This is a genomic window from Acidovorax sp. K2F, from assembly GCF_025246485.1.
GTDB lineage: Bacteria > Pseudomonadota > Gammaproteobacteria > Burkholderiales > Burkholderiaceae_C > Acidovorax > Acidovorax delafieldii.
Genome location: NZ_JAOBSQ010000025.1, coordinates 1 through 43,629, shown reverse-complemented (window position 1 = coordinate 43,629; position 43,629 = coordinate 1). Strand labels below are relative to the sequence as shown.

Sequence of the window (43,629 nt, the reverse complement as noted above, 5' to 3'; positions counted from 1 at the left end):
CACCCTGCCAATGTTGTTCAGCAGCATCTCCTTGCTCTCTGCGCCGAACATGCGCAGGGTCTGCTGGTTCACGTCAATCACCCGGATTTCGTGCATGCAACGTGTCACGAACTCGGGATGCACCCGAATGAATGTTTTGAAATCGTCAATGCCCTGCGCACGCACACCATCGAGCAGGCTCTTGACCGCGCTGAAGTCCTCCACCCACAAGGACACGGGCGAATGTTCGAACAGGTCGCGAGCGTAGCGCTCGCTGCGGCGTAGCTCCGCCCCTGCGCGCACGGTGGCCGTCACATCCTCCAGTGACACCAACACACGGCTCCAGTTGTCCTCGTAACCGGGCAGGATGCGCGCACGGATCTGCACATCCAGCCGTCGACCGTCGAGCGCGTAGTTCACGGTCTGGTTGGAAAACTCCAGTTGCCCATCCCACAACTGCGACAGCTCATGCGCCACCGCGTCGTGCATGTCGTCCCGAAACACCTTGTCCAGGTTGGCTTCCAGGACCTGCTGGCTCTCGGCGGCAAACAGATCCAGCGTGCGCTGATTCACCTTGAGCACTTTGAGGGCGGCACTGCAGGCCCGCAGGCGGGCCGGGTCCTCTGCCAGGAACTGGCGGATGTCGGTCACGCCTTCGGCGCGCCACTGCTCAAAAAGCTGCTTGAGCGCACTGTAGTCCTCCAACCAGAGCGACACTGGCGCCAGCCCGAACATGTGCTCAAAGTCCGCACCCGAAGATAAAGAAGACGACACAGCAGATTCCTCCGGCGGCCATTATTGACGAGGCGCCGTTGGCAACCGCAGCTGAAATGGCCTCCCCAATGAAAAAAGGCCAGCACCTTGCGGTACTGGCCTTTGCACTAGGGACGGCGCTAGCGCCACACAGCGATCAACAATCAGCGCGCGGGGCGTGCAGGACGCTTGCGGGCTTCGTGGGCCACAAAGGGCTTGCCACCACCACCGGCAGGCTTGGCAAATGCAGGCTTGCGAGGAGCGAAATCGCCGCGCGGTGCACCCGCATCGCCACGAGGAGCAAAGCCACCACGGCCTGTATCACCAAAACCAGGCTTGCGGCCATAACCGTCACCGTCACGACGCGGCGCAAAACCACGGTCGCCGCCACGGTCATCACGGCCAGCGAAACCGCCGCCTTCACCACGGGCAGGGGCGCCACGGTTGTCACGACCAGCAAAGCCGCCGCCAAAGCCACCACCGAATCCACCACGATCATTGCCACCACGTGCGGGACCACCGAAGCGACCGCGCGACTGGTTATCACGGTTGTCATACGAACGGCCCGGGGCGCCACGGCCACCACCAAAATCGCCACCGCGAGGTGCCTGCGGAGCGCGCTGCGAAGGCTCCATGCCCGGAATCACTTCGGCCTTGAACTGCTGGCGGCTGTACGACTCAATGTCGTAGATCTTGCGGCGATCGCGGAACTCGGCAAACGTGATGGCCAGGCCATCGCGGCCCGCACGGCCGGTACGACCGATGCGGTGGGTGTAATCCTCAGCCTTCATGGGCAGGCCGAAGTTGAACACGTGGGTGATGGTAGGCACGTCGATGCCCCGTGCTGCCACGTCAGTAGCCACCAGAATCTGCACCTGACCAGCGCGCAACGCCATCAAACGGCGGTTGCGCAGGCCCTGGCTCAGGGCGCCGTGCAACGCGACGGCCGAGAAGCCTTCTTGCTGCAGGTCGTTGGCCAAACCGTCGCACTCCACCTGGGTGCTGGCAAAGACAATGGCTTGGTTGATCGTGGTGTCGCGCAGCCAGTGGTCCAGCATCTTGCGCTTGTGCTGGGCATTGTCGGCCCAGTACAGAACTTGCTTGATGTTGGCGTGCTTCTCTTGCGGAGAATCGATGGTCACCTTCTGCACAGACGAACCACCGTCGTGCATCACACGCATGGCCAGTTGCTGGATGCGGGGCGCAAATGTGGCGCTGAACATCATGGTCTGCTTGCGCTGCACAGTCAGCTGGTTCAGTTCAGCCAGGTCATCCGAGAAGCCCAGGTCGAGCATACGGTCCGCTTCGTCAACGACCAGGAACTGCACCTTGTCGAGCTTGATTTGCATCGAGCGCTGCAGGTCCAGCAGGCGGCCAGGGGTCGCCACCACGAGGTCAGCGTTTTGCAGTTTGGCGATCTGCAACTGGTAAGGCATGCCACCCACCACGTTGGCCACACGCAGGCCACGGCAATGCTTGACCAGGTCGATGGCATCGTGCGCGACTTGCTGCGCCAGTTCACGGGTCGGGCACAGGATCAGGGCACCAGGGGTGGCAGCCTTGAAGTTGCGCGAACTGGTAGGGTCCTTGCGTTTGGCGCGCTTGGGAGCAGGTTCGCCACGGGCAGCGGCTTCGGCCACGGCGCGTTCAAAAGCGGCGCGCTCTTCGGCTTCGGCAGCAGCTTGCTGGTTGATCAGTGTGTGCAGCACAGGCAGGAGGAAGGCGGCGGTCTTGCCGCTGCCCGTCTGGCTGGAGACCATGAGGTCGATGAACTTGGTGGAGTCGTTGCCACCGCCCATCGCCAGAGGGATCGCCTTGAGCTGCACGCTGGTGGGCTGGGTGTAACCCAGATCAGCCACGGCTTGCACGAGTTCAGGGGCCAGGCCCAGCTCGATGAAGCCATTGGGCTCAGCGGTCACAGCAGCATCGGCTTCGACGGCTGATACCACGGCGTCCAGGGGAGAAGACTGCACGGAAATGTCGGCAGCAAAGGAAGTGTCTGCAGGCGCGAATTCGCCCTGCACCAAAGAGGTGTCGGTCATGATTTTTCTCTCACGAAGACGGTCGCGGGCGCAGCCCACGATTGGCTTCGTCAAATGGTTAAAAAACATCAACCATCAAACGAAACCTGCGCTGGCTCAGAGAAGGCCGGAGCGGGTGGGCGTTATTCGCCAGTCCTGCACTGTCTGGTGACAGTCGGCTGGCAAGCCCGGTGTGTGAGGGGAGATGCACAATCTGCGAGGGATTCCTGCGCAGCCAGCGATTATTGCACGATTAAGGGTTTGCCCGCAATACCCTCCTTTGCTTTTCGCCAGTGGCAATGCCTTCTCCGCCAGGAATCCAGTCCCGCGCCGTCGCAAAACACGCGCGCCAAAGGCGCGGATCTCACCAGGGCTCCCACGCCCCTCACAAAAGGGATGAGAAGCAGTGGCTCAAGACGTTTTCACATCCACGGCCAACAGGTGCTGACGGTAATGCGCCAGCTCGTCGATGGACTCGTGGACATCGGCCAAGGCCGTGTGTTTTTGCGCTTTCTTGAAGCTGGTGTATGCCTCGGGCTTCCAGCGCTTGGCCAGCTCCTTGAGCGTGCTCACATCCACATTGCGGTAGTGAAAGAACCGCTCGAGCTTGGGCATGTAACGCACCAAAAAACGCCGGTCCTGACCGATGCTGTTGCCGCACATGGGCGCAGTGCCCTTGGGCACGTACTGGGCCAGGAAAGCAAGGATCTTCTGTTCCGCTTCCTCCTCCGTCACCGTGGACGCCTTCACCTTGTCGATCAGGCCGCTGCGGCCGTGCGTGCCTTTGTTCCAGGCATCCATCTTGTTCAGCAATTCATCCGGCTGGTGAATGGCAAAAACGGGGCCTTCGACGCGGGGTTCCAGGCTCGGACCGGTCACGACCACAGCGATCTCCAGCAGGCGGTCGGTGTCGGGCTCCAAGCCGGTCATTTCACAGTCCAGCCAGACCAGGTTCTGGTCGGATTTGGCAAGCGTGGCAGGGGTGGGGTTGTTGGCTTCTGACATGGCGCGCATTGTCGCCGATGGCCTAAACTCGCCGCACATGCCCACCTCTGAAGACATTTCCCCCTCTTTGCTGTTCACCCTGGCCTTTGCAGCCGCGCTGCTGCTGGGCCTGGCCCTCAAGTTCTGGCTGGCGACGCGCCAGGTCCGGCATGTTGCACGCCATCGCGCTGCGGTCCCGGTACCGTTTGCCGAGCGCATCGCCCTGGCGGCGCACCAGAAGGCGGCCGACTACACCATCACCAAGGCCCGGCTGGGCATGCTGGAGATGGCGCTGGGCGCGGCCGTGCTGCTGGGCTGGACCTTGCTGGGCGGCCTGGACGCACTGAACCAGGCGCTGCTTGGCGTGCTGGGCGGCGGCATGTGGCAGCAGATGGCATTCCTGGTCGCCTTTGCTGCCATCAGCGGCCTGATCGACCTGCCCCTGTCGCTGTACCAGACGTTTGTTGTGGAAGAACGGTTTGGGTTCAACAAGATGACCTGGCGCCTGTGGCTGGCGGACGCCCTCAAGGGCCTGCTGGTGGGCGCCATCATCGGGCTGCCCATTGCCGCACTGATCCTCTGGCTGATGGGCGCTGCAGGCCCGCTGTGGTGGCTGTGGGCCTGGTGCTTCTGGATGGGTTTCAACCTGCTGCTGATGGTGATTTACCCCACCTTCATCGCACCGTTGTTCAACAAATTCCAGCCGCTTGAAGACGAGTCGCTCAAAGCCCGCGTGACTGCGCTGATGCAGCGTTGCGGCTTCTCGGCCAAGGGCCTGTTCGTGATGGACGGGAGCCGCCGCAGCGCACACGCCAATGCCTATTTCACAGGCTTTGGTGCCGCCAAGCGCGTGGTGTTCTACGACACCCTGCTGCGCCAGCTGGCACCTGGCGAGGTCGAAGCTGTGCTGGCCCATGAGCTGGGCCACTTCAAGCACCGCCACATCATCCAGCGCATCGTGATGATGTTTGCGCTCAGCCTGGCGGGCTTTGCGCTGCTGGGCTGGCTTTCCACACAGGTCTGGTTCTACACCGGTCTGGGTGTGCGGCCCAACATCTCGCTGGACCCGGCCATGGCCGCCGCACCCAATGATGCGCTGGCACTGCTGCTTTTCATGCTGGTCGTTCCGGTATTTACCTTCTTCATCTCGCCGCTGTTTTCGCAACAATCGCGTCGCCATGAGTTCCAGGCGGACGCGTATGCCGCGGCCCAGGCCAGCGGCGCAGACCTGTCGTCGGCCTTGCTCAAGCTGTACGAAGACAACGCCTCCACGCTCACTCCAGACCCGGTCTACGTGAAATTTTACTACTCGCATCCACCCGCCACAGAACGGCTGGCGCGCATGCAAACCCTTGCTCACCCATGACTACCATGTTGAAGAAAAAAGACTGGTCCACGCTGACCCGCCGCGCCCTGACAGCTACAGAAATAGTAGCAAACCTGGCCAAACTGGAGGGCTGGAGCCTCAGTGGCGACGGCGCCAACGTCGCCATCGAGAAGACCTACCACTTCGCCAACTACTACGAGACGATCTCGTTCGTGAACGCATTGGCGTTCATCGCCAATGCGCAAGACCACCACCCCGATCTGTCGGTGCACTACAACCGCTGCGTGGTGCGACTGAACACGCACGACGTGCATGGCATCTCCAGCACCGACTTCGAGTGCGCCACCCAGTTCGACGCACTGGTCGCACTGTGAGGCAGGCCCACCATGGCTGAACGCAGCGCCCTCATGGAAGGTACCGTGGTGGCCAGCCATGGGCGCCACTGCATGGTCGAGACCCCGGATGGGGAGCGCCGCATCTGCCACCCCCGCGGTAAAAAAAGCCAGGCCGTCGTTGGCGATCATGTGCTATGGCAGGCACCGCCGCCCGGGCAAGGCGAAGAAGGCACCATCGAAAAGGTCAAGGAACGGCGCAACCTGTTCTACCGACAGGACGAGATTCGCACCAAATCTTTCGCCGCCAACCTCGATCAGGTGCTTATCCTGATTGCGGCGGAACCGGTGTTCTCCGAAAGCCAGCTATCACGGGCACTGATTGCTGCAGAGGCGGAGGGCATCAAACCCGTCATTGCACTCAACAAGAGTGATCTGGTCGAACCCTTCGCCCGCGCATGGGAGCGACTGCTGCCGTACCGGCACATGGGCGCAGGCAAACACTATGGCGTGCTGCCGCTATCTCTGGCGCTGTCCAGCGATGTGGACCGCGCCCTGCTCATGGAACACTTGCAGGGCAAGACCACGCTGGTGCTGGGCCCGTCGGGGTCCGGCAAGAGCACGCTGATCAACCTGCTGGTGCCGGGCGCCTCGGTGCTCACCGGAGAAATCTCGCAGGCCCTGAATTCAGGCAAACACACCACCACCAGCACCCACTGGTACTGGATGGATGCGGCGCGCACCACGGCACTGATCGACTCGCCAGGGTTCCAGGAATTCGGGCTGCACCATATCGCCCCCATGCAGCTGGCGGCCTGTATGCCCGACATCGCCGAGCATGCAACGGCCTGCAAGTTCTACAACTGCACCCACCTGCATGAGCCGGGGTGCGGTGTGCTGGATGCAGTCAAAAAGGGCCAAAGCGCTGGAGGAATAAGCCCTTCTCGCTACAAAATATATAGCGATTTATTTGAAGAGCTGAGTCACACCCGGTATTGACCGGCGTATGCCAGCGGCGCCACGCGAGATGGCGCGACAGGTGAACGGGCTAGCCGAGCAACCGGGCCAGCGTCAGCAGCGCCAGCAGCAGCATCCAGACCACCACCGAGCGCCACACCAGGCCCACCACGCTACGAAGGTGGCCTACTTCAGGCTCGCGGCCGGGGGTGGAGTCGCTGTCACCCATGTCGGCATCAATCTCCAGACCCTGTGGCGCATGCAGCTCGGTGCGCGCCTTCAACGCCTCACCGCCCAGGCGCACATTGATGGCCCCTGCAGTGGCGGCAAGAACCACACCATCGTTGTCGTTGGGAAACCGCTGCGCATGAAAACGCCAGCCTTCAATCGCTTCTTCAAAACTGCCGACAACCGCAAAGCTCAGAGCCGTGAGCCGCGCAGGCAACCAGTCGATGGCAGTCCAGGCCTGGGCGGACGCCTGCTGCAAGGACTCGCTGGCGGGCAATGCGCCCGTGCGCTGCTTGTAATGCCAGTAGCGAGAGACAAATTCAGCCAGGCGATACAACACCGCCCCCGTCGGCCCCAGACCCAGCGCAGCCAGCACCGAGAACCACGCCAACACCCCAAATACATGCCGGTGCGCAGCCAGCACCGAATACTCGATCACATGGCGCACGATCTCGCTGCGCGGCAGCGCGCCCACATCCACCTGTTGCCAGTGCGCGAGGCGCTCGCGCGCCGCGTCTTCGTCACCCTCTTCCAGCGCATCGCGGATGCCGGTGAAGTGGTGGCTGAACTGCCGAAAACCCAGCGTGACATATAGCACCGCCACGCTCCAGAGCACCGCAAACGGCCAGCCGAGACCCCACAGCAGCAGCCAGTGGATGCCCAGTGTGACCAGTGCGGGAACGAGTACCGCGAGGCTCCACGCCACCCACCCGTGGTGCGATTTGCCCGCGTCGAAATTGCGGCTCACGGACAAGGCCCATGCACGCAGCCCCGCGTGGATGGGATTGCTGCGAGCCAGAGGGCGTGCCTGCTCGATCAGCAGAGCGAACAGGATGGCAAAGAAACTCATGGGGGGCAATGATACTGGCGCCAAGCCACGGGAGCACGTGATTCCGCCGAACCTCAGCAACACATCCTCCAATGAAGCGGGGACCCCACCCGCAGCCCTCAAAGCCCACATGGCCGAAGCCAGAGCCCCACGTGAGGGGTCGCGCTGCCACACACCGGGTGCGTCCGCGCGAAGCGCCTCAGGGGTGCTTCATTCAGCCATCATGAACCGGTAGAAATTGCGCAGCATGCCAGCCGTGGCGCCCCAGATGAAATGGGTCTTGTCGCCTTGCTGGTAGGGCATGGAGAACCATTCGCGGTGCACGCCATCACGGTCAAACACATGGCGGCGATGGTGAGCTGGGTCGAGCAAAAAGGCCAGCGGTACCTCAAACAGGTCGGCCACCTCATACGGGTTGGGCCGAAGCACACAGTCCGGCTGCACAAGGGCGACCACCGGGGTGATGATGAATGACGAGCCGGTCACGTAGGTGGGCAAGGTCCCCAGTACCTCGACAAATTCACGGTCCAGGCCCACCTCCTCCTGCGCTTCGCGCAAGGCGGTTTCAGCAGCACTGGCGTCTTCCGGATCAGCCCGCCCGCCCGGGAAGGCCACCTGCCCGGAATGGGTGGACAGATGTGCGGTGCGCTCCGTCAACAGCACCATGGGTTGCTCGCGCAACACGATCGCCAGCAACACGGACGCGTGGGCTGGCTCGCGGTTCATGAACTTCTTTTCCAGCACCACCTCCGGCTCCCACCGGGGTGGCTGTGCAAAACGCGCACGCAGCGCATCGGGCGTCTGCACAGCCAGGGGCACGGCGGGCAGGTGCGCATCCACCCCGACCACCGGCACCGTGCGAGGGTCAAAGTCGGGCAGGCTCGACAGAGGCGCAATGACCGAGGAGACAGCAGGAGGAGAAGAAGGGTTCACAAAAAGCAGGTTCCACGGACCAAAAAAAAGCCGCTACAGGCAGATGCTGTAGCGGCTTGTCAGGACAGGCCCTCGCCTTGCTTGAATTAAGCGGCGGTAGCAGCAGCCTTGACGCGCGAAGGCAGCTTTTCCTTGATACGCGCCGACTTGCCGCTGCGGTCACGCAGGTAATACAGCTTGGCACGGCGCACATCACCGCGGCGCTTGACTTCGATGCTGGCAATCAGCGGGCTGTAGGTCTGGAACGTACGCTCCACGCCTTCGCCGCTGGAGATCTTGCGCACGGTGAAGCCGCTGTTCAGGCCACGATTGCGCTTGGCAATCACCACGCCTTCGTAAGCCTGCACGCGCTTGCGGGTACCTTCCACCACGTTCACGCTCACGATGACGGTGTCACCAGGGGCGAATTCGGGGATGGTCTTGTTCAAGCGGGCAATTTCTTCCGCTTCCAGGGTCTGGATCAGGTTCATGTGAGTTTCCTAGTGATCTTGTCCGCGCCAAAAATGGCTGCGTCGGGATTGACGTCTCAGTGTTTTGCGGGAGAACTCCCAGTCAAAACGGCCGGCCAGAGGATCGAAAAGCCTTTGATTATAGCAATTCAGCCGAGCTTGGCCAATACGGCTTCATCGGCGGGTGCCAAACGCCCCGCTTTGCGCGCGGCATCAATGAGATCAGGCCGGTGGCGGGCCGTGGTGGCCAGGCGCTGATCACGCCGCCAGCGCTCGATCTGCGCATGGTGACCCGACATGAGGGCCGCTGGCACCTGCTGCCCTGCCCACTCTTCGGGCCGCGTGTAATGCGGGCAGTCCAGCAAGCCATCGAGCGCGGGATTGAAGCTGTCGAGCTGGTGGCTGCCCTCATCGTTGAGCACCCCGGGCTGCAGGCGCGCCACGGCGTCCAGCAGCGCCATGGCAGCAATCTCGCCGCCCGAGAGCACGAAGTCGCCCAGGCTCATCTGAACATTCACATGGGTGTCAATGAACCGCTGGTCTATGCCTTCATAGCGTCCACACAGCAACACGGCCCCCTCGCTGGCAGACCAGCGCTCCACGGCGGCGTGGTTCAGCGACTCGCCAATGGGGGAAAAAAGAACCAGCGGCGCCTCGCCGCCCTCGGGCTCACCACGCTCTGCCCGGATGGCCGCAAGGCACCGCGCCAGGGGCTCGGCCATCATCACCATGCCCGGGCCACCGCCAAACGGGCGGTCATCCACCCGGCGGTAGTTGCCGTCGGCGTAGTCGCGCGGGTTCCACAGGCGCACATCGACCTGGCCACTGGCATAGGCGCGCCGGGTCACACCGCTCGCCAGGAAGGGCGCGAACAGCTCGGGAAAGAGGGTGATGATGTCAAAGCGCATAGGGCGCGGCTCGTGACGGCGCGGTCAGTAGTCGGGCTGCCAGTCCACAGTGATGCGTTTTTCAGCCAGATCCACCTTGTCCACGAAAGCCGAGACAAACGGAATCATGCGCTCCTGTGCCTTGCCGTCCTGCTCATAGGCCAGCACCAGCACGGTCTGGGGACCGGTGGACATCAACTCGCGCACCTCGCCCAGCGCCACACCTTCACGGTTGAAGACCGACAGACCGATCAGATCGACCCAGTAGTACTCGTCTTCGGAGGTGGATGGAAAACTGGATCGCGGCACAAAAATCCGCGCACCGCGCAACGCCTCTGCACCATTGCGGTCATCAATGCCCTGCGCCCAGGCCACCACGGAGTCCGAATGATCCTTGGCCTGGCGGATGGGCAGAAGCACGGTGCCGCTGAAGGTCTTGGCACCACGCTCGGAGGGCTGCAAATACCAGCGTTTGGACGAAAAAAGCGCCTCGGGATTGCTGCTGTGCGACAGCACCTTGAACCAGCCCTTGATGCCCCAGGCATCTGCGATGCGCCCCACTTCAACGGCGTCGGCAGGCAGTTCTGCGGGTTCGAGGGTCAACGGTGTGGTGGCCATGGCAGTGAGTCCAGAATGAGAAAAGGGCGGGTTCCGCCAGACCAGCCGACGGAACCCGCCCTTTTCAGGGAGCTTTAAGCAGCCTTCTTGGCGGCTTGCTTGATCAGGCGGTCCACCGTGGGGGAGGACTGGGCGCCAACGCCCACCCAGTAAGCCAGACGGTCTTGCACGATGCGCAGGCCTTCTTCAGATTCCTTGGCGGTGGGGTTGTAGAAGCCGATGCGCTCGATGAAGCGGCCATCACGGCGCACGCGCTTGTCAGCAACGACGATGTTGAAGAAAGGACGGCCCTTGGAGCCGCCGCGGGAGAGTCGAATGACGACCATGATTTATCCTTCGGGTGGTGAACTCCGGCAACATTTGCCGTAAGCCACAGTGTTCGCAACCATATTCGCAACGCTTGAGACACGCGACATGGCCACCCGGCCAGCGACACGCTGCAAAGCCTGCGATTATATCCATTTCCCCAAAATGCCCTCTATCCGCCCCAGCACTGACAGCGATATTCCTGCCATCACGGCCATTTACCAACACCATGTGCTCCACGGCACGGGCACCTTCGAGATAGATCCCCCCTCCGAAGCCGACATGGCAAGCCGCCGCGCTGACGTGCTGGCGCGTGGCCTGCCCTGGCTGGTTGCGGAGAAAGACGGTCAAGTGCTGGGCTTTGCCTATGCCAACTGGTTCAAGCCCCGCCCGGCCTACCGCTTCTCGGCCGAAGACTCGATCTACGTGGCCGACCAAGCCCGCGGCATGGGCCTGGGCCGCAAGCTGCTGGCCGAGCTGGCGGTACAGGCCGAAGCGGCTGGCGTGCGCAAGCTGCTGGCGGTGATTGGAGACTCTGCCAACGCAGGCTCGATCGGCGTGCACCGGGCCCTGGGCTTCACCGATGTGGGCATCATGCGCTCGGTGGGCTGGAAGTTCGGCGCCTGGCGCGACATCGTGCTCATGGAAAAGACGCTGGGCGCGGGCGACACCACCTCTCCCGAATAGCGCGGCACCCATGAAAAACAAAACCGTAGCCGCCTGGCTCGCCTTCATCGGAGGACCCCTGGGCCTGCACCGCTTTTACCTTCATGGCCTGTCCGACATGCTCGGCTGGTTGTTGCCCATCCCCACGGCGCTGGGCATCTATGGCATTCAGCGGGTGCAGCAACTCGGCCAGGACGACCACTACAGCTGGGTACTGATACCGCTGCTGGGCTTCACGATTGCCGCCTGTGCGCTGCGTGCCATCCTGTACGCGCTGATGACACCCGAGGCATGGAATGCGCGCTACAACCCCAGCGCCGCACCGGACGCCGCGCCGGGCAGGACGCAATGGATCACCGTGGGCGCCATCGTGGTGTCCCTGCTGATCGGGACAACCGTACTGATGGCCAGCCTGGCATTCAGTTTCCAGCGGTACTTTGAGTACCAGATCGAGGAAGCGCGCAAGATCTCGCAGTGATCCGCTGGCAGGCGCCAATGCAAACGCCCCATCAAATTCACACTCAATGGGGCGTATGCGCTAGTGTTGATTGCCTTGAATGCTATCTATTCAATAGCATTCACGGCAACTCCGCCATCAGAACAGCTGCAGGCTGATCCAGTAGGCGACGGCGGCCACAAAGGCGCTCGCCGGGATGGTCAGAATCCACGCCCAGATGATGTTGCCGGCAACGCCCCAGCGCACGGCGCTGGCGCGCTGGGTGGAGCCTACACCGACGATGGCGCCCGTGATGGTGTGCGTGGTGGACACCGGAATGCCCAGCGTGGTGGCCAGGAACAAGGTCAGCGCCCCGCCCGTTTCGGCGCAGAAACCGCCCACCGGCTTGAGCTTGGTGATCTTCTGGCCCATGGTTTTGACGATGCGCCAGCCGCCAAACATGGTGCCCAGGCCGATGGCCACGTAGCAGCTGATGATGGCCCAGGTGGGTGGCGAGGCGTCAGACGCCGACGAATACCCCGTGGCAATCAGCAGCAGCCAGATGATGCCGATGGTCTTTTGCGCATCATTGCCGCCGTGCCCCAAGCTGTAGGCGCCGGCAGATACCAGCTGCAACCGGCGGAACCACTTGTCCACCTTGCTCGGGCGCGTGCGCCTGAAGATCCAGGCCACGGCCACCATCATGAGCGAGCCCAGCGCAAAACCTAGCAGCGGCGAGACAAAGATGAACGCCACGGTCTTAAGGATGCCCGCCGAGATCAGCGCGCCCGCGCCAGCCTTGGCAATCACAGCGCCCACAATGCCGCCGATGAGGGCGTGCGAGGAGCTGCTGGGGATGCCGTAGTACCAGGTGATCACGTTCCAGGTGATCGCGCCCACCAGGGCGCCAAACACCACGTGCGTGTCCACAATGCCGGGCTGCACGATGCCCTTGCCCACCGTCGCTGCCACGCTCAGGTGAAAGACAAAAATCGCCACAAAGTTGAAGAAGGCGGCAAACAGCACCGCCTGCGCGGGCTTGAGCACGCCGGTGGAGACCACCGTGGCGATCGAATTGGCCGCGTCATGGAACCCGTTCATGAAGTCGAACAGGATTGCCAGGGCCACAAGCAGAACCACAACCCAGAGGGCCGTCTGTACGGTTTCCATACTGGTCAGCCTGCGCGGATCAGGAGTTCTCGAGGACGATGCCCTCGATGCAGTTGGCCACGTCCTCGCACTTGTCGGTGATCGTCTCCAGCAGTTCGTAGATGGCCTTGAGCTTGATCACCTCGCGGACATCGGGCTCCTCGCGGAACAGCTTGCTCATGGCGCTGCGCATCACGCGGTCGGCGTCGGATTCGAGCTTGTCGATCTCCTCGCAGGTCTTGAGCGCGGCCTCGGCAACGGCCGGGTCGGCGATCTTGTCGAGCAGCTTGACGGCATCGCGCAGGCGCTCGCAGCACTTGAGGCTCAGGTCCGTGAGGCGGGTGATTTCTTCCGTCATGTGCCGCACGTCGTACAGCGCCATGGTTTCAGCCGAGTCCTGGATCAGGTCGGCCACATCGTCCATGGTGTTGATCAGCGTGTGGATCTGCTCACGGTCGATGGGGGTGATGAAGGTCTTGTGGATGGCCTTGTTCACCTCGTGCGTCACACGGTCGGCGGCACGCTCGGCGTTGTCCACGTCTTGGTTGTACTTGTCGCGCAGGTGCGGGTCGCTGTAGTTGGCCACCAGTTGCGAGAAGGCCCGGGCCGCCTCGACGATGCGGTCCGCATGCTGGTTGAACATTTCGAAAAAATTGCCTTCGCGTGGCAACAGCTTGGCAAACAGCATGGAGACTCCTGGATCGGGAACGAATAGTGAGAAAAGGCCGCGCCATGACAAAACCATGACGCTTTCGTGACCCGGCGAGTTTAACCGTGCGCCCTGCAGGGACTGATGCCACTGCCTCATGCAGTCATGCGCACGGTGCCGAGGGCGGCGACACGCTGGCCGTTCAGGCTTTGTGTCTTCAGGCGCCCCGAAAGATGAAATACACCGCCCCCACCAGGCACAACCCCGCCCAGAGGTAGTCCCACTTCAGGGGTTGCCCCATGTAGAACACGGCGAAGGGCACAAACACGCCCAGCGTGATGACCTCTTGCATGATCTTGAGCTGCCCCACGTTGAACTGGGTGAAGCCAATGCGGTTGGCCGGCACCTGCAACAGGTATTCAAACAGCGCGATACCCCAGCTGACGAGGGCCGCGACATACCACGGCGAAGACGCCAGGTTCTTCAGGTGGCCGTACCACGCAAAGGTCATGAAGATATTGCTGGCAGTGAGCAGCAATACCGTTTGCAAAGAAATAGGCAGGGATTGGAGCGCGTTCATGGTGGAGCGGCAGGCTGGGGAAGTGAACGAAGCGGCCGATTATGAACAAAACCGATCGATTGCGCTGGTGTTACATACCTTGTCAGCTATATTTTTAATAGCAAATTACTGCAACACCACCCCCACCAACAGACACAAAAAAAGGCACTCCCGAGGGAGTGCCTTGCTGGACAGCCGCCGCACCACACCAGCGGCGCGCAGGCTTGCGGTCGCTTATTCGCCCAGGTAGGCAGCGCGCACCTTGGGGTCGTTGAGCAACTGCTGGCCAGGGCCCGACATGGTGATCAGGCCAGACTCCATCACGTAGCCGCGGTCGGCAATCGCCAGCGCGCGGCTGGCGTTCTGCTCGACCAGCACGATGGTCACGCCCAGCGCGTACACGTCGCGCACCACCTCAAAGATCTTGTCCACCATGATGGGGGACAGGCCCATCGAGGGCTCGTCCAGCAGCAGCACCTTGGGCTGGCTCATCAGCGCTCGGCCCATCGCCAGCATCTGCTGCTCACCGCCCGACATGGTGCCGGCCAGCTGGTCCTTGCGCTCGCGCAGGCGCGGGAAAATGGTGAACATCTTCTCGATGTCAGCCAGGATGCCGGCCTTGTCGGAGCGCGTGTAGGCGCCCATTTGCAGGTTTTCGGTGATGGTCATGCGCGCAAACACGCCACGGCCTTCCGGCACCATCACCAGGCCCTTCTTCACTAGGTCCCAGGCGCCCTTGCCCTTGATGCTTTCGCCCAGGTACTCGATGTCGCCGTCGTTCATGGCCAGGGTGCCAGTGATGGCCTTCATGGTGGTGGTCTTGCCCGCACCGTTGGAGCCGATCAGCGAGACCAGCTCGCCTTCACGCACTTCGAAGTCCACGCCCTTCACGGCCTGGATACCGCCGTAGGCCACTTTCAGGCCCTTGACCTGCAGCAGTACCTTGTTGGATTTTTCGGCCATTCTCAATGTCCTCCGGTGCCCAGATAGGCCTCAATCACTTTTTCGTTCTTCTGCACTTCGGCAGGGTTGCCTTCGGCGATCTGCTTGCCATAGTCGAGCACCGTCACACGGTCGCACAGGCCCATCACCAGCTTCACGTCGTGCTCGATGAGCAAGATGGTGCGGTTGTCTTTGCGGATGCGGTCGATCAGCTCGCGCAGCAGCACCTTCTCGGTGGCGTTCATGCCGGCGGCGGGCTCGTCCAGCGCAATCAGTTGCGGATCGGTGGCCAGGGCCCGGGCGATCTCCAGGCGGCGCTGGTCGCCATAGCTCAAAGTGCGCGCCTTGTAGTCGGCAAACTTGCCAATGCCCACGTAGTCGAGCAGTTCCTGTGCGCGCTTGGCGATGGCCAGCTCTTCTTCCTTGAAGCCCTTGGTGCGCAGCACAGCGCCCAGCAGGCCAGACTTGGTACGGATGTGGCGGCCCACCATCACGTTTTCCAGTGCCGTCATTTCTGCAAACAGGCGGATGTTCTGGAAGGTGCGCGCAATGCCTGCCTTGGCCACTTCGTGCACGGCCGTCGGCTCGTAAGGCTTGCCAGCCAGTTCAAAGGTACCGCTGTCGGGGGTGTACAGGCCGGTGATCACGTTGAAGAACGTGGTCTTGCCTGCGCCGTTCGGGCCAATCAGGCCATACACCTGGCCTCGCTCAATGGTGATGCCCACGTCGGAGAGGGCTTGCAGGCCGCCGAAGCGCTTGGAAATGCCCGCAACCCGCAGCACCACGTCGCTGGCTGATTTCTGAATGTTCTCTGCCATGTTCTAACTTTCTGCGGTGTTCAGGTCTTCTGCGTGAGGCTCTTGCCATGGTCGGGCGCAGGCCACAGACCACGGGGACGCATCAGCATGATGATGATCATGGCCAGCGCGATCAGCAGCTGGCGCAGGATGGCGGAGTCCAGGCGACCGTCCGTCATGGCCTGCAGAGGGCCTGCCACATAGCGCAGCACTTCGGGCAGGGCCGACAGCAGCACGGCGCCCAGGATCACGCCAGGAATGTGGCCGATACCGCCCAGCACCACCATGGCGACGATCATGACCGACTCCATCAGGCTGAACGACTCGGGCGACACAAAGCCCTGGAACGCACCGAACATCGCACCCGACACGCCGCCGAACGAAGCCCCCATGCCGAAGGCCAGCAGCTTCATGTTGCGGGTGTTGATGCCCATCGCCTTGGCAGCGATTTCATCTTCACGGATGGCCATCCAGGCGCGGCCGATACGCGAGTCCTGCAGGCGGTAGCAGATGATGATGGACACCACCACCAGGGTCAGGAACAGGTAGTAGTACAGGGTGACGGAATTGATGTCGAAACCGAACACCTCCAGTCGCTTGCCCAGGTCCAGGCCAAAGATCTTGACCGAGTCGATCTGGCCCAGGCCCTTGGGGCCGTTGGTCAGGTTGACCGGGTGGTCCAGGTTGTTCAGGAAGATGCGGATGATTTCGCCGAAGCCCAGCGTCACGATGGCCAGGTAGTCACCGCGCAGCTTCAGCGTGGGCGCCCCCAGCATGGCGCCAAAGAACGCCGCTAACAACGCCGCCACCGGTATCACGATCCACAGCGAGGTATGCAGCCCGTTGGGGAACATGGCGGCAAACGCCGCAAAGTTGTCCGCCAGGTGCGGCGAAGCCATCAAGGCAAACAGGTAGGCGCCCACGGCGTAGAACGCCACGTAGCCCAGGTCCAGCAGGCCGGCGTAGCCCACCACGATGTTCAGGCCCAGGGCCAGCAGCACGTACAGCAGGGCCAGGTCGGCGATACGCACCCAGGCGTTGCCGAAGGATTGCAGAATCAGCGGCAGCACCAGCAGCGCGACGGCGCCGATGATCCAATTGGTTTTGGTGTTCTTCATGGTGTGAGGCTCCTCAGGCGCGATCGGCCACACGCTCACCCAACAGGCCCGAGGGGCGCAGCGTCAGGATGATGATGAGCACGATGAACGCAAAGATGTCGGTGTAGTGGCTGCCCAGCAAACCGCCCGTGAGCGTGCCGATGTAGCCGGAGCCGATGGCTTCGATGAGGCCCAGCAGGATGCCGCCCACCACCGCACCGGCCAGATTGCCGATACCGCCGAACACCGCCGCCGTGAAGGCCTTGAGCCCCGGCAGGAAGCCCATGGTGTGCTGCGCCGTGCCGTAGTTGGAGGCATACATGATGCCGGCGATGGCCGCCAAGATGGCGCCGATGATGAAGGTGGCCGAGATCACCATGTCGGGCTTCACGCCCATCAGGGAGGCCACGCGGGGGTTCTCCGCCGTGGCGCGCATGGCGCGGCCCAGGTTGGTGTGGTTGACCAGATAGACCAGCGAAGCCAGGGCAACCGCCGTCACCCCCAGGATCAGGATCTGGGTGGGAGTGATGTAGGCACCCCCCAACTGGAACGGCGTGCTGGGCAGCAGCGTGGGATAGGGCTTGTAGTTGGGCTTCCAGATGATCATGGCCAGCGTCTGCAGCAGGATCGACATGCCGATGGCAGTGATCAGGGGGGCAAGACGGGGGCTGGTGCGCAGTGGCTTGTAGGCCACCTTTTCGATCACGAAGTTGAGCGTGGCAGCGACCACGCAGGCGATGAGCGTGGCCAGCAGCAGGATGACCCAACCCGGCGCGCCGGGCATGGCAGCCTGCATCATTCCAATACAGCTCCAGCTGGTGAGGGCGCCGATCATGAGCACCTCGCCATGGGCGAAATTGATGAGTTGAATAATGCCGTACACCATCGTGTAGCCCAAGGCTATCAAGGCGTACATGCTGCCGAGTACCAGACCGTTGATGATCTGTTGCAGCAAAATGTCCATAAGAGAAGTCCTTCGTTTGTGACGTACCCACCGCTTTGGCACCGGAATCGGTACAGCCTTGTGGGCCCGACTGCCATCTAGCAAAAAACCCGCCAGGAATGCAGCTGTGCGGGTTTGTGGACGGGATTGTAGCGAGTAGTCACAACCGCCCCAATCCAAGCCGGGCGGGGTTTTCCCTCGGGTTTTGGTCACATCAGCGCGCCACGCACTGCATAAGGAATTTTGATGCACGCAAGATAATTGATGTGCAAACTTATTACCTTGATCATGCAGAATCGGCATAAAGCAGGCTGCGCAGCACCTTGGGCCTGCCGCAGGACATGCGCGGCCACCTCGCCCCACCGACCAGCCCCCACCCCCGCGATCAGGAGGCGGTATCTGAATCCTGGAGGCCTGGCGTGGCTGCTGCGGCATTGCGTTCGCGCAGCTCACGCAGCTTCAGGGCAATCTTGATTTCGAGGCCCCGCTCCACGGGCTGGTAGAAGCCGGGCTCTGGCATGCCTTCGGGCAGATAGTTCTCCCCCGCCGCAAAGCCACCCTCTTCATCGTGGGCGTAGCGGTAGCCCTTGCCGTAGTCGAGCTCTTTCATCAACTTGGTGGGCGCATTGCGCAGGTGCATGGGCACCGGGCGTGTGCCATCCTGTTTGACCCAGGCCCGCGCCGCGTTGTAGGCCTTGTAGACCGCGTTGGACTTGGGCGCCACCGCCAGGTACACCACGCATTCGGCCAGCGCCAGCTCGCCCTCAGGGCTGCCCAGGCGCTCGTACACCTCGCTCGCGTCCAGTGCCAGACGCAATGCGCGCGGGTCAGCCAGGCCCACGTCCTCGGCTGCCATGCGCACCAGCCGGCGCGCCATGTAGCGGGGGTCAGCACCGCCGTCGAGCATGCGCACCAGCCAGTACAACGCAGCGTCGGGGTCAGAGCCCCGCACCGATTTGTGCAACGCGCTGATGGTGTCGTAGAACTGCTCGCCGCCCTTGTCGTAGCGGCGCATGCGCTCGCCCAGCACCTTGAGCAGCCAGGCATCGGTGATCTCGGAAAGCTTCTCCTGCGCAGCCGCCATGGCCAGGGTTTCGAGCGTGTTGAGCAGGCGGCGCGCGTCGCCATCGGCATAGGCCACCAGGCGGTCGATTGCTACACCTTCGATAGCAGGCAGCGCATCTTCCTCCTGCGCCAGGGCCACAATCTGCTTCAAATCTTGCTCAGACAGCGGCTGCAGCACGTAGACCGCCGCTCGCGACAGCAGCGCGGAATTCACCTCAAACGAAGGGTTCTCGGTGGTGGCGCCAATGAAGGTGAACAGGCCTGATTCAACGTGTGGCAAGAACGCGTCTTGCTGACTCTTGTTGAAGCGGTGCACCTCGTCCACAAACACGATGGTGCGCTGCTGCATCAACCCATCGCGCGCGGCCTGGGCCTGCTCCACCGCCTCGCGAATGTCCTTGACCCCGCCCAACACGGCGCTGATGCTGATGAACTGCGCATCGAACGCATCAGCCATCAGGCGCGCAATGGTGGTCTTGCCCACTCCAGGGGGGCCCCACAGGATGCAGCTGTGCGGCCGGCCTGACTCGAAGGCCAGGCGCAGCGGCATGCCCGGGCCCAGCACGTGCTGCTGCCCAATCACCTCGCCCAGCGTGCGGGGCCGCAGACGTTCTGCCAGGGGCTGGTGGGTGGAGGGGTGTGCCGGAGAAGGGGCGGAGGCACCGCGTGCTGCCATGTTCGTATCCTGTCTACAGTACGCTGATTTTCAAGCCAAATTGGGTTCTAGCGCCCAAAAATCATGCGTTGGCAGCTATTATTTCAAGAGCAGAAACTACTGCTTCACCACATCAGCCCCTGCCGGAGGCTTGAACTGGAACGTGCTGGCAGGCAGCGCCGCATTGGCCTGCATACCGGTAAAGCGAATCAGCGAGCGCTGGCCAAAGCTGTCCAGAATGTCCAGGGCCGCCAGCTGCTCGCCCGCAAAGCCCACACGCACGCTCTTGAGCTGGCCGTCCTTGGTCCTGGGGCTGGCCAGCACCCATTGCAGGCCATCCGCATCCGGCGAGGCCTCCAGCGTGAACTCGGCCTTCAGCGCCGACAGGTCCGGCGCGGACGCCAGCAGCGCAGCGGGCGTGCTACCCAGCGCCTGGGACTGCGAGCGCTGCGTGACCTGATTCAGGTCCACGTCGTACAGCCACAAAGTCTGGCCGTCAGCCACGATGGTCTGCTCAAAAGGTTTTTTGTAGACGAACTTGAAGCGCCCGGGGCGCTGGAACTCAAAGCTGCCGCTCGATGTCTTGGTGCGCGTGGTCTGGCCGTCCTTGGGGGGCGAGGTCACAGTCTGGGTGAAGTCGGCCTTGCCCGTCTGCGTGCCCTTCATGAAGGATTCCAGGCTTTTCAGCCCGTCAGCGCTAGCCATGCTTGCCGCAGCAGCTATCAAAATTGCAGTAGCGATCTTTTTCAACAGAAACTCCTGTGGGGTAGGGTCCGGCCTTGCGGTCCGGCCGATCATTCGCTGCGGTTGGGTACCAGCACTTCACGCTGGCCGCTGGTGGTCAGGCCACTGACGAGTCCAGCCTTCTCCATGTCTTCCAGCAGCCGCGCCGAGCGGTTGTAGCCAATGCGCAGCTTGCGCTGCACGTAAGAGATGCTGGCCTTGCGGTCTTTGAGCACCACTTCGACGGCCTGGTCGTACATGGGGTCCTTCTCGCCCCCTTCGCCACCACCGCCCTCCCCTGACAGATCACCCTCGCCATCCACAGTTCCACCTTCGAGCACGCCTTCTATGTAGTCCGGCTCCCCTTGTTCCTTGAGGTAACTGACGACACGGTGTACTTCTTCGTCCGACACGAAGGCGCCATGCACCCGGATCGGCAGGCCGGTGCCGCTGGCCATGTAGAGCATGTCGCCCATGCCCAACAGCGCCTCGGCGCCCATCTGGTCGAGGATGGTGCGGCTGTCGATCTTGGAGCCCACCGAGAACGCGATGCGGGTGGGGATGTTGGCCTTGATCAGGCCGGTGATCACATCCACGCTGGGGCGCTGGGTGGCCAGGATCAAGTGAATGCCGGCCGCGCGCGCCTTTTGCGCCAGGCGGGCGATCAGTTCTTCGATCTTCTTGCCCACGACCATCATCAGGTCGGCCAGCTCGTCGATGATGACCACGATGTGCGGCAGGCGCTGCAACGGTTCTGGCTCTTCGGGCGTGAGGCTGAAGGGGTTGTAGATGAACTCTTCCTTGGCCTTGGCCTCGTCGATCTTGGCGTTGTAGCCCGCCAGGTTGCGAACGCCCAGCTTGGACATGAGCTTGTACCGCCGCTCCATCTCGGCCACGCACCAGTTCAGGCCATGCGCCGCCTGCTTCATGTCGGTGACCACGGGCGCCAGCAGGTGCGGAATGCCTTCGTAGACCGACATTTCCAGCATCTTGGGGTCGATCATCAACAGACGCACATCGCGCGCCTCGGCCTTGTACAGCAGCGAGAGGATCATCGCGTTGATCCCCACCGACTTGCCAGAGCCCGTGGTACCCGCCACCAGCACGTGCGGCATCTTGGCCAGGTCGGCCACCACCGGGTTGCCCACGATGTCCTTGCCCAGGCCCATGGTGAGCATGCTCTTGGCCTCATGGTAGACCTGCGATCCCAGGACTTCGGACAGGCGGATGGACTGCCGCTTGGCGTTGGGCAGTTCCAGCGCCATGTAGTTCTTGCCGGGAATGGTCTCCACCACGCGGATCGACACCAAACTGAGCGAGCGCGCCAGGTCCTTGGCCAGTCCCACGATCTGCGAACCCTTCACGCCCGTGGCGGGTTCGATTTCGTAGCGCGTGATCACCGGGCCGGGCATGGCCGCGACCACGCGCACTTCCACGCCAAAGTCCTTCAGCTTTTTCTCGATGAGCCGGCTGGTCATCTCCAGCGTCTCGGGGGCCACGGTTTCCTGGCGCTGCAGGGGTCCGTCAAGCAGGTCCACCAGCGGCAGCTTGCTGTCCGGCATCTCTGTGAACAGGGGTTTCTGGCGCTCTTTCACCACACGGGTGCTCTGCGGCACATCCACCAGAATCGGCTCGATGATTTGCACAGGCTCGGGGTGATGCACCTCGCTTTCGGTGCGCTCCTCCAATACCACCACTTCGCGCTCGCGTGCTGCCTTGCGGCCCACGGCGACGTCCTTGGCCACCTCGCGTTTTGCCAGGCGCGCCTGTACCAGCGCATCAAGGCGCCCTCCGAGAAACTCCGCCACATGGCCCCACGAGAAGCGGAACACCAGCGCCGCCCCCGCCACCGCCAGCACGATCGCCAACAAGCCGGAGCCCGTAAATCCCAGCCACTTCACGCCAGCTGGCCCCACCAGGTACCCCAGCACGCCACCCGCATGCCCAGGCAGGAACGATTCAAACCGGTACAAACGCGACCATTCCAGCGCCGTGCTGGAACACATCAGCACCACCAGTCCACCCCAGAACGTGGCCCGGCGCACCAGAGGGCTGGCGGCGCCTGCCACCACTTCGCCCCCGCGCATCCAGCGCGCCAGCGACGACAGCCAGGCCCGCACGCCAGCCGCCACGCACCACCACACTGAAAACCCCAGCGCAAAGTAGCTGCCATCGGCCAGCCAGGCGCCAAAGCGCCCCGCCCAGTTGGCAACGGAGCGCGCGTCGCGGGCACCCGAGGTGGACCAGGCCGCATCCTGGGCCGAATAGCTGACCAGCGCCAGCAGCCAGAAAACCAGGGCCAGCAAGCCCACCACCAGGGCGATTTCGTGGCCAAAACGGGCGGCGCCCGTGCGGGGCGGCGACTTGGCCGCCGCCGATGCATTCAGGGTATTGAGGGAATAGGTCATAAACGTGCGGGGTGAGCTTACCCCATGCGTTGCGCCGGGCGCACCACCCGTCGCAGGGTCCGCCCCCCCGGATTTCAGCCCAGCGCGTTCAGCCGGTCCTTGAGCAGGGTAGCCCCGCTGGGCAGCGCCTCGATGAAGCCGCGCTCCTCCAGGTCTTTCATCACGCGGCTGACCATTTCGCGGGAAGCTCCCACCATCTTGGCCAGGTCCTGGCGGGAGATTTTGTCCTTGATCAGCAGCTGCCCCTGCGCATCGGGCACCGCAAAGTCCAGCAAGGCATGGGCCACCCGGCCGTACACATCCAGTAACGCGAGTGACTCAATCTTGCGATCTGCATGGCGCAGCCGCTTGACCAGCCCGCGCATCACCACCAAAGACATGGACGCGTTCTCGGTGAGACAACGTGCAAACTCCGCACGCCCCAGCATCAGCACGTCGGTCTGCACCTCGGCACGCACAGTGGCCGAGTGGGGTTCGTTGTCGATGATGCTCATCTCGCCCAGGTAGTCGCCCTGGGCGAGGGTGGCAAGAATCACCTCACGCCCCCGGCTGTCCGAGGTCATGACCCGGGCGCGCCCTGTGAGCAGGATGTACAGGGCATTGGACTTTTGCCCCTGCTCCACCAGCGCCTCGCCCCGCTTGAAGCGGCGTTTGATCACTGCGCCGCTGATCACCTCGGCCTGCGCCACCGTCAGCAGCGAAAACAAAGGTACCCGGCGCAGCAGGTCGAGGTTGGACAACATCGTGGACATGCAAACATCTCCTTTCAGGGGTGCGACCCAACCGGAGCCGCAACGGGTTATCAATGGGTTCTTACAATCACCGTGATTGAAAACGGGGCCACTCTCGCGAGCGGACGCCGGTTGATACTCGGCGGCTCAGCCCCCAGCTTTCCCAACAGCGCCCCATGTAGCGGGCGCAAAACACAGGCTTTTACCATGTCCACCACCCAACACGCGAAAGTTCTGATCCTCGGCTCGGGCCCTGCGGGCTACACCGCAGCGGTTTATGCCGCCCGCGCCAACCTGAACCCGGTGCTGATCACCGGCATGGCCCAGGGTGGCCAGCTGATGACCACGACCGAGGTGGATAACTGGCCTGCCGACGTGCACGGCGTGCAGGGACCGGAGCTGATGCAGCGTTTTCTGGAGCACGCAGAACGCTTCAAGACCCAGATCATCTTCGACCACATCAACAAGGTCGATTTCAGCAAGCGGCCCTTCACACTCACCGGCGACAGCGGTACCTACACCTGCGACGCATTGATTCTGGCCACTGGTGCATCGGCCAAATACCTGGGCCTGCCTTCGGAAGAAGCCTTCATGGGCAAGGGCGTGTCCGGCTGCGCGACCTGTGACGGCTTCTTCTACCGCGAGCAGGATGTCTGCGTGGTCGGTGGCGGCAATACGGCGGTGGAGGAAGCGCTGTACCTGTCGAACATCGCCCGCAAGGTCACCCTGGTGCACCGCCGCGACAAGTTCAAGGCCGAACCCATTCTGGTGGACAAGCTCAACGAGAAAGTGGCAGCGGGCAAGATCGAGCTCAAGCTGTTCCACACTCTGGACGAGGTGCTGGGCGACAACACGGGCGTGACCGGTATCCGCATCAAGAGTACAAAGGACGGCAGCACGGAAGACATCAAGCTGCAAGGTTGCTTCATCGCCATCGGCCACGCGCCCAACACCGAGATCTTCCAGGGCCAGCTGGAGATGGAAAACGGATACATCATCACCCAGGGTGGGCTCAAGGGTTTTGCCACACAGACCAGCGTGCCCGGCGTGTTTGCCGCAGGCGACGTGCAGGACCATGTGTACCGCCAGGCCATCACCAGCGCGGGCACCGGCTGCATGGCCGCGCTGGACGCCCAGCGCTTCCTTGAACAAGAGTCTTGATGAAAAAATGAGCTGCAGGTTATAATCTGCGGCTTTGCTGAATTCGGCCCGTTTTTGCGGTCCTCCGAAACAGGCAAATCGGGTTACCGCCACCCTTTCTGGCGAGGTGAGGCCGCAAGCCAACCTGGGCACACAGCCCAGGGCTCAGCGAACGGCCGTTAATCAGTATCGGAGTGTCCTCATGGCACGCGTCTGCGACGTAACGGGCAAGAAGCCCATGACGGGGAACAATGTTTCCCACGCCAACAACAAAACCAAGCGCCGGTTCCTGCCGAACCTGCAATACCGCCGTTTCTGGGTCGAGACCGAAAACCGTTGGGTGCGCCTGCGTGTTTCGAGCGCTGCCCTGCGTTTGATCGACAAGAACGGTATCGACTCGGTGCTCGCAGACCTGCGTGCCCGTGGCCAGGCTTAAGGAGTAGCACCATGGCAAGCAAAGGCGGACGCGACAAGATCAAGCTGGAATCCACTGCGGGTACCGGTCACTTCTACACCACGACCAAGAACAAGAAGACCATGCCCGAGAAGATGCTGATCATGAAATTTGATCCCAAGGCTCGCAAGCATGTGGAATACAAGGAAATGAAGCTGAAGTAATTCAGTCTCTTTCTTGTCATCCCAAAGGCCGCCCGGCATTCAGCCCGGCGGCTTTTTTCATGGCTGCAATCCACGCAGCCCGATGACTACAGCACCGCCTCCCGCCATCGACGACCTGTTCCCCACCAACTTCGAGAGCCAGCAGGTCCACATCCAATAAAAAACCGCTGAGGGCACAAAGCCCTGCAGCGGTATATGGGGAGGTGCGCCGGGGTCAGTGGTCCGACCGACAGCGCCACCAAGGCATTACATCAGGCCCGTGCAGCGCGCAGACTGATGGAGAACTCGCGCAGAGTGGCAATACCGCTCTCCTCGGCGCGGCGGCACCAGGCCTGCAAGTCGGCAGTGAGTTGCTCACGGGATTGCGAGGTGTTGAGCCACAGCTGACGCAGTTCTTCGCGCATGGTCACCATCTTGTCCAGGGCCGGATGCGCAGCGCGGGCCTGGGCCAGCTGGGGCAAGGCCCCCGCCGGCACCTTCTCGGCATCGCGATGCAGCCAGCGCTTGGCGGCCTTGAGCACCGATACATCGGCCTGACGGGCCTGCAGCGCGGCAATCTCATCCTTGCACGCCTTGCGCACACCACGCGCATAGCCCGCCATCACTTCATAGCGGTTGGCGATCAAGGCCTCCAGCGTCTTTTCATCAGCCACCGGCTTGACATCGCCCAGTTGCAACTTGGGTGGCACCTTCTTCACGGTAGCCCAGCCGATTTTCTTCATGAGGCTGATGTACACCCAGCCAATGTCAAATTCATACGGCTTGACCGAGAACTTGGCCGACGTGGGGTAGGTGTGGTGGTTGTTGTGCAGCTCTTCGCCGCCAATGATGATGCCCCAGGGCGACAGGTTAGTGCTGGCGTCCTGCGCCTCGAAGTTGCGGTAGCCCCAGTAGTGGCCCACACCATTGACCACCCCTGCTGCCCAGAACGGAATCCAGAGCATCTGCACCGCCCACACCGCGGCGCCCAGGGCGCCAAACAAGGCCAGGTTCAGGATGAGCATGAGGCCCACGCCCTGCCAGCCGTAGCGGGTGTACACATTGCGCTCCATCCAGTCATCGGGCGTGCCGTGACCGAACTTCTTGATGGTTTCCATGTTCTTGGACTCGGCGCGGTACAGCTCGGCGCCGCGCCACATCACCGTGTCCAGCCCGCGGGTCTGGGGGCTGTGGGGGTCATCCACAGTTTCACACTTGGCGTGGTGCTTGCGGTGGATGGCCACCCATTCCTTGGTCACCATGCCGGTACCAATCCACAGCCAGAAGCGGAAGAAATGCGAGGGGATGGCATGCAGGTCCAGCGCGCGGTGTGCCTGCGCGCGGTGCAGGAAGATCGTGACCGCAGCGATGGTGATATGGGTCGTGGCAAGGGTGTACAACACGATCTGCCACCAGGACAGGTTCCACAACCCATTTCCCAGCCAGTCAATGGCGGCGTTCAGTACAGCCCAGTCGGGTAACAGCATATTCACAAAAACCTTACTACAGAGAACCCGCTCACCAACGAAACAGGTCATTTATTTTAGATGGCCCGTTTCTGAACGGATCAGGGGAATCCACAGTATTTACGCTGGTTTACGGTGTTTAGAGCCCTACCTCCAGCGTTTCAGTCCTTTTTGGCCCAGATGGCGGCAAAAAACCCGTCGGTCTGATGCAGATGGGGCCATAAGCGCAAATAACCACTGCCCGATGCCCCCCCGCTGCACAAACCCTTGGCCCCCTCGACCTTGAGCTGCTCCAGCAGTTCACCTGCATCCAGCAGCTGGAAGTCGGGGTGTGTAGCGCTGAAGGCCTCGGCAATGGCCTCGTTTTCTTGCGGCAGGATGCTGCAGGTGGCATACACCAGACGGCCGCCCGGCTTGAGCAGGCGGGCTGCGCTGTCCAGGATGGCCGTCTGCTTGGCCACCAGCTCATCGATGGCCTTGGGCGACTGGCGCCATTTGAGGTCGGGGTTGCGCCGCAGGGTGCCCAGGCCCGAGCAAGGCGCGTCCACGAGGACGCGGTCGATCTTGCCCGCCAGGCGCTTGACGCGGTCATCACGCTCGTGGGCGATGGCGGCGGGGTGCACGTTCGACAGGCCGCTGCGGGCCAGGCGCGGTTTGAGCGCATCCAGGCGGTGAGCTGACACGTCAAAAGCGTACAGCCGCCCAGTGCTGCGCATGCTCGCGCCAATGGCCAGCGTCTTGCCCCCAGCGCCAGCGCAGAAGTCCACCACCATCTCGCCACGCTTGGCGTCGAGCAGCAGGGCCAGCAGCTGTGAGCCCTCGTCCTGTACCTCGATGGCGCCCCGCGTAAAGGCATCGAGCTTGGTCAGCGCGGGCTTGTCGTCAATGCGCAGGCCCCAGGGTGAATACGGTGTGGGATGCGCCTTGATGCCAGCTTTGGCCAGCTCCTTTTGCACATCGGCGCGCTTGTCCTTGAGGGCATTGACGCGCAAATCCAAGGGGGCGCTCTGGGCCAGACTTTCCACCAGCGGCCAGAAGCCATCGCCCAGCTGGTCCTTCAGGGGCTTGACCATCCATTCGGGCAGGTTGTGGCGATGGCGCTCCATCAGGTCATCGACCGTGACCGCATCGCACTGGTCCAGCCAGTTTTTCTCCTGGTCGGTCAACGCACTCTTGAGGAAATCGCGCGGGCCATAGAAACCCAGGATGGCCAGGCGGCGCTCCTTGGGACCCGAGCCTGACGGGGCCATGTGGTCAAACAGGAGCTTCTTGCGCAGAACGGTGTAAACCGTTTCAGCCAGCGTGGCGCGCTCGCGCGGCCCCAGGCCCCGGTTGTCGCGGAAGAAACGCGACACCACCGCGTCGGCGGGGTGTTCAAACGTGAGGGTGAGCCTGACCAGTTCGGCGCAGGCGTCGAGAAGAACTTTGGGATGCATCCTGCGATTGTCCCATTCCCGGCCAACCTGGCGACATCGCCCCCACCCGTTCAACGCGGGAGCCAAACCTCAACGGCCAAGTCGCTCCATGCGCGGCCTGGGCGTCAACGGGTATAGATCGGCTCGAACGCCGAGCGCTCGATCTGCTGCAGCGTCGGTGACTCGCCCGCCCACAGCACCAGCGCGGGGCCGGGCAGGCTCAGGTTACGCTCCAGCGCGCGGCACAGGTGGTAACGGCTTTCATCGTCCATGCCCGGCAGCTCGACAAACACCAGGTAGGCCCTGCGCTGGGGGTACTCGCGCAGGTTCTTGCGCACCAGCCAGCAGCGGGCCAGAGGAGCGCAGCGGGCCAGTTCGGATTGCAGTTCGGCCAGCTCGAAGGAGCTGAGGTCGTGCCGCACGATCTGGCTGAAGAACGAGGTGCCCGACAGCTCTTCCCAGGCCCGCTCTTCGGATTCTTGCGCGCGTTCCAGCCGCTTGCGCCACTGCTTGAAGGCGGCTGCATCGTGGTCCAGCCCCAGGCGTGGGGTCTCCAGCTCGGCCAATGCCGTGCGCGCGGCCCAGTAGCGGTCGCTGCTGCCTGTTTCCCACAGCCGGTGCAGCAGCTGGAGCTTGCCCTCCCGATCATCGTCCGCCAGGCAAGGCACCAGTCCACGCAGCGCAGAAGGGTATTCGGGGCTGCGCTGCAGTGCCAGCTCGTACAGGGCGCGCACATCGGCATGCGGGTCCAGGTGGCGCTTGAGGCGGGCCAGTTCCACCAGGTCGGCCGCACTGCTCTGTGCCGTCGATGCACCCAGGGCCTCGGCGCGTGCGCGCACGCGCCCCAGCCAGGCGTGGTGCTGCTTCCATTCGCTGGCATTGTCGCGGCACCATTGCTTGTCGAAATGTGCCACCCAGCGCTTGGCATCCGGTCCCAACAGGGCCAAAGCGTTGCCGCGCGACCAGTCAGGCAGCGTGGGCGTGGCATCCAGTGCCTCGATGCGGTCGCGCAGGCCGGGGTGGGTGTCGTCCAGATTGCTCAAGCGCTTGAGCGCCTGGCGCAAGGCGTCGTTGGCAAAGGCTGCATCGGGGGCCTTGGCCAGGGCACGGCGCATGCTGCGGTAAGGCCCCACCGGCAACGGACTGCCCGCCGCGGCACACCAGTGGCTGCCCCAGAACTCTGCCTGCAGCCACGCGCCCCGGATCTCGATTTCGGCGAGGGCCGCAGCGGTCACGTCGCGGCCCAGCAGCTTGCCAGCGATCCGGTCGGCTTCGTACTCATCCTGGCGGGCCAGCGCAAAGGTCTTGGCAGAGAAACGCGGAAAGTACCAGCGCATGAACAGCTGGGTGGCGGCAGCGACCGGGCCTTCATCGTCGGCCAGGCTGTGGTTCAGGCGCATCCACGACAGGCGCGTGCGGTAGATCCAGGCCGCAAAGCGGCCATGGTCGCCCCGCAGGTGGCCGTACTCGTGCGCCAGCACCGCCAGGAATCGCGGCCGGTCGAGCGCCATCAACAGGGGCAGGCCAATGCTCAGGTGATTGACGGCGCCGCCCAGCAGCCCAAAACGCGGCAGTTGCTGGATGCTGGCATTGAACTCGTCGGTCAGCGTGACCTTGTGGATAGGGGGGCCCTTGATCTTGCGGCGGATGCGCGCCAGCGCTTCAAACAGGTCGGGTGCATCCAGCGCTGTGATCTCCACGCCCTGGGGCTCATCAAACCGCACCCACAGCGCACGCAGGCTCACCCACAGCAGACCTCCGGCACCCAGCAGGGCCCACAGCATCGCGAAACGAAAGCGCCCCTGCAGCAACTGGGGCACCACCCACAGCAAAATACCCACGGCCAGTGCCATACACCCCAGCACCCATGCATAACCCAGGGCGGCAAACGCAGCCACACTGCGGCGGTACGCGCGACTGTTCTCGGCGCTGGCATGCTCGCTCATGCGCACCATGTGCACAAAATCTGCCTGATCCACGGGCGTCCCTCACTCTGGTTGATTTTTTTCAGCCGCCATCCTAACCATTCACGCCACCGCAACACCATGACCGACGACGACCTGCCCGAGCTCATCCGCACGCCACCCGGCCTGTACCGCCACTACAAGGGCATGCTCTATGAAGTGATCGACACCGTACGCCACAGCGAGACGCTGGAGCCCATGACGCTGTACCGCGCGCTTTATGGCCAGCGCGGCCTGTGGGTGCGGCCGGCCGCCATGTTTGAGGAGCAAGTGCTCATCGATGGCGTGCTGCGCCCCCGGTTTGAAAAATGGGAGGGCGAAGCTCCCGCCGCCTGAGCCCTACTGATATCCGGCGAAAGCGCGCGGAAACACCGCGGCCACCACCAGCCCACCGCCCGGTGCATTGCGCAGCGCCAGTTGGCCACCGTGGCGCCGCACGATGTCGCTGGCGATGGTGAGCCCCAGCCCCACCCCGCCGCTCTGGCGATTGCGCGAGGCCTCCACACGGTAGAAGGGCTCCAAGACCCGGTCCAGCTCCTCGGGCGGCAGGCCCGGGCCGTGGTCGCGCACCTCGATGGTCAGGGCGTCTGCCGCATCGCGCAGCGTGACCTCGGCACTGCCGCCGTAGCGCACGGCATTGCCCACCAGGTTGTCCAGGCAACGCCGCAGTGCCACGGCCTGCACGCGCAAGGGGGCAGCCTGCCCCGCCACGGTGACGGCGTGGCCCATCGCCACCTGGTCGTCCGCCATGCTGTCCACCAGGGCCTGCACATCCAGATGCACCCAAGCCTCCGCACCCGCCACGCCGCGCAGGTAATCCAGCGTGGAGGCAATCATGGCGTCCATTTCGGCAATGTCGCGCCGAAACAGCTGCTGCGCCTGGGCGTCGCCCAGGCTTTCGGTGCGCAGCCGCAGCCGCGTCAGGGGCGTGCGCAAATCGTGCGACACGGCCGCCACAAAGCGGTCGCGCTCGGCCAGTTGCTGGCGGATGCGCGCCTGCATCTGGTTGAACACACGGCTGGCGTCGCGGCATTCCAGCGTGCCGTCCTCGGGCAACGGGGTCCGGTGGATGTCACGCCCCAGCTCCTGTGCGGCCGTAGCCAGCCGGCGCATGGGGCGCGACAGCCAGCGCGCAGCCCACCAAGCTGCAGCCACCAATGCGGCCAGGCGCACACTGATGTCCAGCAGCAGGCCCAGCTGCAGCGAGGGAGGTGCGTTCCACAAGCCCGGTGCGGGCCCCGGCGGCGGCAATAGGCGCCCATCGGCCGCCAATGCGTGCGGCGGCGGGCCGGGCGGGTGGCCTGGATGGGCAGGGCGCAGCTCGAACATCAGCGTCAGCGCCAGCACATGGCTCACGATGACGGCGGCGATGAGCAGCAGGGCGAGCCTGCCAAACAGGGTGTCAGGCATGCAGCGCTGGACTGCAGCGCGCAGCTGCGATTGCGTGGGCGTCAGTGGGGCCACCCTACCTGCCCTTGCAGCGACTGCACGTTGAACAGATACCCGGCACCGCGCACGGTGCGGATCATGGAAGGCGACCGCGGGTCGTCCGCAAGCTTGCTGCGCAGGCGTGACACCAGCAGGTCGATGCTTCGCTCGAATGCATCCATGGCCCGGCCGCGGGCCTGCTCCATGAGCTGGTCGCGGCTGAAAACGCGGCGCGGCATGCGCAAAAAGGTGCACAGCAAACGGAACTCGGCATTCGACAAGGGCACCACCATGCCCCCGGGCGACACCAGATGCCGCTCCAGGCTGTGCAGCGTCCAGCCATCAAACCGCACCACTTCGTCGGGGCCCTGCCGCACAGGTGCCTCGGCGCCGCGCGTGCGGCGCAGCACGGTCTGGATGCGGGCTACCAGCTCACGCGGCTCGAAGGGTTTGCCCATGTAATCGTCCGCGCCCATCTCCAGCCCCAGCACGCAGTCATACGGGTTGGCGCGCGCGGTGAGCATGATGATGGGCACCCGCGAGCGCTCACGCAGCTCCCTTGCCAGCGTGATCCCGTCGGTGCCGGGCAGCATCACATCCAGCACCACCAGGCCGATGGGCTGGGCGGCCATCTGGGCGCGCATCGTCTGCGCGTCACAGGCCGCGTGGGCGGCATAGCCAAAGCGGGTCAGGTAGTCGGTGAGGAGTGTGGTGATCTCGACATCGTCGTCCACCACCAGGATGTGTTGCATGGGCAGGCACAGGCACAAAAGAACGCACCAAGTTTAGGGAGGCTGCGCACCCTGCTCGGGGCAATCTGGCGGGCCTTTGCCCCCCTGTTCATGCCTTGCATCTGCCCTTTGTATCGGCCTTGGTACAAAGCGGACAAACCCTGGAGACACGCGCACCCAAGAATGGGATCGGGCCATGGCTGAGGGCTTCCGCAGTGGAGGGCCCGGCACCGGTCCACCTTTGGAACGAAAGGAACAACGATGACGACCATCAGTAGCGTCAGCAGTGCCTGGTCCAGTGCGAGCGTGCAGCGGGCATCGCGCCCGGGGCCTTCGCCGGAGCGGCTGCTGTCCAAGATCGATACCGACGGTAGCGGCGGCGTGAGCGATACCGAATTGCAGGGCCTGCTGGACAACGTGGCGAAGAAGACCGGCGCCAGCAGCCAGACCAGCGCGGCCGACCTGGTGAAGCAATACGACGCCAACGGCGACGGCAGCCTGAACGCCGGCGAGCTGGGCAAGACTCTGCAAAGCGTGCTGCCACCGCCCCCCTCCACCATGGCATTTGCCCAGTCGCGCGGTGGCGAAGGCAGCAGTTCGGCCACCAGCGCCACCGGCCAGGCGGGCGACGACCTGTTTGGCAAAGTGGACAGCGACGGCGATGGCGCCGTGAGCAAGACCGAGCTGCAGGCCCTGCTGGAGGCCATGTCCGGCGGCACCGCCAGCCAGACCGGCGTGAGCAGCGACGACGTGTTCAGCCAGCTGGATACCGACGGTGATGGCAGCCTGACGCAGGCCGAGTTCGATGCGGGCCGCCCCTCAGGCCCCGGCGCGGGTGCCGATGACATGCAGGCCATGGGCGGCATGCCACCACCTCCGGGTGGTCCGGGTGGTCCGAGGGGTGCAGGTGGCGCTGACGCCGCATCCGACAGCAGCTCGGCGACCAGCTACGACCCCCTGGACACCAACGAGGATGGCAAGGTCTCCGCCGCCGAGCGCCTGGCGGGCGGAACCAGTACGGCCGAGCAGGACGCCATCACCGCGCTGTTCAACGCCATCGACACCGACGGCGATGCCAGCATCAGCGCCAGCGAGTCGAAGGCGTTCATCGACCAGCTGACCAGCCAGGTGCAGTCCACCACCAGCACCAGCACCGAGTCCACCGGCCGCAACGACCTGGCGCGGCTGGCCGACTTTGCGCGGCAGCAGTACGAACGCGCCGCCAGCGACTGGCGCACGGCGTCGAACACCAGCAGTCTGAGCGCCGTGGCCTGACAAGGTGTGAACGACCCGGCGGCGCCCTCCGGGCACCCCTGATTTCTGGCCGCACAGTGCGATTCGCCCGTCAGTTGACGAGCTGTGCGAGCCAGAAACCGGCCCCGGGGCTGGTGGATGGGCCCTGGGACACGAAATCTGATCCAAATCGGCCAGATGCGCTAGTGCATCATGCCTTGATAGCTATAAATTCAGTAGCAATTTCCCTGCCAGCGTGGGAGCGGTGGGCACCCCACGCGCCCGGCCTGCCTCGCCCCGACCTCACCTCCTACAGGGAGCGCACCAGCGCCCGCACGGCGCGGGGGTAGATCACATGCTCCTGGGTCAGCACCCGGGCGGCCAGCGTCTCGGCGGTGTCGCCCGGCAGCACCGGCACCACGGCCTGGTCCAGGATGGGGCCCACATCCAGCTCGGCCGTCACCTGGTGCACCGTCACGCCCGCAAACTTGCATCCCGCGTCGATGGCGCGCTGGTGCGTGTGCAGCCCGGTAAAGGCCGGCAACAGCGAAGGGTGGATATTGATGAGCCGCCCGGCGTAGTGCGCCACAAACCCTGGCGTCAGGATGCGCATGAACCCCGCCAGCACCACCAGGGCAGGCTGGTGGCGGTCGATGGTGGCCGCAAGCTCGGCATCAAAAGCCTCGCGGCTGGCAAACGCCTTGTGGTCCAGCGCCTCGGCGGCGATGCCCTGCTCGCGCGCAAACACCAGCCCGGCGGCCTCCGGTTTGTTGCTGATGACGGCCGCCACGCGGGCGCCGTAGCGCTGCTCCCAGCGCTCCTGCTGTGCCGTGCGGACGATGGTGGCCATGTTGGAGCCGCCGCCAGAGATCAGAATGACGATGTTCTTCATAAATTGCCCCGGATTATCCCAGCCATGCCTTTTGATCCTGCGACCCGCCCACTTACCCCCAACGAAGCCCGCGTGCTCGCCACCCTGATGGAAAAGGCGCGCACCGTGCCCGACAGCTACCCCATGTCGCTCAACGGCCTGGTCACCGGCTGCAACCAGAAAACCAGCCGCGACCCGGTGATGAACCTCAGCGACGCCGAGGCGCAGGAGGCACTGGATTCGCTCAAGCTGCTGACGCTGGCGTTTGAGAGCAGCGGCAACCGCACCACACGCTGGGAGCACAACTTTCAGCGTGGCGTGGGCGTGCCCGAGCAGTCGGCCGTGCTGCTGGGCTTGCTGATGTTGCGCGGCCCGCAGACGGCGGGTGAGCTGCGCATCAACGCTGAGCGCTGGTACCGGTTTGCGGACATTTCGTCGGTCGAAGCCTTTCTGGACGAGTTGCAGGAGCGCAGTGCCGAAAAGGGTGGCCCGCTGGTCGTGCAGCTGCCCCGCGCTCCCGGCGCGCGCGAGCAACGCTGGGCGCATTTGATGTGCGGGCCGGTGGACACCACCGCCAGCCATGCGCCCGCAGGCAGTGCGAGCGCCAGCCCATCGCCCGCGCTGCAGGCCCGCGTGGACGCTCTGGAGGCCGAAGTGGCAAGCCTGCGCAACACCGTGCAGCGCCTGTGCGCCGAGCTGGGCATTTCCCCTGAGTTCAGTCCAATGTCGCCACCCGGACAGGAATAAAACGAACGACCGTGCTACAAATGCAGTATCACTAGGAGACGCACCGCATGGATCTCGCATTCACCCCCGAAGAGCAGGCCTTTCGCGAAGAGATTCGCGCTTGGGTTCACGCCAATCTGCCCAAAGAAATCTCTCACAAGGTCCACAACGCCTTGCGCCTGACCCGCGAGGACATGCAGGGCTGGGCCAAGATTCTGGGAAAAAAAGGCTGGCTGGGCTTTGGCTGGCCCAAAGAGTTTGGCGGCCCGGGCTGGACTGCCGTGCAAAAGCACCTGTTTGAAGAAGAGTGTGCGCTGGCCGGTGCGCCCCGCATCATCCCCTTCGGCCCCGTGATGGTGGCCCCGGTGATCATGGCGTTTGGCAACGCCGAGCAGCAAAAGCGCTTTTTGCCCGGCATCGCCAGCGGCGAAGTCTGGTGGAGCCAGGGCTACAGCGAACCGGGCTCGGGCTCGGACCTGGCCAGCGTCAAGACCCGCGCAGAGCGCGTGGGCGACAAGTACATCGTCAACGGCCAGAAGACCTGGACCACCCTGGGCCAGCATGGCGACTGGATGTTCAACCTGGTGCGCACCAGCACCGAGGGCAAGCCCCAGACCGGCATCTCCTTCCTGCTGCTCGACATGAAGTCCAAGGGCGTCACCGTGCGCCCCATCAAGCTGCTGGACGGCGAGTGCGAGGTGAACGAGGTGTTCTTCGACAACGTCGAAGTGCCTGCCGAGAACCTGATCGGCGAAGAGAACAAGGGCTGGACCTACGCCAAGCACCTGCTGAGCCACGAGCGCACCAACATCGCCGACGTGAACCGCAGCAAGCGCGAGCTGGAACGCCTGAAGCGCATCGCCAAGACCGAAGGCGTGTGGGATGACCTGCGCTTCCGGGACCAGATCGCCCTGCTCGAAGTGGACATCGTCGCTCTGGAAATGCTGGTGCTGCGCGTGCTGTCCGCCGAAAAGTCGGGCAAGAACTCGCTCGACATCGCGGGCCTGCTCAAGATCAAGGGCAGCGAGATCCAGCAACGCTACGCCGAGCTGATGATGCTGGCCGCCGGCCCCTTTGCCATGCCCTTCATCGAAGAGGCCATGGAAGCTGGCTGGCAGGGCAACTTCCCCGGCGGCGTCACCGCCAACGCGCCGCTGGCGTCCACCTACTTCAACCTGCGCAAAACCACCATCTACGGTGGCAGCAATGAAGTTCAACGCAACATCGTCGCGCAGACGGTTCTGGGCTAAGGAGACAAGAACATGGATTTCGATTTTTCTGACGACCAGGAGCAACTGCGCGACGCCGTGCGCAAGTGGGTGGACAAGGGCTACACGTTCGAGCGCCGCCGCGCTGCCGTGGCCGCAGGCGGTTTTGACCGCGCCGCCTGGGGCGAACTGGCCGAGCTGGGCCTGACCGCCCTCACCGTGCCCGAAGCGCACGACGGCATGGGCCAGGGCGCCATCGATGCGATGGTCGTGGCCGAAGAACTGGGCCGCGGCATTGTGCTGGAGCCGATTGCGCAAGCCTTCATTGCCAGCAGTGTGCTGTCGCACTACGCACCGGCCGACGTACAAGGCGCCTGGCTGCCCCGCGTGGCCAGCGGCGAAGCCCTGGTGGTGCTGGCCCAGCAGGAGCGCAAGGCGCGCTACCGCCTGGACGTTTGCGATGCAAAAGCGGCCAAAGCGCAATCAGGATATGCGGTAACAGCTATCAAAAGCGTAGTACCCACTGGCGACAAGGCCGACGCCTTCATCGTGCCTGCGCAACTCGACGGCAAGATTGCACTCTTCCTGGTCGAACGCACGGCGAGCGGCGTGACCACGCAGGGCTACGTCACTCAAGATGGCAGCCGCGCCGCCGAGGTGCAGCTGGCCAACGCCCCCGCCACGCTCATCACCACCGACGGCCTGGCCGCGCTGGAACTGGCCGTGGACACCGGCATTGCCGCCGCCTGCGCCGAAGCCGTGGGCGTGATGGACAAGACCGTGGCCATCACGGTCGAATACATGAACCAGCGCAAGCAGTTTGGCGTGTTCATTGCCAGCTTCCAGGCGCTGCGCCACCGCGTGGCCGACATGAAGATGCAGCTGGAGCTGGCCCGCTCGATGAGCTACTACGCCAGCCTGAAGCTGGGCGCCCCCGCCGCCGAACGCCGTGCCGCCATGGCCCGCGCCAAGGTGCAGCTGGGCCAGTCGATGCGCTTTGTCGGCCAGCAAGCGGTGCAACTGCACGGTGGCATTGGCGTGACGGACGAATACATCGTGAGCCACTACTTCAAGAAGCTCACTCAGCTGGAAGTGACTTTTGGCGACACGCTGCACCATCTGGGCGAAGTGTCCGCCCGCATGCAAGACACGGCGGGCGTGTTTGCCTGATGTGAACTGACGCAGGCGCGTAACACCCGCAAACGATGCTCGTGGATTACCCAGTCCACGGGCATTTTTTCTTTTTGGAGACTCCCCCATGAATCACGCATTCCTGTTGCCACGCCGATCCCTCTTGCTGGCAGCCGCTGCGGCCGCCGGCCTGGCGCTGGCAGGCTGCGCCACCCAGAGCCCCAGCCTGGCAGAAGCACCGCCCATCGTCTTTGTGCATGGCAACGGCGACACCGCCGCGCTGTGGCAGACCACCGTCTGGCGGTTCGAGTCCAACGGCTGGCCCCGCGAGCGCCTGCACGCCATCGACGTGCCCTACCCCCTGTCGCGCGATGAGGACGCCAAGCCCCAGCCGGGCCGCACCTCGGCCGCAGAGCACATGGCCTACCTCAAGGCCGAAGTGGACAAGGTGCTCAAAGCCACAGGCGCCCGCCAGGTCGTGCTGGTCGGCAACTCGCGCGGCGGCAATGCCATCCGCAACTACATCTACAACGGGGGCGGCGACAAGACGGTGAGCCACGCGATCCTCGGCGGCACACCCAACCACGGCGTGTGGGCGATACCGGGGTTCCGAGAAGGCAACGAGTTCTCGGGCACAGGCCCCTTCCTCAAAGCGCTGAATGCCCCCAAGAACGCTGCGGGCGACGAAGTGAGCGGCCCGGTGAAATGGCTGACCATCCGCTCGGACAACAACGACAAGTTCGCCCAGCCCGACGGTCTGTGGATCGGCCAGAAAGGCACGCCCACCAACGTGACCGCCACCGGCCCCGAACTCAAAGGTGCCACCAACGTGGTGATTCCGCGCATCGACCACCGCGAGACTTCGTACTCCCCCGTTGCGTTTGAAGCCACCTACCGCTTCATCACCGGCAAGGCCCCCGCACGCACCGAGATCGCTGCGGAGAAATCCGTAGTGATCAACGGCAAGGTCACGGGCCTGGGGGTGGACTCTGCCGACCCCAAGACCGGCAACTTCAGCAACAACCTGCCCCTGGCGGGTGCCCAGCTGGAGGTGTACGCCACCGACTCCGCCACTGGTGCTCGCACGGGCAACCCGCTGCTGCGAAAGACAGTGGGTGCAGATGGCCAATGGGGTCCGTTAGTGGTTGCACCCGGCGCACCCATCGAGTTCGTAATCACCGCACCTGGATATGCCACCACCCACATCTACCGCAGCGGCTTTCCGCGCAGTAGTGACCTCATCCATCTGCGCGCAGAACGCATGGCCGATGCCGACAAGGGCGCCGAGAGCGTTGTGACCTTGACCCGCCCGCGCGGCTACCTGGACCCGGAGCGCGACAAGATGCTGCTGGATGGTGCAGTGCCTGCGGGCGTGCCCGCTGGCGCCGGAGTGGCATCTGCCAAGGTCAAGCCCGCGGGGGGCGTGCGCAGTATTGCCGCCGAATTCAATGGCGAGCGCGTCGTGGGGCAAACATGGCCTGCCGCGCAAGGCCACGTCGTCATGCTGGAAGTCAGCCAGTAGTTGGCCGATATTCCGTAGCCTGCTTCAAGGCGACGCATTAATTTGAGGGCACAGGCTCGTCAGTGCGAGTGCCCTGCATGTCCGTGGCTTTCCGCGCGCTTGCGGTCTTCCACGACGTTCACAGTCGCTCCATTGGGCAGCACCATGTCCCCTGCCCGCTGCGTTGCGCCACACGCACCCAACCAGCGGCCCTCGAACTCGGTACGCCCTGGAGCGAAACGCACAGGTTTGGAATAAGTGACCTCAAAGACGCCACGGTAGGCGGTTTGAAGGTCGCCTGACAGTTGTACCGTGGCGTCCACGCGGTTATCGTGCACATAGCAAACGGTGCGCACCTCACTGCCATGTGCATTTTTCTTTACTCTCACTTTGTGACAATGCTCCTGGCCGGGCACGATCGCAAGCAACATGATCGGCTCCGCCTGGCGATCAGTGCATTGCAAAACCTTCTGCTCATTCGCTACCGAGTTGCCGGTACTGCGGACCGTGACCTCCCAGAGCCCCGGCTTTCGCGCTGGCATCTGCTGCGCATTTGCAGATTGGATAGCGACAACACCCATCCACACGCCCAGGCCAGCAAGGCACGACCAGCGTGCGACATGCGCAATCTGTCTCATCAAAAATCTCCAGTAAAAAGGGGCTGGCCGCGCTTGACGGAACACTCCAGCCCCAAACTTCACGCTTCCTGACAGGCTCAGCGCGCCTGTCGGCGGTGGAAGTAGATGAAGAACGCAGCCATCAATGCTGACAATATCAATAGCCCCCATTCGGACAAAGTTGGAATGGATGCTGGAACGGCGATCGCCACAAAAGTCACGCTCACCGTACAAGACGCGTTGACCGGGTTCGTCGTATAGGTATTGCCAACCAGGGTGCCCCCGCACGCTCCGCCACTGGTTGCGATACGCGCCACAAAGCCAGGGTCGGGCGTCACTGTGTAGACCACGGTGTTACCGGGGGCTGCAACATTGGTCACCCCCAAGGGCGTGACAGTGCCATTGGCGCCTGCGGTTGCCGTCACGGTCAGCGGTGCAAAGCTGAAAGCCACATTGCAATCGGCGGTCACTGGGTTGACGGTGTAGGTGTTGCCGGTCAGCACGCCAATGCAGGATCCACTGGCGCTGGCGACGTTGCCTGCGTTGGGGGTGAGCGTGTAGGTCACAGTCCCTCCCACTGGCACAGTGCGCGAGCTAGCGGGAGTCACAGTTCCCCCGGTTCCAGACGTCATCGTGACAGTAGCGGACAGCGCGAAATTGGCGACTACAGCGGCGTCCGCAGTCATGGCAGGCACGGTACATGGGTTGGCGGTGCCCGTACATGCACCCGACCAGCCGGTGAAAATGCTGCCCGATGCCGCAGTGGCGGTGAGTATGGCCTGGCCACCGTCTGCCACTGGGAGCGTGCATGAGGCACCGCAGTTCATGCCGGCAGGCACACTGACCACCGTGCCACTGCCCGCACCCGACTTGGTCAGGCTCAGGTTGTGCAGCGTTGCGGCTACCGAGTTGGTGTCGCCAGCAGTGTTGTTGGCGGTGTTGCGATCCGTGATGCCTGCGGGAGTTCCAATGTTGAAGACCGTGGATGCCGAAGTTGGCCCAGTCACGGTCGCACCGAAGGTGAGCGTGACACTCCCCCCTACCGGGATGTCCAGCAGCACGCCGCCTCCGGTCAGCGCGCCCGCAGCAGGCGCTCCGCCCTGACACGATCCCCCCCCTGTGCCGCTGCATGTCCAGTTGCCCACCGTGAGGCCCGCCACAGTCGGCTGAGTCAATGTCGATCCAATCACAGGAACCGGCCCGTTATTGCTCACCACCACGGTGTATGTGGAGGAGCTGCCCACAGCGGTGGCCGATGCACCATCGCTCACACCGACCACCAAATCCGTCAACGTTGCGCCACTGACAACACGGGTCTGCACCAAGGGGCCCAGTACCGTGCTGGCCCCAGTGGCCGACATGGAGTAAGTGCCATGGTTGAGCGAGTTGGTCGGACTGCTAGTACTTGCACCAGCCGGCACACCCCATACGATCTCGAAAGTCCCGCTCTGGTGGTCGACCAACGAGCCGAAGTCGCAAGTCACCGTACCCGCCGAACCCACCGCCGGTGTCGTGCAGGTCGCGCCGGCAGGTGCTGTCATCGACTGAAACACCGCATCGACGGTGGCAGTGTTGGCAGCGTTCCGCACTTGCGGGCTCTGAGCGCTGACTATGCTGTTGAAAACCATTACCCCGCTGTTGTTGCTATAGGTGTAGGTGTAGGTCACGTTGTCGCTCGGCTGGGCCGTGGTGGGGCCAGTGGCAGTGACCAGCAAACCGGCAAAGAAGGGACCGATCGAATCCACATAGACCTCCCCCGAGTGACCACCCTGACTGCAACCTGCTGCGATCACCTCGACTTCGACGGTATCGCCTACATCCAACAGTCCATTCCCAGGAGCAACGTCAATTGCCTGCCAGCCGGTGTACTGGTAGCCGCCCAGGGTCTGCCATGGCACACCGGGCTGCGCTGCAAAGTTGAATGTGTAGAACAGGCGCGTGCCCTTGGTGACGTTACGCACTTCGACGTAGAAATAGGCTTGCTGCTCAGGGCTGTGGCCGCCGTCCTGGATCACCGGTGCGACAGCCATGCGCAAGTGCACTTTGCCATCCACAGGGTCCACATCGGCAAGCAACATCTGGGCGGACTGCTGGATTCCGCTGGCACGGTTGTTGTTGCCCCGTGCGTTGATCCGTGCGCTGTATGAGCCCTGAAACGGGATGGCGAGGGCTTGTCCTGGTGCGTCCGGCGCGCTCGCTGGCGTACCGGATGCCGTACTCACCACCTGCGTCACCGGGGCTGTGACCGGGGGCTGCAAATTCAGATGGCTTTTCTGGGTGGGAGGAAACGTAGCAATACCGTTGTTGCGGTAGTTGGTCACCGTCCAGCCCGTGAAATCTCCACTTTCGAAATTGCCGTTAACCACCCCCGCCTGTGCGGTGGATGCAAAACACAGCGCCGCAACAAAGAGTGCGAACACTCCACGCAGGCAGCGCAGAACTACGGTCCGCAGTGCCATCCAGTTATCGATCGTTTTCAACACTTTCCCCTCTTGGTAAACCGCAAAGCTCCACGGATAGCTGCGGGCTGACTCACACGAAAAATTCGCATCCAACGGCTGGCGTGCAGACAAGCCTCTCCCCTCGTTGGCATTCAAGCCATCGAAAGAGATTCGGTATCTGATGGGATGGGTGGGCGGTGCTGCGCCAGCGCAGCAGGCGAAGCCCTTGGGCAGGGCTATGTCACGAAGACGAGCCCCTTGCCGAACACTGCACGCACCGGCAAGGGCGTGCCAGTGATTTCCAGGGTTTTGCGGCGCAACCGGTTGAGCGCCGACTCGATACGGTGGAAGTCGTCCTCCAACCCTCTTCCACCCACGGCCTGCATCAAGATCTGCTTGCTGACAACCACGCCCTTCGTCTTGAAAAGACAAGTCAGGAGTTCAAGTTCACGGGTGGTGAGAGGCACCAACATTTGATTGGGCGCGCGCAAGGCCGCATTCGCAGCGTCGAGTTGCCAGGGAACAGCAACTGACGCGTCGATCTCCCCTTGCAAGCGCTTGCTGCGTAACTGGGAACGGATGCCAGCCACGAGTTCCTGCATGTCCACAGGCTTCACAAAATACTGCAATGCACCGGCATCGAGACCCCTGATCCGACTGTCGAGATCGGCACGGGCAGTCATGAGTACCGTGGGGACGCCCTGAGAAGCCAACCGGGTGAGCAAGCTGAGTCCGTCTTCTCCTGGCAACCCGATGTCGATGATCACCAAATCCACGCGCGACTGCAGCAGACGAACGTAGAAGTCCTCTGCGGACTCCGCGCCCCAAGACTGAAAGCCAGAACGCGCCAGAAATCGGCACACATTGCTGCGGATGTCTTCGTCGTCTTCTACGACAGCAATGATGGGTTCAGCAGACATGAGAAAAATGGGAGCGAATCGGGAAGTGAGCTTGCGTAACATTGTGTCAGCGCATCGAACTGCCAGCCACGCACAAGAACTCTCAAGAACTCACAGAATCGATGCATCAAAAGCCCTCACGAACAACGTCCTTCCCCCTGACCGCACTTTGGCTCTGTGTTCTGCTTTGGTACAGCCTGCTATGCGTACCGGCACAAGCGCTGGAATCGCAAACCAGTTGGCAGCTGGGTTGGGACATCCCCATGGACAGACTGGATGATGAAAGCGGGAACCTGGAACCAGAGGCAATCAGCGCCATTCCAGCGGAACGAGCGACATCCCGACTTAAAGCGCCTTTGAACGGTGGGTATCTGCGCCATACCGTTTGGCTGCGTTTCAAGGTGCCTGCCCTCCCCCCCGAACATGAACCGGGGGATCTGTGGCTGCTCGCACAACCGACCTATCTTGACTATGTGACCCTGTACCAGAAGGGCAGCGATGGTGCGTGGTATCAGCAGGACAGCGGCGATCTGGTGCCCACGGATCGCAAACCGGGCGTTCGGCAACATCTGTTCCGTTTGACGCCTGGCCAAGTGGCTCTCATCCGAATTCGTACGTCCAGTGCGACGCAGTTCCACGCGGACATTCTCGACACCTATGCACTCGCAACCACCGTAGCGTCCGCAGAGCGCCTCATGGGGCTCTACTTCGGCGCCATGGCCGCTCTTCTAGTCGGCATCTGGGCCGCTACCGTCATTTTCCGTACCCGTGCGCTCTTCTCGCTCGCGGTCCTGGTGACCGCCAGTGCAATTCATGTCTTCAACGTGCGGGGTTATTC

The 43,629-nt window shown here is 63.3% G+C and carries 44 protein-coding genes; 15 read left to right on the top strand and 29 right to left on the bottom strand.

From position 1 onward, the window contains the following. The 3 genes from N4G42_RS07300 to orn form a co-directional block, all read right to left on the bottom strand. Nucleotides 1-753, bottom strand: a 753-nt coding sequence (locus tag N4G42_RS07300) for a PAS domain-containing protein (RefSeq protein WP_260666707.1), incomplete at its 3' end; no start/stop codon positions are given. A gap of 143 nt (nucleotides 754-896) precedes the next feature. Next, nucleotides 897-2,774 carry a DEAD/DEAH box helicase gene (locus N4G42_RS07295; protein WP_260666706.1) on the bottom strand — a complete coding sequence of 626 codons (1,878 nt, stop codon included), beginning with the start codon at nucleotides 2,772-2,774 and terminating at the stop codon, nucleotides 897-899. A 390-nt stretch (nucleotides 2,775-3,164) separates the two neighbouring features. Then, nucleotides 3,165-3,758 (bottom strand): oligoribonuclease, encoded by a 594-nt coding sequence (gene orn, locus N4G42_RS07290; RefSeq protein ID WP_056062110.1) that lies wholly within the window; start codon nucleotides 3,756-3,758, stop codon nucleotides 3,165-3,167. Nucleotides 3,759-3,795: 37 nt separating this feature from the next. Between orn and N4G42_RS07285 the strand changes: the two genes are divergently transcribed. From N4G42_RS07285 to rsgA, 3 genes are read left to right on the top strand one after another with little or no spacing between them, the layout of a single operon-like run. Further along, nucleotides 3,796-5,103 (top strand): M48 family metallopeptidase, encoded by a 1,308-nt coding sequence (locus N4G42_RS07285; RefSeq protein WP_260666705.1) that lies wholly within the window; start codon nucleotides 3,796-3,798, stop codon nucleotides 5,101-5,103. Continuing rightward, nucleotides 5,100-5,438, top strand: a complete 339-nt coding sequence (locus N4G42_RS07280) for a 4a-hydroxytetrahydrobiopterin dehydratase (RefSeq protein ID WP_056747489.1) — start codon at nucleotides 5,100-5,102, stop codon at nucleotides 5,436-5,438. Before N4G42_RS07285 ends, N4G42_RS07280 begins: the two co-directional genes overlap by 4 nt. Nucleotides 5,439-5,450: 12 nt before the next feature. Then, nucleotides 5,451-6,395 (top strand): ribosome small subunit-dependent GTPase A, encoded by a 945-nt coding sequence (gene rsgA, locus N4G42_RS07275; RefSeq protein ID WP_108498109.1) that lies wholly within the window; start codon nucleotides 5,451-5,453, stop codon nucleotides 6,393-6,395. Nucleotides 6,396-6,444: 49 nt separating this feature from the next. Here the strand turns inward: rsgA and N4G42_RS07270 are convergent, their stop codons facing one another. The 6 genes from N4G42_RS07270 to rpsP all read right to left on the bottom strand — a co-directional run bounded on the left by N4G42_RS07270 (nucleotide 6,445) and on the right by rpsP (nucleotide 10,623). After that, a complete protein-coding gene (locus N4G42_RS07270) occupies nucleotides 6,445-7,431 on the bottom strand; it encodes a CobD/CbiB family protein (protein ID WP_056747487.1) in 987 nt (328 codons plus the stop codon). Nucleotides 7,432-7,620: 189 nt separating this feature from the next. Beyond that, nucleotides 7,621-8,343 (bottom strand): CoA pyrophosphatase, encoded by a 723-nt coding sequence (locus N4G42_RS07265; protein ID WP_260666704.1) that lies wholly within the window; start codon nucleotides 8,341-8,343, stop codon nucleotides 7,621-7,623. 86 nt (nucleotides 8,344-8,429) lie between these two features. Then, complete coding sequence (gene rplS / locus N4G42_RS07260) at nucleotides 8,430-8,813, bottom strand: 50S ribosomal protein L19 (protein ID WP_056061081.1); 384 nt, start codon at nucleotides 8,811-8,813, stop codon at nucleotides 8,430-8,432. A gap of 128 nt (nucleotides 8,814-8,941) precedes the next feature. Beyond that, on the bottom strand, nucleotides 8,942-9,700 hold the full coding sequence (gene trmD, locus N4G42_RS07255) for a tRNA (guanosine(37)-N1)-methyltransferase TrmD (RefSeq protein WP_056747486.1): 759 nt from the start codon (nucleotides 9,698-9,700) through the stop codon (nucleotides 8,942-8,944). A 24-nt stretch (nucleotides 9,701-9,724) separates the two neighbouring features. Next, on the bottom strand, nucleotides 9,725-10,297 hold the full coding sequence (gene rimM / locus N4G42_RS07250) for a ribosome maturation factor RimM (protein WP_116749217.1): 573 nt from the start codon (nucleotides 10,295-10,297) through the stop codon (nucleotides 9,725-9,727). Nucleotides 10,298-10,371: 74 nt separating this feature from the next. Further along, on the bottom strand, nucleotides 10,372-10,623 hold the full coding sequence (gene rpsP / locus N4G42_RS07245) for a 30S ribosomal protein S16 (RefSeq protein WP_015013104.1): 252 nt from the start codon (nucleotides 10,621-10,623) through the stop codon (nucleotides 10,372-10,374). A gap of 145 nt (nucleotides 10,624-10,768) precedes the next feature. Between rpsP and N4G42_RS07240 the strand changes: the two genes are divergently transcribed. Together N4G42_RS07240 and N4G42_RS07235 are read left to right on the top strand one after the other, a co-directional pair. Further along, complete coding sequence (locus tag N4G42_RS07240; RefSeq protein WP_056061071.1) at nucleotides 10,769-11,290, top strand: GNAT family N-acetyltransferase; 522 nt, start codon at nucleotides 10,769-10,771, stop codon at nucleotides 11,288-11,290. A 10-nt stretch (nucleotides 11,291-11,300) separates the two neighbouring features. Continuing rightward, nucleotides 11,301-11,747 carry a TM2 domain-containing protein gene (locus N4G42_RS07235; RefSeq protein ID WP_260666701.1) on the top strand — a complete coding sequence of 149 codons (447 nt, stop codon included), beginning with the start codon at nucleotides 11,301-11,303 and terminating at the stop codon, nucleotides 11,745-11,747. Nucleotides 11,748-11,864: 117 nt separating this feature from the next. Here N4G42_RS07235 and N4G42_RS07230 read toward each other — a convergent pair whose 3' ends face one another. The 11 genes from N4G42_RS07230 to N4G42_RS07180 all read right to left on the bottom strand — a co-directional run bounded on the left by N4G42_RS07230 (nucleotide 11,865) and on the right by N4G42_RS07180 (nucleotide 23,444). Continuing rightward, a complete protein-coding gene (locus tag N4G42_RS07230; protein ID WP_056747483.1) occupies nucleotides 11,865-12,875 on the bottom strand; it encodes an inorganic phosphate transporter in 1,011 nt (336 codons plus the stop codon). 19 nt (nucleotides 12,876-12,894) lie between these two features. After that, entirely contained in the window at nucleotides 12,895-13,542 is a 648-nt protein-coding gene (locus tag N4G42_RS07225) for a DUF47 domain-containing protein (RefSeq protein WP_055403060.1), read from the bottom strand. 178 nt (nucleotides 13,543-13,720) lie between these two features. Then, entirely contained in the window at nucleotides 13,721-14,083 is a 363-nt protein-coding gene (locus N4G42_RS07220) for a DMT family protein (protein WP_015013099.1), read from the bottom strand. A 213-nt stretch (nucleotides 14,084-14,296) separates the two neighbouring features. Next, entirely contained in the window at nucleotides 14,297-15,025 is a 729-nt protein-coding gene (locus N4G42_RS07215; protein WP_056061060.1) for an ABC transporter ATP-binding protein, read from the bottom strand. Nucleotides 15,026-15,027: 2 nt separating this feature from the next. After that, the gene (locus N4G42_RS07210) at nucleotides 15,028-15,822 is read right to left on the bottom strand and encodes an ABC transporter ATP-binding protein (RefSeq protein ID WP_056061058.1); all 795 of its coding nucleotides are present in this window, start codon (nucleotides 15,820-15,822) and stop codon (nucleotides 15,028-15,030) included. A 20-nt stretch (nucleotides 15,823-15,842) separates the two neighbouring features. Beyond that, on the bottom strand, nucleotides 15,843-16,919 hold the full coding sequence (locus N4G42_RS07205; protein WP_056061055.1) for an ABC transporter permease subunit: 1,077 nt from the start codon (nucleotides 16,917-16,919) through the stop codon (nucleotides 15,843-15,845). 13 nt (nucleotides 16,920-16,932) lie between these two features. After that, nucleotides 16,933-17,862, bottom strand: coding sequence for a branched-chain amino acid ABC transporter permease (locus N4G42_RS07200; RefSeq protein WP_056061051.1), 930 nt, complete (start codon nucleotides 17,860-17,862; stop codon nucleotides 16,933-16,935). A 364-nt stretch (nucleotides 17,863-18,226) separates the two neighbouring features. Further along, nucleotides 18,227-19,582 carry a replication-associated recombination protein A gene (locus tag N4G42_RS07195; RefSeq protein WP_260666700.1) on the bottom strand — a complete coding sequence of 452 codons (1,356 nt, stop codon included), beginning with the start codon at nucleotides 19,580-19,582 and terminating at the stop codon, nucleotides 18,227-18,229. 96 nt (nucleotides 19,583-19,678) lie between these two features. Next, nucleotides 19,679-20,311, bottom strand: coding sequence for an outer membrane lipoprotein chaperone LolA (gene lolA, locus N4G42_RS07190; RefSeq protein ID WP_260666699.1), 633 nt, complete (start codon nucleotides 20,309-20,311; stop codon nucleotides 19,679-19,681). Between the two features lie 44 nt (nucleotides 20,312-20,355). Continuing rightward, nucleotides 20,356-22,692: a DNA translocase FtsK gene (locus N4G42_RS07185; protein WP_260666698.1), complete on the bottom strand. Its 2,337-nt coding sequence runs from the start codon at nucleotides 22,690-22,692 to the stop codon at nucleotides 20,356-20,358. Between the two features lie 74 nt (nucleotides 22,693-22,766). After that, nucleotides 22,767-23,444 carry a Crp/Fnr family transcriptional regulator gene (locus tag N4G42_RS07180; RefSeq protein ID WP_108498114.1) on the bottom strand — a complete coding sequence of 226 codons (678 nt, stop codon included), beginning with the start codon at nucleotides 23,442-23,444 and terminating at the stop codon, nucleotides 22,767-22,769. 186 nt (nucleotides 23,445-23,630) lie between these two features. Between N4G42_RS07180 and trxB the strand changes: the two genes are divergently transcribed. The 3 genes from trxB to rpmG all read left to right on the top strand — a co-directional run bounded on the left by trxB (nucleotide 23,631) and on the right by rpmG (nucleotide 25,181). After that, entirely contained in the window at nucleotides 23,631-24,584 is a 954-nt protein-coding gene (gene trxB, locus N4G42_RS07175; RefSeq protein WP_056061042.1) for a thioredoxin-disulfide reductase, read from the top strand. 181 nt (nucleotides 24,585-24,765) lie between these two features. After that, nucleotides 24,766-24,999 carry a 50S ribosomal protein L28 gene (gene rpmB / locus N4G42_RS07170; RefSeq protein ID WP_010463481.1) on the top strand — a complete coding sequence of 78 codons (234 nt, stop codon included), beginning with the start codon at nucleotides 24,766-24,768 and terminating at the stop codon, nucleotides 24,997-24,999. Nucleotides 25,000-25,010: 11 nt separating this feature from the next. Beyond that, nucleotides 25,011-25,181 (top strand): 50S ribosomal protein L33, encoded by a 171-nt coding sequence (gene rpmG / locus N4G42_RS07165; RefSeq protein ID WP_008904999.1) that lies wholly within the window; start codon nucleotides 25,011-25,013, stop codon nucleotides 25,179-25,181. Between the two features lie 251 nt (nucleotides 25,182-25,432). Here rpmG and N4G42_RS07160 read toward each other — a convergent pair whose 3' ends face one another. From N4G42_RS07160 to N4G42_RS07150, 3 genes are all read right to left on the bottom strand, one after another. Next, the gene (locus tag N4G42_RS07160) at nucleotides 25,433-26,647 is read right to left on the bottom strand and encodes a fatty acid desaturase (RefSeq protein ID WP_056061039.1); all 1,215 of its coding nucleotides are present in this window, start codon (nucleotides 26,645-26,647) and stop codon (nucleotides 25,433-25,435) included. A 140-nt stretch (nucleotides 26,648-26,787) separates the two neighbouring features. Continuing rightward, the gene (locus N4G42_RS07155; RefSeq protein ID WP_108498116.1) at nucleotides 26,788-28,062 is read right to left on the bottom strand and encodes an RsmB/NOP family class I SAM-dependent RNA methyltransferase; all 1,275 of its coding nucleotides are present in this window, start codon (nucleotides 28,060-28,062) and stop codon (nucleotides 26,788-26,790) included. Nucleotides 28,063-28,166: 104 nt separating this feature from the next. After that, on the bottom strand, nucleotides 28,167-30,020 hold the full coding sequence (locus N4G42_RS07150; protein WP_260666693.1) for a M48 family metalloprotease: 1,854 nt from the start codon (nucleotides 30,018-30,020) through the stop codon (nucleotides 28,167-28,169). A 66-nt stretch (nucleotides 30,021-30,086) separates the two neighbouring features. Here N4G42_RS07150 and N4G42_RS07145 point away from each other — a divergent pair, with 66 nt between their 5' ends. Then, entirely contained in the window at nucleotides 30,087-30,341 is a 255-nt protein-coding gene (locus N4G42_RS07145; protein ID WP_056747477.1) for a DUF1653 domain-containing protein, read from the top strand. A gap of 3 nt (nucleotides 30,342-30,344) precedes the next feature. On the opposite strand, the gene N4G42_RS07140 is transcribed toward N4G42_RS07145, so the two are convergent. Together N4G42_RS07140 and N4G42_RS07135 are read right to left on the bottom strand one after the other, a co-directional pair. Then, the gene (locus N4G42_RS07140; RefSeq protein WP_260666692.1) at nucleotides 30,345-31,415 is read right to left on the bottom strand and encodes an ATP-binding protein; all 1,071 of its coding nucleotides are present in this window, start codon (nucleotides 31,413-31,415) and stop codon (nucleotides 30,345-30,347) included. A 41-nt stretch (nucleotides 31,416-31,456) separates the two neighbouring features. Further along, nucleotides 31,457-32,185, bottom strand: coding sequence for a response regulator (locus N4G42_RS07135; RefSeq protein ID WP_056061026.1), 729 nt, complete (start codon nucleotides 32,183-32,185; stop codon nucleotides 31,457-31,459). 240 nt (nucleotides 32,186-32,425) lie between these two features. Between N4G42_RS07135 and xopAW the strand changes: the two genes are divergently transcribed. Then, entirely contained in the window at nucleotides 32,426-33,439 is a 1,014-nt protein-coding gene (gene xopAW, locus N4G42_RS07130; RefSeq protein ID WP_260666691.1) for a XopAW family type III secretion system calcium-binding effector, read from the top strand. Between the two features lie 268 nt (nucleotides 33,440-33,707). Here xopAW and purN read toward each other — a convergent pair whose 3' ends face one another. After that, nucleotides 33,708-34,289 carry a phosphoribosylglycinamide formyltransferase gene (gene purN / locus N4G42_RS07125; RefSeq protein ID WP_056061020.1) on the bottom strand — a complete coding sequence of 194 codons (582 nt, stop codon included), beginning with the start codon at nucleotides 34,287-34,289 and terminating at the stop codon, nucleotides 33,708-33,710. A 24-nt stretch (nucleotides 34,290-34,313) separates the two neighbouring features. Between purN and N4G42_RS07120 the strand changes: the two genes are divergently transcribed. The 4 genes from N4G42_RS07120 to N4G42_RS07105 all read left to right on the top strand — a co-directional run bounded on the left by N4G42_RS07120 (nucleotide 34,314) and on the right by N4G42_RS07105 (nucleotide 38,855). Further along, nucleotides 34,314-35,015 (top strand): YceH family protein, encoded by a 702-nt coding sequence (locus tag N4G42_RS07120; RefSeq protein ID WP_099729597.1) that lies wholly within the window; start codon nucleotides 34,314-34,316, stop codon nucleotides 35,013-35,015. Between the two features lie 47 nt (nucleotides 35,016-35,062). Beyond that, the gene (locus tag N4G42_RS07115; RefSeq protein ID WP_056061013.1) at nucleotides 35,063-36,244 is read left to right on the top strand and encodes an acyl-CoA dehydrogenase family protein; all 1,182 of its coding nucleotides are present in this window, start codon (nucleotides 35,063-35,065) and stop codon (nucleotides 36,242-36,244) included. A gap of 12 nt (nucleotides 36,245-36,256) precedes the next feature. Next, a complete protein-coding gene (locus tag N4G42_RS07110) occupies nucleotides 36,257-37,372 on the top strand; it encodes an acyl-CoA dehydrogenase family protein (RefSeq protein ID WP_056061011.1) in 1,116 nt (371 codons plus the stop codon). Between the two features lie 88 nt (nucleotides 37,373-37,460). Further along, nucleotides 37,461-38,855 (top strand): alpha/beta fold hydrolase, encoded by a 1,395-nt coding sequence (locus tag N4G42_RS07105; protein ID WP_260666690.1) that lies wholly within the window; start codon nucleotides 37,461-37,463, stop codon nucleotides 38,853-38,855. A 59-nt stretch (nucleotides 38,856-38,914) separates the two neighbouring features. Here N4G42_RS07105 and N4G42_RS07100 read toward each other — a convergent pair whose 3' ends face one another. The 3 genes from N4G42_RS07100 to N4G42_RS07090 all read right to left on the bottom strand — a co-directional run bounded on the left by N4G42_RS07100 (nucleotide 38,915) and on the right by N4G42_RS07090 (nucleotide 42,812). After that, entirely contained in the window at nucleotides 38,915-39,472 is a 558-nt protein-coding gene (locus tag N4G42_RS07100) for a DUF3617 family protein (protein WP_260666689.1), read from the bottom strand. 77 nt (nucleotides 39,473-39,549) lie between these two features. Beyond that, a complete protein-coding gene (locus N4G42_RS07095) occupies nucleotides 39,550-41,931 on the bottom strand; it encodes an IPTL-CTERM sorting domain-containing protein (RefSeq protein WP_260666688.1) in 2,382 nt (793 codons plus the stop codon). A 197-nt stretch (nucleotides 41,932-42,128) separates the two neighbouring features. Further along, nucleotides 42,129-42,812, bottom strand: coding sequence for a response regulator transcription factor (locus N4G42_RS07090; protein WP_108498133.1), 684 nt, complete (start codon nucleotides 42,810-42,812; stop codon nucleotides 42,129-42,131). Between the two features lie 242 nt (nucleotides 42,813-43,054). Here N4G42_RS07090 and N4G42_RS07085 point away from each other — a divergent pair. Then, a partial coding sequence (locus N4G42_RS07085) for a 7TM-DISM domain-containing protein (protein WP_313771900.1) occupies nucleotides 43,055-43,629 on the top strand: 575 nt, incomplete at its 3' end.

Bases quoted from the DNA above. Each gene is read 5' to 3' on its own strand.
- N4G42_RS07135 (WP_056061026.1), bottom strand. From the start codon at position 32,185: ATGCAACACATCCTGGTGGTGGACGACGATGTCGAGATCACCACACTC.
- rpmG (WP_008904999.1), top strand. From the start codon at position 25,011: ATGGCAAGCAAAGGCGGACGCGACAAGATCAAGCTGGAATCCACTGCG.
- N4G42_RS07110 (WP_056061011.1), top strand. From the start codon at position 36,257: ATGGATTTCGATTTTTCTGACGACCAGGAGCAACTGCGCGACGCCGTG.
- rplS (WP_056061081.1), bottom strand. From the start codon at position 8,813: ATGAACCTGATCCAGACCCTGGAAGCGGAAGAAATTGCCCGCTTGAAC.
- N4G42_RS07180 (WP_108498114.1), bottom strand. From the start codon at position 23,444: ATGTCCACGATGTTGTCCAACCTCGACCTGCTGCGCCGGGTACCTTTG.
- N4G42_RS07185 (WP_260666698.1), bottom strand. From the start codon at position 22,692: ATGACCTATTCCCTCAATACCCTGAATGCATCGGCGGCGGCCAAGTCG.
- N4G42_RS07215 (WP_056061060.1), bottom strand. From the start codon at position 15,025: ATGGCCGAAAAATCCAACAAGGTACTGCTGCAGGTCAAGGGCCTGAAA.
- N4G42_RS07285 (WP_260666705.1), top strand. From the start codon at position 3,796: ATGCCCACCTCTGAAGACATTTCCCCCTCTTTGCTGTTCACCCTGGCC.
- N4G42_RS07115 (WP_056061013.1), top strand. From the start codon at position 35,063: ATGGATCTCGCATTCACCCCCGAAGAGCAGGCCTTTCGCGAAGAGATT.
- N4G42_RS07210 (WP_056061058.1), bottom strand. From the start codon at position 15,822: ATGGCAGAGAACATTCAGAAATCAGCCAGCGACGTGGTGCTGCGGGTT.
- N4G42_RS07270 (WP_056747487.1), bottom strand. From the start codon at position 7,431: ATGAGTTTCTTTGCCATCCTGTTCGCTCTGCTGATCGAGCAGGCACGC.
- N4G42_RS07220 (WP_015013099.1), bottom strand. From the start codon at position 14,083: ATGAACGCGCTCCAATCCCTGCCTATTTCTTTGCAAACGGTATTGCTG.
- N4G42_RS07295 (WP_260666706.1), bottom strand. From the start codon at position 2,774: ATGACCGACACCTCTTTGGTGCAGGGCGAATTCGCGCCTGCAGACACT.
- purN (WP_056061020.1), bottom strand. From the start codon at position 34,289: ATGAAGAACATCGTCATTCTGATCTCTGGCGGCGGCTCCAACATGGCC.
- N4G42_RS07240 (WP_056061071.1), top strand. From the start codon at position 10,769: ATGCCCTCTATCCGCCCCAGCACTGACAGCGATATTCCTGCCATCACG.
- rpsP (WP_015013104.1), bottom strand. From the start codon at position 10,623: ATGGTCGTCATTCGACTCTCCCGCGGCGGCTCCAAGGGCCGTCCTTTC.
- orn (WP_056062110.1), bottom strand. From the start codon at position 3,758: ATGTCAGAAGCCAACAACCCCACCCCTGCCACGCTTGCCAAATCCGAC.
- N4G42_RS07195 (WP_260666700.1), bottom strand. From the start codon at position 19,582: ATGGCAGCACGCGGTGCCTCCGCCCCTTCTCCGGCACACCCCTCCACC.
- N4G42_RS07235 (WP_260666701.1), top strand. From the start codon at position 11,301: ATGAAAAACAAAACCGTAGCCGCCTGGCTCGCCTTCATCGGAGGACCC.
- N4G42_RS07145 (WP_056747477.1), top strand. From the start codon at position 30,087: ATGACCGACGACGACCTGCCCGAGCTCATCCGCACGCCACCCGGCCTG.
- trxB (WP_056061042.1), top strand. From the start codon at position 23,631: ATGTCCACCACCCAACACGCGAAAGTTCTGATCCTCGGCTCGGGCCCT.
- N4G42_RS07105 (WP_260666690.1), top strand. From the start codon at position 37,461: ATGAATCACGCATTCCTGTTGCCACGCCGATCCCTCTTGCTGGCAGCC.
- N4G42_RS07100 (WP_260666689.1), bottom strand. From the start codon at position 39,472: ATGAGACAGATTGCGCATGTCGCACGCTGGTCGTGCCTTGCTGGCCTG.
- N4G42_RS07140 (WP_260666692.1), bottom strand. From the start codon at position 31,415: ATGCCTGACACCCTGTTTGGCAGGCTCGCCCTGCTGCTCATCGCCGCC.
- N4G42_RS07120 (WP_099729597.1), top strand. From the start codon at position 34,314: ATGCCTTTTGATCCTGCGACCCGCCCACTTACCCCCAACGAAGCCCGC.
- N4G42_RS07225 (WP_055403060.1), bottom strand. From the start codon at position 13,542: ATGCTGTTTGCCAAGCTGTTGCCACGCGAAGGCAATTTTTTCGAAATG.
- rimM (WP_116749217.1), bottom strand. From the start codon at position 10,297: ATGGCCACCACACCGTTGACCCTCGAACCCGCAGAACTGCCTGCCGAC.
- N4G42_RS07155 (WP_108498116.1), bottom strand. From the start codon at position 28,062: ATGCATCCCAAAGTTCTTCTCGACGCCTGCGCCGAACTGGTCAGGCTC.
- xopAW (WP_260666691.1), top strand. From the start codon at position 32,426: ATGACGACCATCAGTAGCGTCAGCAGTGCCTGGTCCAGTGCGAGCGTG.
- N4G42_RS07090 (WP_108498133.1), bottom strand. From the start codon at position 42,812: ATGTCTGCTGAACCCATCATTGCTGTCGTAGAAGACGACGAAGACATC.
- N4G42_RS07230 (WP_056747483.1), bottom strand. From the start codon at position 12,875: ATGGAAACCGTACAGACGGCCCTCTGGGTTGTGGTTCTGCTTGTGGCC.
- N4G42_RS07200 (WP_056061051.1), bottom strand. From the start codon at position 17,862: ATGGACATTTTGCTGCAACAGATCATCAACGGTCTGGTACTCGGCAGC.
- N4G42_RS07280 (WP_056747489.1), top strand. From the start codon at position 5,100: ATGACTACCATGTTGAAGAAAAAAGACTGGTCCACGCTGACCCGCCGC.
- N4G42_RS07160 (WP_056061039.1), bottom strand. From the start codon at position 26,647: ATGCTGTTACCCGACTGGGCTGTACTGAACGCCGCCATTGACTGGCTG.
- rpmB (WP_010463481.1), top strand. From the start codon at position 24,766: ATGGCACGCGTCTGCGACGTAACGGGCAAGAAGCCCATGACGGGGAAC.
- trmD (WP_056747486.1), bottom strand. From the start codon at position 9,700: ATGCGCTTTGACATCATCACCCTCTTTCCCGAGCTGTTCGCGCCCTTC.
- rsgA (WP_108498109.1), top strand. From the start codon at position 5,451: ATGGCTGAACGCAGCGCCCTCATGGAAGGTACCGTGGTGGCCAGCCAT.
- N4G42_RS07205 (WP_056061055.1), bottom strand. From the start codon at position 16,919: ATGAAGAACACCAAAACCAATTGGATCATCGGCGCCGTCGCGCTGCTG.